Here is a 55,322-nt window from a genome sequence, read left to right on the forward strand (position 1 = left end):
CGTCTACACCACGACGCAGCAGACCAAGCTCGGTCTGGTGCCGATGGGCTACAGCGACGGCGTGCCGCGGCACGCCACCAGTGTGGGACCGGTGCAGGTGGGCGGCCGCAGGTATGCCGTGGCGGGACGAGTCTGCATGGACCAGTTCGTGCTCGACCTTGGTCCCGACAGCAGTGCGCAGGCGGGGGACGAGGCCGTCCTGTTCGGCGTCGGCGTGGCCGGGGAGCCGACGGCGCAGGACTGGGCCGCGGCGATCGACACGATCAACTACGAGATCGTGACGCGTGTCGGCGCGAGGGTGCCGCGGGTCTACCTGGGGGGTGAGCAGTGAGCCCCACCAACCGCAGCCTCGCCGGTCTCGGGATCGGGCTGGCCGCCGCCGGCGTCGCCACCGCTGCCGGCATCGCGGCTGGCCGGGTCAGCAAGGAGCGCCACGCACGCCTGTCCGTGCTGGCTCCCGTCGGCGCCTACGCCCACACGCCCGACAAGGAGCTCGTGGTCGTCGCCGACGATGGCGTGCCCCTGCACGTCGAGATCGACGAACCGGCACCGGGCGCCGCCGGTCCCGACAAGCCGACGGTGGTGTTCTCGCACGGCTTCTGCCTCAGCCTCGAGAGCTGGGTGCTGCAGCGCAAGGCGCTCGTCGCGGACGGCCACCGCGTGGTCGCCTGGGACCAGCGCGGACACGGGCGCTCGGGGCGCGGCAGCGAGGCCTCCTGCGACATCGACCAGCTCGGCCGCGACCTGCACCGGGTCATCGAGGAGGCGGCGCCCGAGGGTCAGCTCGTCCTCGTCGGTCACTCGATGGGCGGCATGACGACGATGGCCCTCGCAGACCAGCACCCTGACCTGATCCGCGACCGCGTCGTCGCGACGGCGTTCGTCGCCACCAGCGCGGGCGGCGCCCAGCTGGTGTCGCTCGGCTTCGGTCAGTACTTCGGCAAGCTCGTGGGCCGGTTCGGTCCGGGCGTCCTGGACCGCCTCTCGTCCCGGCCCGGGCTGGTCCGGACCGCCCYGCGCGCCGGCCGCGACATCGAGGAGTTCCTCGTGGAGCGGTTGAGCTTCGCGTCGCCGGTGCCACCGGTCGCGGTCCGGCTGACCGCCGACATGATCTTCGCGACCCCGCTCGACGTGATGGCGGACTTCCTGCCGACCTTCGACCAGCACGACAAGCGCGACGCGCTCGTACACTTCCACGGCGTGGAGGTGCTGGTGCTCAACGGAGTTCACGACGTGCTCACTCCTCCTGACCACAGCGAGGAGATCGTCCGCCTCATCCCGGGCGCCGAGCACGTGGTCATCGAGGAGGCCGGGCACATCATCATGCTCGAGCACCCCGAGGTCCTGAACGAGCAGTTCGAGGGCCTCATCGAGCGCGGGATGCGCGCCGCGGCCGAAGGCATCGAGGTCGCGCGCAAGCCACGGGTCCGGCGCACCGTCACCGACCTGGCCAAGCGCCGCCTCGTCGCGAAGGCGCGACGCGGGCAGAGCCGTGCCTGACCTCGTCAGCCCCGATCTGCCCACTGCCGAGGACACCCGGGCCTGGGGCGTCCGGCTGGGGCAGGTCCTGCATGCGGGCGACCTCGTCGTCCTGACCGGCGGCCTCGGGGCCGGCAAGACGACGCTGACCCAGGGCCTCGCCGAGGGCGTGGGGGTGCGGGGTCCGATCACCTCACCGACCTTCGTCATCGCCCGCGTCCATCCGTCGCTGGCGGGGGGTCCGGCGCTCGTGCACGTCGACGCCTACCGTCTCGGGGGCTTCGCCGAGCTCGACGACCTCGACCTCGACACGGCACTGGAGGACTCGGTCACCGTCGTCGAGTGGGGCCACGGCCTGGCCGAGGACCTCGCCGAGGACCGCATCGAGGTAGTGCTCGAGGGCGAGCACTCGCGGACCGCCCGTCTCTCCACCCACGGGTCCCGGTGGGACGGCGTTGACCTGACCACCTTGGAGGCATTGGTATGAGCCGCGTCGTCCTGGCCATCGACACCTCGACGTCCGTGAGCGTCAACGTCTCCGCCGGCTCCCGCTGGGCCTTCGGCGGGTCCGACGACCCGCGGGGCCATACGGAGAGCGTCGCACCCCTCATGCGCGACCTCCTGGCCAAGGCGGGGGTGTCTTCCGCTGAGGTGACCGACGTGGTCGTGGGCAACGGCCCCGGCCCCTTCACCGGTCTGCGGGTCGGCATCGTCAGCGGACTGGTCTTCGGGCACGCCTTGGGGATCCCCGTGCACGGTGTCTGCAGCCTTGACGCCTTGGCACAGCAGGCGGTCGAGCACGTCCGGGAGGGCGAGTTCGTGGTGGCCACCGATGCGCGGCGCAAGGAGGTCTACTGGGCCCGCTACCGGGTCGACCCGAGCCGCCCCGAGCAGGATCGAGCGGCACGCCTCACCGATCCTGCCGTCGCGCGCCCCGCCGAGCTGCCGGACGAGATTCGAGCCCTGCCGACGGCGGGCCGTGGGCCGGTTCTCTACCCCGAGCTCTTCCCCCAGCCCGTCGGTGTGCTCGAGGTGTCGGCCGGCGTGCTGAGCGACCTTGCCCTGCAACGCCTTGACGATGGCATCGACCTGCCCGTGGAACCGCTCTACCTGCGCCGCCCGGACGCCCTGACCCTCGCGGAACGCGGCAAGGCATGACCACGACGGCCACGACCATGCGCGACCTGCACTGGACCGACATCGAGCCGGTGACGGCCCTGGAGCGCGAGCTGTTCCCCGACGACGCCTGGACGCCGGCGAGCCTGTGGTCCGAGCTGGCTGCACGCCCCCGACGTTCCTATGTCGTCGAGGAGGATGCCGAGGGAGCGGTCGTCGGCTATGCCGGAGTCGACCTCGGCGGTGAGGTGGCGGACGTGATGACCATGGCCGTCGCGCCCCGCGCGCAGGGGTGTGGGCTCGGCCGCCGGCTTCTCGAGGAGCTGGTGACGCGGGCGCAGGCCGACCACGCGGCATACCTCATGCTGGAGGTGCGGGCCGACAACGAAGCCGCGCGAAAGCTCTATGACTCAAGGGGATTCGAGCTGATGACCGTCCGTCGCCGCTACTACCAGCCCGGTGACGTGGACGCCCACGTGATGCGGCTGACCCTCAGGGAGGTAGCGCGGTGAGCACCGCATCGAGGAAGGCGGACCAGCCGCTCGTGCTCGGCCTGGAGACGTCCTGCGACGAGACGGGCGTGGGCATCGTGCGTGGCGAGACGTTGCTCTTCGACGCGATCGCCAGCAGTGTCGACGAGCACGCGAGGTTCGGCGGGGTGGTGCCCGAGGTGGCCAGCCGCGCGCACCTCGAGGCCATGGTCCCGACCATCGAACGCGCCACGCGCGAGGCAGGCATCCGGCTCAGCGACCTGGACGCGATCGCCGTGACGTCCGGGCCCGGCCTGGCCGGCGCGCTGATGGTGGGGGTGGCCGCCGCCAAGTCGCTGGCGGTCGCGCTGGGTGTCCCGCTCTACGGCGTCAACCACCTTGCGTCCCACGTCGCCGTCGACATCGTCGAGCACGGTCCGCTGCCCGAACCCACCCTGGCCATGCTCGTCTCGGGTGGGCACTCGTCGCTGCTGCTCGTGCCCGACGTCACGCACGACATCCAGTCGCTGGGGTCGACGATCGACGACGCGGCCGGCGAGGCGTTCGACAAGGTGGCGCGAGTCCTCGGGCTGCCCTTCCCCGGTGGGCCGCACATCGACCGGATGGCACGCGAGGGGGACCGGCTCGCGATCGACTTCCCCCGCGGGCTCACGACGGGGCGCGACATGGAGCGCTACCGGTTCGACTTCTCGTTCTCCGGGCTCAAGACCGCGGTGGCCCGCTGGGTGCAGGCCCGCGAGGCGGCAGGGGAGCCGGTGCCCGTGGCCGACGTCGCTGCGTCGTTCCAGGAGGCGGTCACCGACGTGCTGACCCGCAAGGCCGTCCTGGCCTGCAAGGAGCACGGCGTGATGAACCTCCAGATCGGCGGTGGCGTCGCCGCCAACAGCCGGCTGCGCGCCATGGCTCAGGAGCGCTGCGACGCGGCGGGCATCACCCTGCGGGTGCCCCGACCCGGCCTGTGCACCGACAACGGTGCGATGGTCGCCTCGCTGGGTGCGCAGATGGTGCTCAAGGGACGCGCGCCGTCCGACCTCGCGCTGCCCGCGGACTCCTCGATGCCGGTGACCCTCGTCCAGTCCTAGGGGGTGACCCGGCAGGTCAGCCGCACTTCACGAGGCCGAGGTCGGCCTTGAGGTCGAGGACCCGCGCTGCGGCCGCGTCCACCTGGGCCGCGAAGGCCGGACTGGCGGCTCGCTTGACGGCAATCGCCTTGAGCATGACCGGCGCCTGCGACGCCCTGGCGGTGAGGACGATGTCGCCACCGGCCGCGATGAAGCGTGTCGCGCGCTGACCGACCGGGACGGCAGAGACCGCCTTGGCTGCGCCCACGTCGTCGGTGATCACGACGCCCTTGAAGCCCATCGTGTCGCGCAGCAGCCCGCTGACCACGGCCTTGGAGAACATCGCCTGGTTGTCGGGGTCGAGCTTGGGGTAGCGAGCCGAGGAGACCATGACGATCGGCGCGTCGGCGGCGATCCCTGCCGCGAACGGGGCGAGGTAGGGATCGTCGGCGTCGGCCGTGCGGTCGGTGATGCCGCTGCTGGTCACGTCGGTGTTACCGGTGATGCGGCCGAGTCCCGGGAAGTGCTTGAGGGTCGGCGCGATGCCGGCGGCGAGGGTCCCACGGACGAAGGCCGCGGCATACCTCGCGTTGGTCGACGGCGAACCGGGGGCGAAGTCGCGGCGGTAGCGGCCGATGGGCTGGTTCGCTGCCCCGAGTGACGTGGGCACGGTGTCGGCGACCGGGGCCAGGTTGATGTTCACGCCGGCCTTCCTGAGCTCCAGAGCCCAGGCCTCGACGTTCTTCTCCTCGCTGGCGACGCTCGACTGTGCCTGGGTACGGGCGGAGGGCATGCGCGTGAAGCCCGACCCCCGCAGCTGCTGCACCTGGCCGCCCTCCTGGTCGGCAGCGACCAGCAGACCGTCCCCGGCGGCCTGCAGTCGCTTGGAGATGGTCGCCATCGACGCGGCGCCACCGGACCACCCGCCCAGGTAGATGACTCCGCCCAGACCCTGCTTCTTCACCTGGGCGGCGAGCGCGCGCGAGCTGCCGGTGGGCTGGAGCCCGACCATCAGCAGCTGTCCCGCCCGTTGGGCCGGGGTCATCGCGCCGGCCAGCTGCTCGCCGCACGTCGGTGCGGCGGAGGTCGTCGTGGAGCTGGGCGAGGAGGAGCTCGAGCTCGGCGGTGCCGACGAGGAGCTGCTGGACGAGGTGCTCGAGTCGGTGGCCGTGGAGGCCGCCCCCGGGGTGCCCGAGTCGCAGGAGGCCGTCGTGGTCAGGGCCAGCGCTGCCAGTCCGGTCAGGAGGACGCGGGCGTGGCGCGCCGGATGAGCAGTCACGCACGGAACCTACCCCGCCTCCGCGGCCCCGGCGAAACCCGCACCGGGCTGTCACCACCCGGCCTCTGGCAGGATCGCTGCATGGCCATTCCCGTCGTCCTGGACGTCGACACCGGGGTCGACGACGCCTGTGCGGTGCTGCTCGCAGCCCTGCACCCCGCGCTCGACCTGCGGGCCGTGACGTGCGTGGGGGGCAACGCGGCGGTGGACGCCGTCGTGGCCAACACCCTCACGGTGCTCGACGCGGCCCGCCGCCCAGACGTCCCGGTGGCCAGGGGAGCCGAACGCCCGTTGCTGGAGGATCCGGTCGACGCCAGGCACGTCCACGGTCAGGACGGGATGGGCGACCTCGACTGGGCCAGGTCGGAGCGTTCGCCGGACTCCCGCCACGCCGTCGAGCTGCTCCGCGACGTGCTCCTGGAGGCTGCCGGGCACGCCGACGACTCCCACCGGGTCACTCTCGTCCCACTCGGACCGCTCACCAACATCGCCTTGCTCCTGCGCACCTATCCCGGTGTTGCCAAGGGGATTCGCGAGATCGTCTTCATGGGCGGGGCGGCCCAGGTCGGCAACGCGACGGCCTCGGCCGAGTTCAACGTCTTCCACGACCCGGAGGCCGCGGCCGTGGTGCTCGATGCCTGTGCCGATCTCGACATCCCGATCACGATGTACGGCCTGGACGTCTTCTACGCGCCGCGGATCACGCTCGAGACGGCCCGCACCCTGGCGGCACCGGGGGGCCACGACGCGGCAGAGCTGGCCGGGCGCCTCATCGAGTTCCAGTGCGAGCGGTTCGGGTCGCCGGACGCGACGATCGGTGACGCGGGGGCCGTCTGCGCCGTACTGGAGCCGGCCGGGGTGCGACGCGAGCGGCTCCCGGTGCGCGTCGAGCTCGCCGGCACGTGGTCCCGCGGACGCACGATCGTCGACCCGCGGGACTGGTCCGGGGGTCTGGCCCACGATCCGCACGGCCCGGCACGGTCCACCATCGACGTCTGCCTCGAGGTGGACGCCCAGCGCTACGCGACCCTGTGGCTCGACACCGTCAGCGGAGGGATGCGCTGATGGGGCTCGTGGTCGTCCTCGGGTCGCTCAACGTCGACCTCGTCGCTGCGGTCGAGCGGCACCCCGGCCCTGGCGAGACCGTCCTCGCCGAGGGTGCACTGCACCGGTTCGCGGGTGGCAAGGGCGGCAACCAGGCCGTGGCAGCGGCCGCAGCCGGCGCGCTGGTGAGGCTCGTCGGCGCTGTCGGGTCGGACGACGCTGGCCGGGCCTACCTGCGCCGGCTCTCGTCCCGCGGCATCGACGTCTCCGGGGTCCGCATCGTCGACGCCAGTCCCACCGGACAGGCTTGGATCACCGTCGACGACGAGGGCGAGAACTCCATCGTGGTCATCCCCGGCGCCAACGCCCACGTCACCGCCGACGACCTGCCGGACCACCTTGCCGACCTCGGACCTGGCGACGTCCTGCTGATCCAGCTCGAGGTGCCCCTGCGAACCGTCGCGGCTGCTGCGCGCGCCGCCCACGGGCGCGGGGCGCGCGTGGTGGTCAACGCCGCCCCGTATGCCGCCCTGCCGCGCGACGTCGTGGCCCTCRCCGACCCGCTGGTGGTCAACGAGCACGAGGCGCTCCAGCTGGCCGACAGCGACGCCGCGCCCACCTCCGTGCTGGTGACCTTCGGCGCAGCTGGGTGCAGCTGGGACGGGGAGCGGTCGGACGGCATACCCGTCGACGAGGCCGACGTCGTGGACACCACGGGTGCCGGCGACGCGTTCTGTGGGGCACTGGCGGCCGCCCTCGCCGATGGAGCCACGCGGCCCGAGGCGGTCAGGGCAGCGAGCGAGGCGGGAGCGGTGGCGGTGCAGCACCGCGGCGCGCAGCGCGACCCGGAGCTCTGACTCGTTCGATGTCAACGCGCCGACGATCCCCGGCGCGTTGACATCGAACCGGGGGAGGGTGAAGCCGGAACTGACCTAGAGGACCGAGACGTGCACGTGGTCGTAGTGGTTGGCCGTGGGGCTGCCACGGTCGGCCATGCCCTGCCACGTGCCGCCGGGGTACCAGATGCGCTGACGCCAGATGAGGTACTTGATGTTCAGCGTGCCGGCGTTGGCCTGCAGGAAGCTGGCGATCTCGTTGCCCTCGGTCGTGCCGCACATGATGTCGACGGCGTGACCGGTGCCGTGGTCTCCGGGGTCACCCGCGCGGTAGCCACCGAACGGGCCGGACCCGGGGAACTGCTGCTTGACCGCGTTGATGACGGCGATCGCGTTGGGAGTCATGCCGCCGATGTTGGACAGGCCCGCGCGCGAGGTGTTGCGCGAGACGGCGGTGCTGGTGCGAGCCGCCGCCGGCGGCGTGCTGGTCTTGCGGCTCGGGGTCGGTTCGGCCTGCGCGGTGAACCCGATGACGCCGTAGCGCGTGACCCTGGCGGGTGCGGAGACGGCCTCGGCTCGCGCCTCGACGGGGGGCCGAACCTGTGCCGACGTCAGCTCGAGGGCCGGGATCGACGCCGGGGCCGCGAAGGCGGTGGCCACGCCGAGCGCCGAGGCGGCCACGCCGAGGCCCTTGAGCGCAGACCGGTGGCTGGGGCGTCGCCAGAGGCCCGACAGGATCGCGGTGCGGCGAGTCCTGGTGGCGCGGTGGCGGCCGGAGCCGGTGGTGTGAGGGGAAGGCATCGCCGCCGAGGATACGAGATGGTAACGGCGCAGGGCCAACTGCCGGCGTGTTCGGGCACCGCTTGACGGGGAGTGCGTCCGGTTGCCTCCGGTTGGCGCGCTCTATTTCTCCGCCGTTCGAGGTCAACGCGCCGCTGATCCCCGGCGTGTTCACATCGAACCGGGGGCGGGGTCGGTCAGGCCGGTCGGACGATGATCGCCACCTGGTTGCTGCGCACCCTCGTGAGGATCACGATCGCCTCGTTGTGCCCCTTCGCGGGCAGTCTCAGCTGGCGACGCAGCAGGTCCGCGTCGACGCTGACGCCGCGCTTCTTGATGGTCAGCCGGTCGATGCCGTGGTCGCGGAGCCAGCCACGCAGCGCCTTGACGTTGAACGGCATCGCCTCCACCACGGCATACCGCTTGGCGAAGGGGACGTCGACGGACCGGCTCGACCCGACGTAGCCGACGCCGGCGTCCAGCTCTGCCCCGTCGGTCGCGGCCGTCAGCGCTCCGACGAGACCGGCACGCAGCACCGCCTTGTCGGGTTCGTAGAGCCAGCCACCCACGGCGGCGAGGTTCTGCAGCGGGGGAGCGGTACCGTCGCCGTCGGCCTCGGTCACGACCACGGCGGGCCCCGCGGCGCGCAGCAGGGCCGCGGTGCGCCCAGCCGTCCGCACCAGTGGTCCCCACCAGACGACGCACTCGACGACGTCGCCCTCCCAGGACGTCCACTGCGCCTCGGCGCCAGGGGGGAGTGCCGCGTGCGGGAAGCCCGGGCTCAGCTTGGCCCCGGTCGCCGGGAGCGCGCGGGCCACGTCCTGGACGGTGGTCCAGCTGGGGGAGATCTCGGCGAGGTTGAAGATCCTCCGGGTGCGGCCGCTCACGTCCGCGACGCCGGGTGTGCGCCGCGCCGGGTCGAGCCACGCCCCCACGCCGCGCGCGCCCTCACCGGAGGGTGCGGTGAACTCCTCCACCAACCCTTGGTATGCCGTGGAGTCCGGCCAGTGCCGCAGGTTCACCGCCGCGATCCCCGCGGTGACCTCGTCGGCGTCGATGGCCCTGACCCGCAGGTCGAGTCCCGCCATCGCCATGGCGTCCGAACCGATGCCGCACCCCAGGTCGTGCACGGTGTGGATGCCTGCGGCGCGGAAGCGCTGGGCGTGCTGGGCCGCGACCGCCAGCCGGGTCGCCTGTTCGAGCCCGTCGGAGGTGAGCACCATGCCGCGGGCGAACTCGCCGAACTTGTCGTGCGCCTTGGCCCGCAGCCGGGCCTGGTTGAGGGCGGCTGCGACGAGGTCGGGGTCGAACCCCGCCGCCCGCAACCGTTGCTGCAGACCCAGGGCACCCGACTCGTCGTACGGCGGGAGGGACTGCAGCAGACCCCAGCCCTCGCCGGTGGTCAGCCGTCGCAGCAGGGCCAGATCCATGCCGGGCATTGTTGCGTATGCCGCGTGCCGAGGTCGCGGGTCCCTGCGCCCCGACCGCGGGCTGGGACCCGCGACCGCTCGTCAGGCCCCCGAGGAAAGGGTGACCGGGCCGCGCGCCGTCTCGTGGGTGCAGACGGCCCCAGCGCGATGCCGGTGACATCCGCCCCTTGGGCCAGCGATCCGGCGATCGACACGGTGACTGCACCGCTGCCGCTGCACGAGTAGGTGCCGGCCAGCCGTGCCGCGCCGGCATCGAGCGTGCCGACGCTGTCGAGCGTGGCCGTCACGGCCGGAGCCGCGACGAGTGCGTGGAAGTCGACCGCTGTGTGGCTCGTGGCGTGCGCGTCGGAAAGGATCGCGACGCGGCTGGGCCTCGGCACCAGGGTCGTCGACGCCGACCCCCCCGGTCGTGTCTGGGACCCCGGCCGGGCCCTCATCCACACAGACGCACGCCACCGCCGTCTGGTTGTGCCCGGTTCAGCCGCGGCGCCATTCGTAGGGCGTGGTCGTGGAGGCCTTGACGAAGCCGGAGCGCTCGAGGATCGGCCTGGAGAACTCGGTCGAGTCGCTGTTGATGTAGCGCTTCCCGTGGCCGATGGCCGAGCGGGCCCGGGCGGCCGTCAGGGCCCGGTAGATCCCCCGTCCGCGGAACTCGGGTCGGGTCGCGCCGCCCCAGATACCGGCGAACTCGGTGCCCGCGACCGGCTCGAGGCGCCCGGCGCTGACGATCCGGCCGTCGTGCTCGGCCACCCACATCTCCATGTCGTCGCGAGTCCGCAGCCGGTGCAGGATCTGGTCCGCGTGGTCCCTGGCCTCGTCCTCGTCGTCGCCGAACACCTCGGCCTGCATGGCGCACATGGCCCGGACGTCGCCCTCGTCGGTCACCCGGCGGACCACCACGCCCTCGGGCAGCTCGACGTCGACGGCCAGCAGGTGGGCCTCGCCGATCATGATCGACTCCGGCTCGTCGGGGGTGAAGTCGTGGGCGACGAGGGCCTCGTGCAGGCCCGGAGCGTGGTCGTGGCCCCGGGACTTCCACTCGACCCGGGTGATCTCGGGCATTGCCTCGTAGTGCTGGACGGCCTGCTCCACCAGGCGTGCGACCGAGTCCTCGGTGGCCGCCCCGGCGTCGGTGTCGAGGGTGCGATACGTGACGAACCCCCGCCCGCCCATGAACGTCGCGAGCACGAGGGGGCCGAGCCGGTCGGTGGCCAGGGACGAGGGCACCTCCGCCTCTTCCCGCAGCTGGGTGTCGTACGCCCGCAGCAGCGCGGCAGAGGTCAGTGCGGCAGAGGTCTCGGGGGTGTCGGTCGCGGCAGTCTCGGGGGTGTCGGTCACCCGGTTGACCCTGCCGCGACCGACCCCACTCGGCAACTGGTTTGTCGTCCGCTCCCGCGTCGCTCGTCCGCTCGTGGCGAACGCGCCGCCAAACTCTGGCACTCGAGTTGACCGAGTGCTAACCGCGAGCCTAGATTTGCGTTGGCACTCCGGTTCGCCGAGTGCTAACGCAGCCAGTCGGTCGATCCCCGCGACGGCGACCGCCGGGCCGTGAACTCCGTACCAAGAGCACCACAGCACGACCAGCACCATCCACCTGTCCATCTTCGACATTCCCGAAGGGGAGGTCATCATCGTGTCGGTTTCCATCAAGCCGCTCGAAGACCGCATCGTCGTCAAGTCCGTCGAGGCCGAGCAGACCACCGCGTCTGGCCTCGTCATCCCGGACACCGCGAAGGAGAAGCCCCAGGAGGGCGAGGTCCTCGCGATCGGTCCCGGCCGGATCGACGACAACGGCAACCGCGTCCCGCTCGACGTCACCGTCGGCGACCGGGTCATCTACAGCAAGTACGGCGGCACCGAGATCAAGCACGGCGGCGAGGAGTACCTCATCCTCTCCGCCCGCGACATCCTCGCCATCGTCGGCTGAGCATCCGCACCGCGTGAGTGACGTGCCCTGTATGCCGGCCTGCCGGCATACAGGGCACGTTGCCTTAAATCCCTCCTGAACCCGATTGCTAGAGAAGGACTTTCATGGCTAAGACGCTGGAGTTCAACGACTCCGCCCGCAAGTCGCTGGAGCGCGGCGTTGACGCGCTCGCGAACGCGGTCAAGGTGACGCTCGGCCCGAAGGGCCGCAACGTCGTCATCGACAAGAAGTGGGGCGCCCCCACGATCACCAACGACGGCGTGACCATCGCCCGTGAGATCGAGCTCGAGGACCCCTACGAGAACCTCGGCGCGCAGCTCGCGAAGGAGGTCGCCACCAAGACGAACGACATCGCGGGTGACGGCACCACGACGGCCACCGTGCTCGCCCAGGCCATGGTCAAGGAGGGCCTGCGCAACGTTGCCGCAGGTGCCGCCCCGGCCAGCCTGAAGCGCGGCATCGACGCAGCGGTCCAGGCCGTCAGCGCCAAGCTGCTCGAGACCGCGCGCGAGATCGAGGGCAAGGAAGAGATCGCCCAGGTCGCCGCGCTCTCCGCCCAGGACGAGAGCATCGGCTCCACCATCGCCGAGGCGTTCGACAAGGTCGGCAAGGACGGCGTCATCACCGTCGAGGAGTCGTCGACGGCGACCACCGAGCTCGAGTTCACCGAGGGCATGCAGTTCGACAAGGGCTACATCTCGCCCTACTTCGTCTCCGATGCAGAGCGCATGGAGGCCGTGGTCGAGGACGCCTACATCCTCATCAACCAGGGCAAGATCTCGGCGATCGCCGACGTCCTGCCGGTGCTGGAGAAGGTCGTCAAGACCGGCAAGCCGCTGCTGATCATCGCCGAGGACATCGACGGCGAGGCGCTGTCGACCCTGGTGGTCAACAAGATCCGCGGCACGTTCAACGTGGTCGCGGTCAAGGCACCCGGCTTCGGCGACCGTCGCAAGGCGATGCTGCAGGACATGGCGACCCTCACCGGTGGCCAGGTCATCTCCGAGGAGGTCGGCCTCAAGCTCGACCAGGCTGACCTCGACGTGCTGGGCCAGGCCCGTCGCGTCGTCGTCACCAAGGACACCACCACGATCATCGACGGCGCCGGCAACCCCGACGACGTCACCGGCCGGGTCAACCAGCTCAAGGCCGAGATCGAGCGCACCGACTCCGACTGGGACCGCGAGAAGCTCCAGGAGCGCCTCGCCAAGCTCGCCGGTGGGGTCTGCGTCATCAAGGTGGGTGCCCACACCGAGGTGGAGCTCAAGGAGAAGAAGCACCGCATCGAGGACGCCATCTCGGCGACTCGCGCGGCCATCGAGGAGGGCATCGTCGCCGGTGGCGGCTCCGCCCTCGTCCACGCCTCCACCGTCATCGACGACCTCGACCTCGAGGGCGACGAGGCGACGGGTGCGCTGATCGTCAAGAAGGCCTCGGCCGAGCCGCTGCGCTGGATCGCCGAGAACGCCGGCATGGAGGGCTACGTCGCCGTCTCCAAGGTGCGCGAGCTCACCGCAGGCAACGGCCTCAACGCCGCGACCGGCGAGTACGGCGACCTGATCAAGGCCGGCGTCATCGACCCGGTCAAGGTCACTCGTTCCGCGCTGGTCAACGCCGCCTCGATCGCGTCGATGGTGCTCACCACCGACACGCTCGTCGTGGAGAAGAAGGAAGACGAGGACGGCCAGTCCGCCGGTGGCCACGGTCACGGCCACGGTCACTGACCGAGTCTCCTGACCAGGAACCCGGCTGACGCGCGGCCCTGAGCAGCGCGGCATACCCCACGAAGGCCCGTCTCCCACTGCGGGGGGCGGGCCTTCGTCGCGCTCCCGCGGCATACGATGCGGGAAGCGGGGTGGCGCAGAGCGAGGTGGCCCATGGCGGATCGGTTCGCCGAACCCCCCAGCTTCGACGAGTACGTCGTGGCGCGGGGCGCCGACCTGCTGCGGACCGCGTGGCTCCTGGTCGGCGACGAGCGGGGCGCCGAGACCCTCGTCCGCGCCACGCTCGCCCGGAGCTGGCCGCAGTGGCACCACCTGTCCGAGGTCGGCGCCGGGTCCTACGACGCGGAGCTGCGCAGGTCGCTGATGGCGAGCTACCTGAGGCGTCGGCCGCTTCGCCGCAGCCACGACGACCGCGCCGAACCGGGGCCGCGAAGCACTGCCTCGCCCCTTCCCACCAAGGCGGTCGTGCTCGCCGCGCTCGCAGGGTTGTCCCGCCGCGAACGCGCGATCCTCGTGCTGTGGTCCTTCGACGGCCTCAGCGAGGCCCAGATCGCCGACGCCCTCGACGACGGCGTCGCCGCGGTGCACCGCCACCGCCTGCATGCCCTGGCGACCGTCGGCGCGGTGCTCGCCCTCGACGAGGAGGGTCTGCGTGCGACCCTCGCGGGGCTGCCGCCGCAGGACCCCTCTGTCAACGGTCTCGTCGACCCGCCGAGGTCGTATGCCGGGTGGCTGCGCGGTGCGCGGGGGTGGGCCCTCGCCGCTGCTGGCCTGGCGGTGGTGGCCGTGGTCGGGGGGCTGGTCTCGCGCCAGGGGGGCGACGGGGTGGTCCCGACCCCGCCGCTGCCGCAACCGGTGGCACTGGCCTGCCGGACGTCCTTCGGGCCGCCGACACCGCCCGTCGTGCCCAGTCAGCCGCTCAGCATCACCGTCGCCGCCGTCCTCGTGTGCGCCCAGACCGACGAGGGGTCGGTCTGGGCGGGCTCGCTGCCGCCCGACGCCCCTGTCAGCGTCCCGCTCGCCGTCGATGCCCTGACGCTGCAGCCACGCACGAGCGGAGCCGAGTGCGCCGACCTCCCGCAGGGGCCAGCCTTCCGCATGGTGCTGCAGGGCAAGGACGGCACCATGACGACCTACGCCAACGAGGGTCTGGCCTGCAACGGCTGGCCGGCTCTGGCGAGCTACTACGTCGCGCTGGCGGAGCAGTCGGCCGACGAAGGAGCCGGGCCCGGCAACACGGGCGCCGCCTTCCTCGGGTGCCCCTCGATCCTGGGCAGGACCCGAACGGCGCCGAGCGTCGCCCCACCGAGCCTGCCGCGGGGGACCGTGCTGAAGGCGGCCACTGCGTGCCTGCACCCACGACCGATGCTCACGAAGGTGCCGCGCTACCGCGGTATCCGGGCCAGCGTCATGGGCGGCCCACAGCTCGCGCAGCTCAACGCCGACCTGGCCAAGGCCGGTTCGAGCCTGGTCCCTGCCAGCACCTGCACGGCGGGCAGCTCCCTCTTCGTGGTGCGGGGCACGACCGAGGACGACCGCCTCGTCGAGCTCAGCAGCGTCTGCGCGGACCGGTTCACCGTCGACTGGATGGCGAGGGACTCGTGGCCGGTCAGCACCCAGACCCGCGACATGCTGCGCGCCCTGCTCGTCGTCTCCGACTGAGCTCCGAGCTCAGGCGTCGCTGACCACGGTCAGCCGCTGACCGGCATACCCGACGGTCTGGCCGGGGCGCACCTGGGCGCCGCGACGGACCTCGACCGCGCCGTCGACGGTGACCTCGCCGAGCTCGATGACCGACCGCGCCATGGCGCCGTCGTCGACGACGCCCGCGAGCTTGAGCAGCTGCCCGAGCCGAATGGACTCGTCACGGATGGGTACCTCGACCGGGCTGCTCACGCAGCCGAGTCTAGGTCGCTGAGCTGGTGGCGTCGCTCAGCTGGCGGCGGGGACGGCGTGGCCGGCGTAGTAGGCCTCGCGCTCGTCCTCGGTCATCGCGCCCCAGACGCCGTAGGGCTCGCGAACCCGCAGGGCGTGCTCCCGGCACTGCTTGAGAACCGGGCAGGCCAGGCAGACTTCCTTGGCCTGGCTGTCCCGGGAGCGGCGGGCCGGCCCGCGTTCGCCCTCGGGGTGGAAGAAGACCTCTGGGTTGATCTGGCGACACGAACCGTCGAGCTGCCATTCCCACAAGTCGGCTACGGGTCCTGGAAGCCGTGACAACTCAGCCATGTCGTGCCTCTTCTCCCCGCGGCACTCTGCCGCACGTCTGGGACGCTACCGCCCTGTGACCTGCGGAAACAGGGCTGGAACGTAAGGACTTGTTCAAGGCCGCGGGGACGGACGCGGGTTGTCCCGCATGCTGGACGGAGCCGCGGCGGCCCGCTTTCGGGCGGTTCGGGAGGTCCGTCCGGGGGTGGGGTCGGCGCCCGTTACGATTGGACAATGAGCCTTGGTGTGGACCTCGAAGACCGTCGGCGCCTGCAGGAGTCCGCTGCGGCCCCCGCCCCGGATCCCGCTGTCGAGTCCGCTCCCGAGCCCGAGGAGCACGACCCGTTCGGCAAGCTGGGTCTGACCTACGACGACGTCCTGCTGCTGCCCGGCGAGACCGACGTGATCCCTTCTGACGTCGACACCACCGCGCGGCTGACCCGCGAGCTGTCCCTGCGCATCCCGCTCGTCTCGGCGGCGATGGACACGGTCACCGAGTCGCGCATGGCGATCGCGATGGCCCGTCAGGGTGGCATCGGCATCCTCCACCGCAACCTCTCCATCGAGGACCAGGCCTACCAGGTCGACCTCGTGAAGCGGACCCAGACCGGCATGATCAGCAACCCGGTGACGATCGGCCCCGACGCCACGCTCGAGGACCTCGACCGCCGGTGTGGTGAGTACCGCGTCTCCGGGCTGCCCGTCGTCGACGAGGGCGACCACCTGCTCGGCATGATCACCAACCGCGACCTGCGATTCACGCCGGTCGCCGAGTGGGCGACGACGCGCGTCCGCGACGTCATGACGCCGATGCCCCTCGTCACTGGCGCGGTCGGCATCTCCCGCGAGGACGCCACTGCCCTCCTGCGCCAGCACAAGCGCGAGCGCCTGCCGCTGGTCGACGACCAGGGCCGACTCGCGGGGCTCATCACCGTCAAGGACTTCGTGAAGTCCGAGCAGTTCCCCCACGCCAGCAAGGACGACCACGGCCGGCTCCTCGTCGGTGCTGCCATCGGCTTCTTCGGCGACGCGTGGGAGCGGGCGACCACCCTCGTGGAAGCCGGGGTCGACGTCCTCGTCGCCGACACCGCCAACGGCCACGCCCGCCTCATGCTCGACATGGTCCGTCGCCTCAAGACCGACCCGGCCACGCGCCACGTCCAGGTCATCGGCGGCAACGTCGCCACCCGCGCAGGCGCCCAGGCCCTGGTCGACGCAGGCGTCGACGCCGTCAAGGTCGGCGTCGGCCCGGGCTCGATCTGCACCACCCGCGTCGTCGCCGGGGTCGGCGTGCCCCAGGTGACCGCGATCTACGACGCCTCGCTCGCCTGCCGCCAGGCCGGTGTCCCGGTGATCGGCGACGGCGGCCTGCAGTACTCCGGTGACATCGCCAAGGCCATCGTCGCCGGAGCCGACACCGTCATGCTCGGCTCGCTGCTCGCCGGCTGCGAGGAGAGCCCCGGTGAGCTGATCTTCGTCAACGGCAAGCAGTTCAAGTCCTACCGCGGCATGGGGTCGCTGGGGGCGATGGCCTCGCGCGGCAAGAAGTCCTTCTCGAAGGACCGCTACTTCCAGGCCGACGTCGCCAGCGACGACAAGATCGTGCCGGAGGGCATCGAGGGCCAGGTGGCCTACCGCGGCCCGCTCGGCAACGTCGTGCACCAGCTCGTCGGCGGTCTCGCGCAGTCGATGTTCTACGTCGGCGCACCGACCATCCCCCAGCTCAAGGCGCGCGGCAGGTTCGTGCGGATCACCTCGGCGGGCCTCAAGGAGAGCCACCCGCACGACATCCAGATGACCGTCGAGGCCCCCAACTACAGCGGTCGCTGACCGACCCGGCCGACCCGAGCCAGCAAGCCGAGGTATGCCGGGTGGCGACCACCCGGTGCACGCCTCCTACGCGTTCTGCTCGATCCACGGGCGCGGGGGTCGCCCTAGCGTGGTCGTGCCCTCGACGCGCGGGGGCACCCTGCCCGGAGGTGGACCATGCGCACATCCCACCGGCGACTCCTGACCGCGCTGTCCGCGGTCGCCCTCGCCACGACCGCTCTGACCGGCACCGCCGTGGGAGCCACCCAGCGCACCCAAGCCGCCACGACCGGTGAGCTGACCGCGATCTGCCACGACCTGTGGGACGGGGTGTTCGCCGCTCCCAGCAGTGAACCCCTGGCCGCCTGCCAGTGGGACATGGCGCTGATCGGCGCCGACGACGCGACCCGGGCGCTGGCGGACGGCTCCGGAGTGCGGGTCGGCGTCATCGACTCCGGCATCGACTTCCGCCACCCCGACATCGTGCCCAACCTCGACCTGGCCTCGTCCTGCTCCTTCATCCGCAGCGACGACCCCGCCATCCTCGCCGGGCTGGCTGAAGTCACCGAGGCGAGCAACGGCGACTGCACCAACAAGACGGCGGTCTACGACCGCTCCGGCCACGGCACGCACGTGGCTTCCGAGATCGCGGCCCCCGTCAACGGCATCGGTATCGCCGGGATCGCGCCGAAGGCCACCATCGTCGCTCTCAAGGCCTGCACGATGCCGGGCTACTGCTTCGCCTACGCCGTCGCTGACGCACTGCGGGCCGCCGGTGACCTGCGCCTCGACGTGGTGAACCTGAGCCTGTTCGCCGACCCCTACCTGTACTACTGCGGGAACGACGCCCAGCAGCGGGCCCTCGCGGCCGACATCGCCTCGGCTGCGCAGTACGCCCGCCAGCGGGGTGTTCTCATCGTGGCGTCGAACGGCAACGAGCAGGCCGACCTCAGGCACCCGGTCCTGGACGTCATCAGTCCTGACGGGCCTGACGACACCCCCATCGAGCGGGTGGTCCACAACAGCTGCCGGGTGCTGCCGGCTGAGCTGCCGGGCGCCGTCACGGTCTCGGCCACCGGCCCGGTCGGCTACCCGGGCTACACGAGGAACATCGCGGACTACTCCAGCGTGGGCGGCGATGTCGCGGCCCCCGGTGGCGACTACTTCTCCGCCACCGGAACCGTCCAGGACGCGATCCTGGGAGCCGTCCCGCCGGACAGCGACATCTGGGCGGGGTTCGACCCGCTCGAGGCGGTCTTCCCCGGGATCACGGTCATCGACCACGGGGCGACCTACGTGTACCTCAACGGCACCTCCATGGCGGCACCGCACGCGACGGGCGTCGCGGCGCTGATCGTCCAGCGTCACCCCGGCTGGTCGCCCAGCGCCGTCAAGGCAGCCCTGGAGCGCGGCGCGACACCGCTGGCCTGCCCTGCGGACTGGGAGCCGCTCGGATCCGCTGACGAACGGCTCAGGTGCTACGGCGGCTCCGACGGGTGGACCTCCTTCTTCGGTCACGGCCTGGTGAGCGCCTCCGCAGCAGCCCGCTCGTAGCCGCGCTCACCTCCCGCGCCCGTGCAGGGCAGGTATACGCAATCTGGCTGAGTCGCGGGGCGCGCGGGCAACCTAGGGTGACGACACGAGCGCTACAGCGTTTCGGGCAGGGGGGATCGCCAGGTACGTCGTTGCAACCGGCCGGCCACGGTCGCTGTGACGATAAAGGGCGTCCCGTCGCCGGCCGCCCCCTCACTCGGCGACGGGACGTCAAGCGCGCACCGATGTCGCACCACCGGTCTCGGCTCCCGATAGCCTTGCCCGGTGACTGAGATCGAGATCGGCCGAGGCAAGCGCGGCCGTCGGGCCTACTCCTTCGACGACATCGCGGTGGTGCCTTCGCGGCGCACCCGCGACCCGGAGGACGTGTCCGTCGGCTGGCAGATCGATGCCTACCACTTCGACATCCCGGTCATCGCGGCGCCGATGGACTCGGTGATGTCCCCCGACTCCGCCATCGCGCTCGGCAAGCTGGGCGGTCTGCCCGTGCTCGACCTCGAGGGTCTCTGGACCCGCTACGACGACCCGACCCCGCTGCTCGCCGAGATCGCCACGCTCGACCCGGCCCTGGCGACCGCGCGGATGCAGGAGATCTACTCGGCCGAGATCCAGCCCGAGCTGATCACCGAGCGGCTGCGCCAGGTGCGCGAAGCCGGGGTGACGGCAGCCGGAGCGCTCAGCCCGCAGCGCACCCAGCAGTTCTGGAAGACCGTCGTCGACGCGGGGGCCGACCTGTTCGTCATCCGCGGCACGACCGTCAGCGCCGAGCACGTGTCCGGCCGCGCCGAACCCCTCAACCTCAAGCGGTTCATCTACGAGCTCGACGTCCCCGTCATCGTCGGCGGGGCCGCGTCCTACACCGCGGCGCTGCACCTCATGCGCACCGGTGCCGCCGGTGTCCTCGTGGGCTTCGGCGGGGGAGCGGCGCACACCACGCGACGCACGCTCGGCATCCACGCGCCGATGGCGAGCGCGATCGCCGACGTTGCAGCGGCCCGCCGCGACTACCTCGACGAGTCGGGTGGCCGCTACGTCCACGTCATCGCCGACGGCGGCATGGGGGACAGCGGCGACATCGTCAAGGCGGTGGCCTGCGGCGCCGACGCCGTGATGCTCGGAGCTGCGCTCGCGCGCGCCACCGACGCCCCTGGCCGCGGGCACCACTGGGGATCCGAGGCACACCACCCCGAGCTGCCACGTGGCGAGCGCGTCGAGGTCGGAGCCCTCGCGCCCCTCGAGCAGATCCTGTTCGGCCCGGGTCGCACCGCCGACGGCAAGAGCAACCTCATCGGGGCGCTGCGCCGGGCGATGGCCACGACCGGGTACTCCGACCTCAAGGAGTTCCAGCGGGTCGAGGTCGTCGTCGCCCCCTACCAGCGCAGCTGAGCATGTGGGCAAGGTCGCCAACTTACTGCTGGTAACCAAGGCCCTCCGGACCTAGGCTGCGTGCATGGCTCCGGACCTCATCGCCGACCCCGAGACCGACCCCACCGCGACGTATGCCGTGGACCCGGCGCTCGCCCGACGGCTCGCTCGCCGGGTGGTCGCGGCCCCACGGGCAGCGCAGTTCGTGAGCCACACACCGCTGACCGGGGCGCCGCTGGCGTCGCTGCCGGTGTCGACGCGTGAGGACGTCGCCGTGGCGGTCGACGCCGCGCGGTCGGCCCAGCGGTCGTGGTCGCGCACGCCGATGGAGCTGCGCGAACGGATCTTCCTGCGCTACCACGACCTCGTCCTCGAGCGACAGGTCGAGCTGCTCGACATCGTCCAGCTCGAGTCGGGCAAGACCCGTCGCCAGGCGTTCGAAGAGGTCGCCGACGTCGCCCTCGTGGCGCGGCACTACGCCCGCTCCGCGGCGGCATACCTGCGTCCGCGGCGCCGGGCAGGGCTCTTCCCCGTGCTCACCCAGAGCACCGTCCACCACCACGCGCGGGGGGTCGTGGGCATCGTCAGCCCATGGAACTACCCGCTGTCGCTCGCGATCACCGACGCGATCCCCGCACTCATGGCCGGCAACGCCGTCGTGCTGCGGCCCGACCAACAGGCGTCGCTCACGGCGCTCCACGCCGCGCAGCTGCTGACCGAGGCGGGGCTGCCCGAGTCGGTGCTGCAGGTCGTCCTCGGCGACGGCCCCACCGTCGGACAGGCGGTCGTCGACCTCGCCGACTACGTCTGCTACACCGGCTCGACCGAGACCGGTCGTCAGGTCGCGACCTCGGTCGCCGGTCGCCTCGTCGGCTACTCCCTCGAGCTGGGCGGCAAGAACTCGATGTACGTCGCGGACGACGCGGACCTCGACAGGGCCGTGGACGGTGCGGTCCGTGCCTGCTTCTCGTCGGCCGGGCAGCTGTGCATCTCGATCGAAAGACTCCTCGTGCACGAGTCGGTGGCCGACGAGTTCACCCGCAGGTTCGTCGCGGCGGTCGGAGAGATGCGGCTGGGGGCGGAGCTCGCCTACGGCACCGACATGGGTTCGCTCGTCTCCGCCCAGCAGCTCGAACGGGTGGCCGCCCACGTCGACGACGCCCGCTCCAAGGGGGCTCGGGTGCTCGCCGGCGGCCGGGCCCGCCCCGAGATCGGCCCGTACTTCTACGAGCCCACCGTGATCGAGGGCGTCACCGCCGCGATGCTGCTGCGCGACGACGAGACGTTCGGCCCCGTCGTGGCGCTCTACCGCGTGCACAGTGACGAGGAGGCGATCCGGCTCGCCAACGACACCGACTACGGACTCAACGCCGCCGTCTTCACCCGCGACGTGGCGCGGGGACGCCGCATCGCGACCGCGATCCAGGCCGGCACCGTCAACATCAACGAGGGGTATGCCGCGGCGTGGGGGAGCGTGGCGTCCCCCATGGGTGGGATGAAGCAGTCCGGCGTCGGTCGCCGCCACGGCAGCGAGGGGATCCTCAAGTACACCGAGTCGCAGAACGTCACCGCGCAGTACGTCCTGCCGATCGCGCCGGTCGGCGGCATGGGCGAGGAGACCTACGCCCGGCTGATGACGAGCGCGCTCACGGTGCTCAAGGCCCTGGGTCGTCGATGAAGGCTGGGTCGTCGGTGACCCCGAGCGCGCCGCGCAGCGACCACGACGTCGTCGTCGTCGGGTCGGGATTCGGTGGGTCGGTCGCCGCGCTGCGGCTGGCTGAGAAGGGCTACCGGGTCCACGTCATCGAGTCGGGCAGGCGGTTCCGCGACGAGGACTTCGCCAGGACGTCGTGGGACGTGCGCAAGTACCTCTGGGCGCCCAGGCTGAAATGCTTTGGGGTACAACGGATCCACCGGCTCCCGGACGTGATGGTGCTGGCCGGCGCCGGGGTCGGCGGCGGTTCCCTGAACTATGCGAACACGCTCTACGTACCGCCCGCATCGTTCTTCGCCGACCAGCAGTGGAGCGACCTCACCGACTGGCAGTCCGAGCTCGCGCCGCACTACGACCTGGCGTCGACCATGCTCGGCGTGGTCACCACTCCGTGCCATGGCGTCGTCGACGACGTGATGCGCCTGGCCGCGCGCGACATGGGCGTCGAGGACACCTTCCGCAAGACACCCACCGGCGTCTTCTACGGCATGCCCGGCACCCGCGTCCCCGACCCCTACTTCGGCGGCGCGGGTCCTGACCGCACCGGGTGCACGGAGTGCGGCAACTGCATGGTCGGCTGCCGCGTCGGCGCCAAGAACACTCTCGTCAAGAACTACCTCGCCCTCGCGGAGCGGCTCGGGGTCACCATCGAGCCGATGCGCACCGTCGTCAGCGTGGCGCCGCGCCGCGGCGGAGGGTATGCCGTGACGCACGAGGCGAGCGGCGCCTGGTTCCGGCGGGCGCGGCATACCGTCACTGCGGACCAGGTGGTCCTCGCCGGTGGCACGTGGGGCACCCAGAAGCTCCTTCACGCCATGCGCCAGACGGGAGTGCTGCCGCGGCTGTCAGATCGGCTGGGGCACCTCACCCGCACGAACTCCGAGGCCGTCAACGGCGTGATGATGACGAAGGTCAAGCCGGGGATGGACCTGTCCAAGGGTGTGGCCATCACGTCGTCGTTCCACCCGGCTGCAGACACCCACGTCGAGAACGTGCGCTACGGCAAGGGCTCCAACGCGATGGGGCTCATGGCGACGGTGCTCGTCCCCGGAGGACAGCTGCCGCGGCCGGTCCAGTTCGTCGTCGAGGTGGTCAGGCACCCGGCCACGTTCCTGAGGTCCCTGTCGCAGTACCGCTGGAGCGAGCGCACCGTCATCGGCCTCATCATGCAGACCCGCGACAACTCATTGCAGGTGAAGGGTAGGTCGGGGCTGCTCGGTGGTCGGGGGCTGACCTCGCGTCAGGGGCATGGCGAGCCCAACCCGACCTACATCCCGGCCGGGCAGGAGGCGATGAAGGCCGTCGCCGCCCGCCTCAGCGAAGCCAGCGGGCTGCGCTCGTTCCCCGGCAGCAGCCTCGGCGAGATCGTCAACATCCCGCTCACCGCGCACTTCCTCGGAGGCGTGACGATCGGCTCCAGCCCGGAGCGCGGCGTCATCGACGGGTACCACCGGGTGTGGGGCTACCCGGACCTGCACGTCGTCGACGGGTCTGCGGTGTCCGCGAACCTCGGGGTCAACCCGTCGCTCACCATCACTGCGCAGGCCGAGCGCGCGATGTCGCTGTGGCCCAACAAGGGCGAGGCCGACCCGCGTCCCCCACAGGGTGAGGGTTACCGCCGCCTCGAGGTCGTGGAGGCCGCCAACCCCGCCGTCACCCGCTACACCCACGAGAGCGCGAAGGTCTGACGGGCGAAGATCTGACGGGCGCACGTCGGACCGCAAAGACGGCGGGCGACACAAACCCCTGCCTTGTGCCGACCACCGTCTCAGGTGGTGTGGCTGGAGACGAGCCGGGGGGTGGGTCTCCAGCCACACCACCCAGACAACGACCCGGATGACCTGGGGTTACGCGGGCCCCAGAGTTTTCTGCGAGGCCCGGTCTGCGACGCCCGCGACGCCGGACGCGGTGGTCGGCTGGTCGCGCCACGAAGCCCACAACGCGGCATACGGACCATCGGCGGCGACCAGCTCGTCGTGGGTGCCGATCTCGCTGACCACACCGTCCTCGACCACGGYGACCCGGTCGGCGTCGTGCGCGGTGTGCAGCCGGTGCGCGATCGCGACCACCGTGCGGCCCTCGACCACGGCCGCCAGCGAGCGCTCGAGGTGGCGGGCGGCGCGCGGGTCGAGCAGCGATGTCGCCTCGTCGAGCACGAGGGTGTGCGGGTCGGCGAGGACGAGGCGGGCGAGGGCGACCTGTTGCGACTGGGCCTCCCCGAGGGTGTGCCCACCGCTGCCCACGACGGTGTCGAGGCCCTCGGGCAGGTCGGCGGCCCACTCGTGGGCGTCGACGGCCCGCAGGGCTTCGTCGAGCTCGTCGCGGGAGGCGCCGGGCCGGGCCAGCAGGAGGTTGTCGGCGAGCGTGCCCACGAACACGTGGTGCTCCTGCGTGACGAGCGCGACCTCACCGCGCAGCCGGCCGAGGGTGAGGTCGACCAGCGGCACGCCGCCCACCTCGACGCTGCCCTCGCGCGGACCGTCGATGCCGGCCATCAGGCGGCCGAGCGTCGACTTGCCCGCGCCCGACGGACCGACGATGGCGAGGCGTTCGCCCGGTCGCAGGTCCAGCGAGACACCGCGCAGCACGTCGTGCCCGGGACGGTAGGCGTAGCGCACGTCGTCGACCGAGAGGTCGGAACCTTCCGGCTGCTCCCCGGTGGCGACGCGGTCCGGTGGCACGTCGCCCACCCCGATCACCCGGGCCAGGGACGTCGCACCCACCTGGATCTCGTCGAGCCAGCCGAGCACCTCGTCGAGCGGGTTGGTCATCTGGTGGATGTAGAGCGTCACGGCCGTGGCCGCCCCGGCGCTGATGTGGCCGTTGATGGCCAGCCAGCCGCCCCAGAGCACCGCGCCGGCGGTCGGGACGTAGTAGCCGAAGACCACGGCCGGGAACCAGTGCAGCCGCAGGCCCAGGGTGTAGCGCTCCGCGTTGAAGCACTCGCGCAGCGCCTCGTGGAACCGCGCCCGGCGCGTGTCGGTGAGCGACAGCGCGTCGATGGTGCGGGCTCCGTCGACGGTCTCCGCGATGACACCGTTGAGCTGGGCGTAGGTCGCCCGCTCCCACAGGTAGCCGTCCGAGGCGTGCCGCAGGTAGCGCCTGGTCGAGAACCAGTAGAACGGCAGGCCGAGCAGGATCGGCAGGGTGGCCAACGGCGAGGTGAACAGGGCTGCCACCGTCGTCATCAGCACCGTCATCGACGCGACGAACAGCGACGGGATCCCGAACCGCACGACGTGGGACAGCGCCTCGACGTCGTTGGTGGTCCGGGCGACCAGGTCGCCCGTGCCGGCGCGCTCGACGGTCGACAGGGGCAGGTTGACCGCTCGCCCGACGAACTGCTCGCGCAGCTGGGCGAAGATCGTCTCGCCGAGGATGAACGACCACCGCCGGGCCGCCCAGGTCAGCGCCGTCTGGGCGACGACCGCGGCGGCGAGGCCGATCGCGATCTTGTCGACGGTGCCGGTGTCGCCGCGGTGCCCGCTGACGATGTCGACGAGCCGTCCGACCAGCCAGGGCGCGGCGAGGGCGGCGAGCGCGGCGAGGGCGTGCAGCCCCAGGACGCGCGTGACCAGGCCTCGGTGCTCGCGCACCAGTCCGCGGGTGTGCTGCCAGACGCCGGCCATGTCGGCGATCGGCAGCGTGCGACGGGCGTGGTCGGTGATCACTGGTCGTCCTCCTCTCCGCGGATCACGATGTGTCGGTATGCGGGGTGGGCCAGCAGCTCGCGGTGCGTGCCGGTGGCCGCGACGAGCCCGTCCTCGAGGAGCACGACGTCGTCGGCCTGCCCGAGCAGGAGAGGGCTGACGGTGGTGACCACGGTCGTGCGCCCGCGACGGTGCGCGGCGAGGCGTACCGCGATCCTGGCCTCGGTGTGGGTGTCGACCGCGCTGGTCGGCTCCACCAGCACGAGGACCGGCGCCTCGGTGAGCAGGGCCCGCGACAGGGCGAGCCGCTGCCGCTGACCGCCCGAGTAGGAGCGGCCGCGCTCCTCGACGGTGCCGTCGAGACCGTCCGGGACGGCATCCAGCACGTCGAGAGCGCTCGCGGTCGTGAGGGCTGCCACGACCTCGCGGTCGGAGTCGCCTCCGAGCTGCTCGCGCAGGACTCCGGTGAACAGCCGCGGGTCGGGCTCGCTGACGACGATGTGACGGCGCACGTCGGCGATCGACAGGTCGTCGAGCCGGGTGCCGCCCCACGTCGTCTGGTGCGGGCCCGGACCGTGCCGACCCAGCCGGTCGGCCACGGCGGCCGACTCCTCGGGTCGCGCCGAGACGATGGCCGTCAGCAGCCCGCCGCGGACCACGGTGCCGGACAAGGGGTCCACGAGGTCGGCGTCGTCGGCGGGCACGGCGGCGCTTCCGGGTCGAGAGGCATCGTGGTCGGGCTGGACCGCCATGACCCGCAGCATCTTGCCGGCCGCGATCTGTGCCCGGATGCCGCGGTCGACCACCTCGATGGCGGTCTGCAGCGGCATGGTGAGGAACGCGGTGTAGCCGTAGAACGCGACGAGCTGGCCGGCCGTGATGTCGCCGGTGACCGCCTCACGAGCGCCCAGCCAGGTCACGAGGACCACGAAGATGCCGGGGATGAGCACCTCTGCCGAGTCCAGCGCCGCCTGGATGCCTGCCACCTGGAAGCCGCGCTCTCGGACCCTGGCGGACTGCTGCTCGTAGCGGCGCAGGAAGGTCTGCTCGCCGCCGATGCCGCGCAGCACCCGCAGTCCGGCGACCGTGTCGGCGCCGAGCGTGGTCAGCTTGCCGGCTTCCTCGCGCTGCCTGGCCTGACGTCGCTGGAGGGGCCGCACGATGAGGCTGAGGCTGGCCAGCATGACCGGGCCACCGAGCAGCACCAGCCAGCCGAGCGCAGGGGAGGCCGCGAGCAGGATCGCTCCCACGACGGCGTAGCTGACGACGGCGCCCGAGAACCGACCCATCACGTCGTAGAGCCCGCCGAGACGCATCACGTCGTTGGCGAAGACCGCGACCACCTCGCCCGAGGGCATGGTCCGGGTCAGCGCCGGCCCGGCCCGCTCGGCGCCCTGGGCGGTGAGCTGCGCACCCCGGTAGGACGCGAACAACCAGTTGTAGACGGCGAAGTAGTGCCGGATCRCCGCCGTGACCGCGCAGACCGCTCCGAGCCCGATCAGGACGAGCGACCAGCGGACCAGGCCACCGAGGTCACCCGGGACGATGCCGTCGTCGACGCCCTTGCCGACCGCGGCGGGCACCAGCGCGATCGCCAGCATCCACGCCATGCCGGCCAGCATCCCGAGCACCTGGGTGCGCCACTGCTGCCGACCGACCCAGAGCATGAACCGCATCGTGCTGCGGGTGTCGGGTCGGCCCGGGTCGGGGAACGGGATGGTCTGCATCAGGGTCCCCACCGTAGGCCGCGGCGCCGACGCTCCGACACCGATTTTCCGTCCGCCCGGTCGGTCCTCGACGACTCCGGGCGTCCCGTAGCCTGACCCGGTGCTGCGAACCGCCCTCAAGCCCCGGTGGCTGGGCCTGTTCGCCCTCCTGCTCGTCATCATCGCCGCCTGCACCCAGCTCGGGCTCTGGCAGCTGCACGTGGCCCAGGACAAGGGCCTCGCCGACGCCCTGCGCAAGGCACACGAGGCGCGTCCGGCCCTCATCGACAGCGTCGTCCACCCGCACCAGGCCTTCCCGAACCCCCAGTCCAACCGTGCGGTCACCGCGATCGGCACGTATGCCGCGGCCGACCAGTTCCTCGTCGGTCCCCGCCGGCTCGGGGGACGGACCGGCTACTGGGTCGTGACGCCGCTCGACGTCACCGAGACCGGCGCCCGGCTCGCGGTGGTGCGCGGCTTCGTCCCCGACGTCACCCAGCCGCTCGAGCCACCGACGGGCGCGGTCACCGTCGACGGTTCGCTGGCGCCGGGGGAGGCACCGGCCTCGGCGCCGACCGGTGTGCCGCCCTGGCCGCGACCCGCGCGCGGGTCGATCGACTTCTCGCTGCTCGTCAACGAGTGGCCCGGCGAGCTCTACAACGCGTTCGTCTTCGCCCAGACGGAGAGAGCCCCCAGCGGCGTCGCGATCTCGGCCCCAGCCGGGCTCGAGAGGGTGCCGCCACCAGAGGTGACGGGCGGGCTGAAGTGGCGCAACGCGGCATACGCGCTGCAGTGGTGGATCTTCGGCGGCTTTGCCGCGTTCATGTGGTTCAGGATGGTGCGAGAGGATGCCCAGCGTGAGTGAGACCCGTGTGAGTGAGATCAAGGACGTCGAGGCGGCCCGCAAGGCCCTCGGCTTCTTCAAGGTGATGGCGTTCGTCGTGGGCACGGGGCTGTTGATCCTCGTCGCCGAGATGATCCTCAAGTACGGCTTCTCCAAGGACTGGCTCGACTGGTGGCCGCAGCCGCACGGGTTCATCTACATCGTCTACCTGGTCGCCACGGCGAACCTCGGTTTCAAGGTGGGCTGGTCGCTCGGTCGGATGGTGCTGGTCATGCTCGCCGGCGTCGTGCCGTTCCTGTCGTTCTGGGCCGAGCGCGTGGTCGCGAGTGAGACCGAGGCGCGGCTGGCAGCAGCCCGCCGGTAACCTGTGCGCGTGAGCGACCCCGCAGCCGCCGACGTGGTGACCCAGGCCCAGGACGACGACCGGGTCGAGGCACCCGACGCTGAACGCTCGGAGGAGCCGGCCACGCCCCTGCAGGCGCGCCCGGTGCTCGTCGTCGACTTCGGCGCGCAGTACGCCCAGCTGATCGCGCGGCGCGTGCGCGAGGCGAAGATCTACAGCGAGGTCGTGCCGCACACCATGAGCACGGCCGAGATGCTGGCCAAGGACCCGGCGGCCATCGTGCTCTCGGGGGGCCCATCTTCCGTGTATGCCGATGGCGCACCTGGTCTCGACCGAGCCGTGCTCGAGGCCGGGGTGCCGGTGTTCGGCATGTGTTACGGCTTCCAGGCGATGTCCCAGGCGCTCGGCGGCACCGTGGCCCACACGGGGCTGGGGGAGTACGGCGCGACGCCGGCCGAGATCTCCGACACCGAGTCGACGCTCTTCAACGGCCAGCCCCTGGAGCAGTCGGTCTGGATGAGCCACGGCGACTCGGTCACCGAGGCGCCCGCCGGCATGGCGGTCACCGCCTCCACTGCCGGCGCGCCCGTCGCTGCGATCGAGGACGACTCGCGCAGGCTCTACGGCGTGCAGTGGCATCCCGAGGTGATGCACTCGACCTTTGGGCAGCGAGTGCTCGAGAACTTCCTCTACCGCGGCGCGGGGCTCTCGGGAGACTGGACTGCCGCGAACGTCGTCGAGGAGCTCGTCGAGTCGATCCGCGACAAGGTCGGCGACTCGCGTGTGCTGTGCGCCCTGTCCGGTGGCGTCGACTCGTCGGTGGCCGCGGCCCTGGTGCAGAAGGCCGTGGGCGACCAGCTCACCTGCGTCTTCGTCGACCACGGGCTGCTGCGCTCCGGTGAGGCCGAGCAGGTCGAGAAGGAGTTCGTGGCGGCCACGGGTGTCGACCTGGTCGTCGTCGACGCGCGCGAGCGCTTCCTGTCCGCGCTCGCCGGGGTGTCCGACCCGGAGGAGAAGCGCAAGATCATCGGGCGTGAGTTCATCCGGGTGTTCGAGCAGGCGGCGCGCGACGTCGTCGGCACGCGCGGGGACTCCGAGCACCCCGTGGAGTTCCTCGTGCAGGGGACGCTGTACCCCGACGTCGTCGAGTCCGGTGGGGGCACCGGCGCGGCCAACATCAAGTCGCACCACAACGTCGGGGGGCTCCCCGAGGACCTGCAGTTCAAGCTCGTCGAGCCGCTGCGGTCGCTGTTCAAGGACGAGGTCCGCCAGGTCGGGCTCGAGCTCGGGGTGCCGGAGGCGATCGTCTGGCGCCAGCCGTTCCCCGGTCCCGGACTCGGCATCCGGATCGTCGGCTCGGTGACCGCCGAACGGCTCGACATCTTGCGCGCGGCGGACGCCATTGCCCGTGAGGAGCTCTCAGCGGCAGCGCTCGACCGTGACATCTGGCAGTGCCCCGTGGTGCTGCTCGCCGACGTGAGATCCGTTGGGGTGCAAGGCGATGGGCGCACCTATGGTCACCCCGTCGTGCTGCGTCCGGTGTCGTCCGAAGATGCCATGACCGCCGACTGGACCCGAGTGCCCTACGACGTGCTGGCCAAGATCTCGACCCGGATCACCAACGAGGTCCGCGAGGTCAACCGGGTCGTGCTCGACATCACGAGCAAGCCGCCGGGCACCATCGAGTGGGAGTAGTGCGTGCGGCCAGGTAGGGCGCGTGGTCTGAGCACGGCCAGCGTCAACGACGCGGTGAGCCGGGCCGTGATGCGCTACGTCCTGATCGGGCCGCCGCTCAAGCTGCTGACCGGCCTGCACGTCGAGGGCCGCGAGAACGTCCCCCGCGATGGCAGCCTCATCGTCGCGTCGAACCACCTGTCGTTCATCGACTCCATCGTCATCCCGCTGGCCTCCGGTCGGCAGGTCCACTTCCTCGGCAAGGCCGAGTACTTCCAGGGCTCCGGGTTGCGTGGGGCTGCGGTGCGGTGGTTCCACTCCACCGCAGGGACGATCCCGGTGGACCGTTCCGACCCGCGGGCGGCAGCTGCGTCGCTGGAGATGTCGGAGGACGTGCTGCGCCAGGGGGAGGCGTTCGGCGTCTACCCCGAAGGCACCCGCTCACCCGACGGCCGCCTGCACCGCGGCCGCACCGGTGTCGCGCGGATGGCGCTCTCGACGGGGGCAACGTTGTTGCCGTGCGCCGTGATCGGCACCGACCACGTCCAGCCGTCGGGGTCCAACGGCTTCCGTCCCGCGAAGGTCACGGTCAAGTTCGGTGTGCCGGTGGATGTGGCGGGCTTGTCCGCTCAGTTCCAGAAAGCGGCCCTGTTGCGGGCGATCACGGACGCCACCATGGACGCGATCGGTGAGCTGTCGGGGCAGGAGCGTTCCGGCCTCTACGCCTCCGACGTCAAGGCGTCCCTGGGCGGCTGAGCCCTCCGACTGGTCCCCGCGATGCTCCTACCTGGGCGGGCGACCCACCCTGACGGTCCGACGCCGGAACGAGGCCGCTGGAGGCCGTGCGCCTCGTTCGACATCGGGTCGGTACTTCAACCAGCAATGGGTGGGCGATCACACCGAGGAGTGGTTCCGCGGCCGCGGGCCGCCCCCAGGTGTAGTGACCTAGTCAGGGGCGTGGGTCTCCACGGAGCCAGCGAAGGGCCCGCTGACCAAGCCCTTCCGGCTCGGCCCCTACCAGGGATGCCAGGGCCTGCGGATCGGGCCGACCGCCCTGCTCGTAGTAGTGCAAGGCCTCGTTCACCTGGTCGAGGAAGTCGTCGACTTCCCCCTGGTCGTACCCGCGACGGAACTTCGTTGACGTGAAGCGGTGACCTTGGGTCGGCGGGGCCGGCGCCTGAAGGCCCGGTCGACCGCCCTGCTCGTAGTAGCGCAGGGCCGCAACGACCTTGTCCAGCAAGTCGTCGACCTCGCGCTCGTCATACCCGGTGTGGAACTGCGTGGGTGTGAGCGTCTTGCTCATGACGTCCTTCGAGGTGAGCATTCGCCCATCATGCGCCCCAGAGGGGCGATGGCTGGGAAGATGGCGCGGCGCCGCGGACGTGTTGGGACCGGCCGGCATACCTCCATGTCCGTGATGGGGATGACGCGCGGATGGGGCCGGTCGCAGGACCGGCCCCCGTTGAGATGTGCGTTGCGAGCGGTCAGCTGGCCGCGATGGAGACCGAGGCGGTTGAGACACTGCCCCCGAGGATGGGCTCACAAAAGCGGACGAGCACGAGGGCCGGTTCGCCGTGACGTTCGGGACCGCCCCCGGCGAGTTGTAGCCCGGCTGGTTGACGGTCAAGACCGCCGTGCCGAAGCCCGTCCTCCCGGTGATCCGCCAGGCGTCCGCGCAGGCTGCATTGATGCCGACAGCAGGCACCTGCTCCATCTCCACCGACGTTGCCACTGCACTCCAGCGGTCAGACAATGAGGCATGACCCGGCGAAGGCTCACTGACATCCTGGCGGTGGGCTTGGGAGGGCTGTACGTCGTCGCGGGTCTCGCGGAGACGACGCGCGCGATCGTCACCGGGGACGGAGGGATCGCGTTCTGGTTCGGATCCCTCGTCGGTGGCGGCGTCCTGATCTTGGTCGGAACCCTGGCTCTCCGTCATCGCCCACGGCTGTGCGCTCTCCTCGTCACAACGGGCTGCCTTGCCGGTGTTCTCGCGACCATGTGGACGCTCGTGGTTCCGCTGATCGCCCTTGCTGTCGTCGTCCTGGTGGTCCTGAGGACCAACGAGGATGTCGATCGGTTGCAGACCTCGCCCGACTGACCTTCAGCTGCGAGACGTGGTCGCGCGGGCGAGTGAGCTCCGCACCAGCACCACGGCCGATGCGGCTGTCGCCGCCCCCCACCAACCGGCGCCGAGCGCTCGGCTGGGCCGTCCGGTGACGAGCAGATCCACCGGCAAGGCGGACTGGCCGAACAACGCACCGAGGACAGCCAGGGCCAACAGGGCCGCTACGAGGTTCCCGGGCTCTGGCTCGCCGAGTCTGAAGAAGGTGGCTGCCAGCGCCACTGCAAATCCCACCAGACCCAGTGTCTCCCAGGCGAGCAGCCCCAGCGGAAGCGACGGCGACCGCGAACTCAGAACGGCACCCACCGCGGTCAGTGCAAGCGCGGTCACCCCCAATCCTGGAAGCAGTGTTCGTAGTCGGCGGTTCAGCAGCGTCCTGGGCACCACGGCAGTCGCCTCGGCGGCGGGGTCGTCGAGAAGGTACGCCGTCCCCGCGGCCAGCACGACGACCACGAGGTGGGCCAGGAAGACCGGCACCTCGCCACCGCGTAGCAGCAGCGTCGAGGTGAGCGTGAGGATCAGGGCGGCTGCGCCGCAGGCGGTTGGCATGGCCAGGGGCAGGAGCCACCTGGCCGACCCGCGGGTCACGACACGGCCACGAGGACAAAGGCGACGCCGACCACGGCGAGGCCTGCGCCAGCCGCGAGCAGCCGGGCACGGTGCCCGGGGTCGCGCAGCAGGGCGGCAACGCCGGCCAACCCGCACAGGCACGCGGCATAGCCACACCACCACAGCGGCGCCACCGTGTCGATGATCGACGAGGTTTGGTACTCCCCGCCCACCACGTGGCCATCACTGAAGATCACCCAGGGCGAGAAGGCGTACCACGGGCTGGGCACCACCTGAGCGAGGACCGCCACCGAGGTCAGCACGATCATCCCCAGCAGGGCCGACCCGCGGAACGGTGCCCATCGGGCGACCGCCACCCCGAGCAGGGGACCGCCGAGCGCAGCCAGCACGACGTCGCCGATCAGCACCCCCCAGACGGCGGAGTCCGGCTCGTACCCGAACCAGGCCACGTGGCCGCCGGGCAGGGTGGGTGGCCAGACCGAGGCTGCAGCCACCTGCGCCAGGACGACGAATGCGCCGGTCGCCATCGGCAGCAGGCAGGCGAGGCACAGCGCCACCGTCCGTCGCTGGCTGGTGACGGGGGCTGTCTCCGCCAGATCGGCGGTCCGGCGCAACGACGTGGTCAGCCGGTGGGCGACCACGAAGCCGAAGACCCCCAGCAGGAAGGCAGGGGCCAGGGTCTCCTCGATCCCGATCCTGGTCGGGTGCTGGGTGACGACGCCTCGCGCAAGGGAGAACAGCAGGACGCCAGTGGCAAGCAGGTAGAGCGGGTGCCGGGCGTAGCGCAGCGCGTCGGCGCTGGCGAGCGTCAGCAGTGACTCGGACTGCTTCCGGACCGGGTGTGCCGTAGTGGTGGTCATGACGCACCCTCCAGTACGGTCTCGAGGGCGCGGTCGCCCACGAGGAGCAGGTACGCGTCCTCCAGCGTGGGCTCGGCCGGCACGGCACCCGGCGGCCGTTCACCCACGTAGCGCCACCGGCCGGTGCCGGTCCGCCAGGAGTGTGAGGCCCCGGGATCACGCGTGTCCGCCAACCAGACCCGTCCGTCAGCTCGTGACACCAGCGCGGCGACGGAACCGTCGAAGTGAACGCGACCCGCGTCGATCACGACGACACGTCCACAGACAGCTGCCACGTCCTCGGTCTGGTGCGTGGAGAGGACAACGGTCGCCGTCTCGCCCGCCGTCGACAGGATGTCGCGAAGCCTGGCCCGCTGCTGAGGATCGAGACCGGTCGTGGGTTCGTCGAGCACCAGGAACCGGGGTTCGCCGAGCAGCGCCTGAGCCAGGAGCAGCCGTCGCCGCTGACCCCCGGACAGGGCGTGGACGCGCTTGGTGCCCACGTCCTCCAGCCCGACCTGGCCCAGCACGCGTCGCACCTCGGCGTGACGGGTCGCTCGATCGGTCCACTCCTTGAGGATGGCGAAGTAGTCGATGAACCCGAAGGCGGTGAAGCCACGGGGGAAACCGGCCTCTTGAGGTAGATAGCCGAGGTGGCGGCGAATCGCCAAGCGGCCGGACGGGGCGTTGGGGTCGTTGCCCAGCACGTTCACGCGTCCGCTCTCGGGGGCGAGGGCGGTGGCAAGGATCCGGAGGAGGGTGGTCTTGCCGGCGCCGTTGGGGCCGAGCAGCCCGGTGATGCCGGGCTCGAAACCCAGACTGATGCCGTCGAGAGCCACGGTGCGCCCGAAACGCTTTCCCACGCCGGTGAGCTCGACGGTCTGTGTGCGTGCATTCATGACTGCCTCCTCGGCAGGTCGATGAGGTGGAACCTCGTGACGAGCACAGAGGCCGAGACGAGAAGGAGCGCCGTGCAGACCCACTGACTCGTCGCGCCGACCACTGCCAGCGGATCGCCCTGGCTCTTGGCAGTGGCCACGGTGAACAAGGTCCAGACAACGCCGACGATGGTGCCCGAGCTGGTGAGACCAACGGAGGGCGAGAGCGCCAGGGTGACCGCGACGCAGGCGGCTGCCGGAGTGAGCCAGGCAAGGAACAGCCAGTCCGGTCCGGGGATCAGGAGCCCAACGAGGGCGGCGATCGGTACGCACGTGGCAACCACGGCAGCCGTTCGCAGCAGCAGCAAGCGGACGGAGGAGAAGGGCGTGGTGCCGACGATCTCCTGGCTGGGATCGGCGTCGCCGCCAAATGCCATCGCCACACCCGCCACCGGAGCCAGCGGCGCCGCCAGCAGGAAGACGGCCAGACCCCGATCACCGCCGAAAGTGGCCGCGACACCAGCGAAGAGGAGCACCACGAGGACGCCGATGAGCCAACTGGCCCGCAGGGAGGGGACCGCGGAAAGCAGTCGCACCTGCTCGGACCGGAAGCCGAGCCGCCCGAGAAACCCCTCGACGACCCCGGATGGAGCGGGTTCGATGGTGTCACGGACACCCGTCCACACGCGCTCCAGGTCTTCCTCCACCCGGTCGAACTCCACGGCGTTCAGCGCCGTCCGGCAGCCGTCGCACCCCATCACGTGCGCCTCGATGGAGGCTGCCAGCACCGGGCCCAGGCGGCCCTCCACCAACGCCCGCAAAGCGTCCGAGTCGACATGCCAGGCCCCACGGTCGGTAGTCATCCCAGTTCCTCCCTCAGCCTGGTCCGCGCTCGGGCGAGGCGTGTCTTCACGGTCCCCTGCGGGATCCCCAACAGCTGTGCGGCTTCCCGGGTGGTCAGCCCGTCCAGCACCGTGGCTTGGAGTACCACCTGCAGCTCAGGCGAGATCCGGGCCAGCGCGCTCCCGACATCGGAGTACTCGATGGCCAACAGCACCTGCTCCTCGGCGGACTCGTCCACGGCGTCGTGCGGCAGCAACGCCGGTCCGAGCCGTGGTCCGCGGGCGCTTCTGGTTCGTAGGCGACTGATCAAGCGGTGGACCGCGATTCCCCACAACCAGGCGGCCACCTCGCCCTCGGCGCGGAACTTCCCGGCGGCGTCCCAGGCTGCCACGAATGTGTCCTGCAGGGCGTCGGCCACGACCTCGCTGTCGACACAGCGCCGACGCAGCCGACTCGAGATCCAGCCCGCGTGCCGCTCGTAGAGCAGTCGGAGCGCACCCTCGTCCCGCTCGGACATGGCGGCGACGAGGTCGACGTCCGAAGGGAGGGTTGTTGCCATACCAAGTACTGTCGCGCACGAGGCGCCGAACGGTTCACCACGAGTTCTGATGCCGGCGTCCGAGCCCGTTGACGCCCCCGAAATGCGGCGGGAGACTGGGGCTCTGGGGCAAGGAGGGTCCAATGTCGTGGAACCTGGCGGGTAGTTACGTCGAGACCTGTTCGTGCGAGCTCATGTGCCCGTGCAACCTGTCCCTGGATCACGGAGCCACCTACGACTTCTGTCGCGTGACCCTTGTCTTCAACATCAGACAGGGAGCCGTCGACAGCACTGACATCGCAGGGTGCAAGGTCGCCTTGATCGCCGATACGCCCAAAGTGATGACCGAGGGCAACTGGCGGGTCGGGGTGTTCGTCGATGCCGCGTCAGACGCGCAGTTCGACCAGCTCGTGCAGGTCTTCAGCGGCCAGCTGGGTGGGCCCATGGCAGGACTCGCGCCGCTGATCGGTGAGATGTTGGGCGTGGAGCGCGCGACGATCGACGTCGAGGACGACGGGCTGCGGCACAGCGTCCGCGTCGGCGACGTCATCGACTTCGAGATCGGGGACATCGTGCCGTTCGGGGTGGAGTCCGGTGAGCCGGTGAAGTTCTCGGGCATGTTCCACCCCGCTGGTTCCGACCTGACGATGGCGGAGGCCAAGCGGTCGAGGATCAACGCCTTCGGCATCGAGTACGAAGGGAAGACCGGTCTCTCGAAGTCGGACTTCGCGTGGACCGCCTGAGCGAATGACCGACTCCGGGTCGGCCACTACCGCGCTCGCCGCCAGTCGCGCCCACTGGGGGCTGGTCGTCGTCCTCTTCGCCCTCGCCGGCGCCGCCTGGTGGTGGACCGTCCAGCAGATGCGCGGCATGGACGACGGCCCGTGGACCGGCCTCGGCACCTTCGGCTGGTTCCTCGGCGTCTGGGTCGTCATGATGGCGGCGATGATGTTCCCGTCGGTCGCCCCGACGATCGCGCTCTACGCGCGCATGAGCGGAACGTCCCGACTGAAGCCTCTCGTCTTCACTGCCGGCTACCTCCTGACGTGGCTCGGTGCCGGCGTCGTCGCCTTCCTCATCGGGCTGGCGGCAAGCCGCGCGGCAGGGGGCGGGCTGGCGTGGGATCGCGCCGGGCGCGTCGTCGCGGGAGGCATGCTCATCCTCGCGGCGGGCTACGAGCTGACCCCGCTCAAGAACGTCTGCCTCGGCAAGTGCCGAAGCCCCCTCGGCACCCTCCTCGGCTCCTGGCGCGGCGGCTGTTCAGGCGCGCTGCGCATGGGAGCCAAGAACGGCGCGTGGTGCGTCGGCTGCTGCTGGGCCCTGATGGCGTCGCTCTTCGCACTGGGCGTGATGAGCGTGACCTGGATGGCGATCGTGGCCGGGTTCATCGCCGTCGAGAAGATCCTGCCGTGGCGCCGCACCGCCACCTACGGCACGGCCTCAGTCCTCCTCGCCCTGGGCGTCCTCGTCCTCGCCGCACCGGACGCGCTCCCAGGCCTCACCGTCCCGGCCCACGACTCCGCGCCCGCGATGTCGCCGATGGGCTCCTGAACGCCACGGCGACAGCGCGTGCGTGAGCCGCCGCGCGGCATACCTGACTGCGTTGGGTATGCCGTGTGCTCGCGGCCGCGCCGCGGGCGGTTAGGGTTTGGGGCGTGCTGAGGACTACGGCGGCGGTGGTCGCGGGCAAGGCGGCGCGGGCGGCTTCCCGCCTGCGCGGCGGTGGCTCGGCGCTCCCGGGCCTGGTGGCCGAGCGGATCGACCCCGGGTTCCTCGCGCACGCGCTGGCCGGCGTGCCCGGCGGGATCGTGGTCGTCACGGGCACCAACGGCAAGACCACGACCACGAAGATGCTGGTCGCGGTCCTGCGTGCCCACGGGCGCACCGTCTTCACCAACCCGACCGGCTCGAACTTCACCCGCGGGGTGATCTCCTCGATGCTCGGCGAGCTGCCCGTCCGCGGCAGGCTCAAGGCCGACATGGCGGTGCTCGAGCTCGACGAGGCCCACGCGCTGAAGTTCGCCGCCGCCGTCCGGCCGACCCATGCGTTGCTGCTCAACGTCGCCCGTGACCAGCTCGACCGGTTCGCCGAGATCGACCACACCGCCAAGCTGCTCGCGTCGCTCGCCGAGCAGACCACGGTGGGGGTGGTGCTCAACCTCGACGACTCGTTCGTCTCGCGGATCCGTGACCGGGTGGCTGACGGGGTGGCCGTGCACTACTTCGGGGTCGACGCCTCGATCGCGGACCGGCTGCCCGAGCTGCAGGAGCAGGACGTGCGGTTCGACGACGACTTCGTGCCGCCGGTGGCAGGTCCCGAGGACGGGCTGCTCAAACCCTCGGACGAACGCACCTTCGAGGTCGTGTTCGGCAGCGGCAGCGTCGGGCCGGGCAGGGGCACGGTCGGGCCGCTCGAGCTCCAGCAGCGCGGGCTGGCCGCCATGATCAACGCCACCGCTGCGACGGCGACGGCCCGGATGCTGCTGGGCGACGCGTTCGATCCCGCCGCGGCGGCCGAGGCCTTGCGCGCCGTGACGCCGCCGTTCGGTCGCGGCGAGGTGGTCATGGTCGACGGCCAGCCCCTCGAGCTGGTCCTGGTGAAGAACCCGGCCGGTTTCACGGTGGCGCTGGGCACGTATGGCTCGACCCCGGTCGCGACGATGATCGCGATCAACGACAACTACGCCGACGGTCGAGACGTCTCGTGGCTCTACGACGTGAGCTTCGAGAGCCTGCGGACCCGAGGCGTCACCATCACCAGCGGCGTGCGCGGCTACGACATGGCGCTGCGACTGCAGTACGACGACGTGCCCGTGACGGGCGTGGAGCCCGACCTCGACGGAGCGCTCGACGTGTTCCTTGCCAGGCACCCCGACGAGCCCAAGCGGATCTTCTGCACCTACACCGCGATGATGGCGCTGCGCCGCACCCTGGCCTCCCGCTACGACCTGCCCGACATCGGCGAGGAGGCGTCATGACCGCGACGGGTGACTCCGCGGCATACCCGCAGGACGTCCACATCCCCGGCGAGCCGGTGGGTTCGGCGCGCGTGCCGGACGCCGACCGCGCGGGCAAGGGCGCGATCCACGTGGTGCACCTGTATCCGCGCGAGATGAGCATCTACGGCGACCTCGGCAACACGCGGACGCTGGCGGCGCGGATCCGGCGCCACGGGTACAGCCCCGTCGTGCACCAGCACCACCCGGGCGGCGAGTTCCCCGAGGTCGCCCACCTCGTGGTCGGTGGCGGCGGTCAGGACTCCGGTCAGGTGCGGGTCGAGGCGGATCTCGAGCAGATCGCCGACCGGCTGCGTGCCCTCGCCGATGCCGGGACGCCGATGCTGATGATCTGCGGGATGTACCAGCTGCTGGGGAACGCGTTCATCACCGTCGACGGCAAGCGGCTGCCGGGGCTGGGCATCCTCGACGTCACCACGCAGGGCAACGCCAAGCGGATGATCGGGCCGGTTGTGCTCAAGACCGAGTTCGGTGACGTCGTGGGTTACGAGAACCACTCCGGCTCGACGACTCTCGGTGCGGGGCAGGCGCCGTTCGGCACGGTGCGGTCCGGGTTGGGCAACAACGGCACCGACGGCACCGAGGGTGCGCGGACGGCCAACGTGTTCGGCTCCTACCTGCACGGCCCGATCCTGCCCGCCAACCCCGTCTTCGCCGACGCGCTGATCGGGCTCGCCGCCGAGCAGGCCACGGGTCGCCCATTCGAGCCGGAAGCCCAGGACGACGCCATCGCCGACGAGGCACGCAACCGTCAGGTCCGGCGACTCGTCAAGCGCTGAGCAGGTTCAAGCGCTGAGCAGCAACGCTGCGTAGTGACTCTCCATCGCGCTGACCACCGGCCCTGCGCGGACCCTCGCCGGCAGCAGGGGTGGAGCCGTCGAGTCGTAGGTGTGACCTGTCGGTGTCGTCGTGCGGACCGTGTGGCCAGGCCCGGCCCGCACCGTCCGGGCACGCCAGCCGGGCGCCTCCTTGGCGTAGTTGCACCCCTCGCAGAGCCCCTGGCCGTTCGCCGCCGTCGTGGGACCGCCGTCGCGGACGGCGAGGGCATGATCGACGTGCCTGATGGGCGCGTCGCACCACGGCGTGCGGCAGGTCTGGTCGCGCAGCAGGATGAAGCGGCGCACCGCGCCCGTGAACCGGCGCCCCGATGAGGCGACGTCGGCGCCACCTGGAACGGGCGGTTCGGTCGCACCCGGCGGTTCGGTCGCGGCGGGCGGTTCGAGATGGCCGGGCGGTTCGGCCGGAACTGGCGGTTCGGGAGGGCCGGGCGGGGTCCCGGTGGCCAGGTCCGTCCCGACCTGCGTGCCGACCTGCGTGCCGACCTCCGTCCGATCGGCAGGGGTGCCGTGACGATCCACGTGGCCTGCGGTGGTGAATGGCTCGGAGCGAGGCGAGATGCCCGCCAGGTCGACGCCATCGTCGGTCGTGAGGACTCTGCGCAGCGTCAGGCGCGCACCCTCCTGTCTGGCGCTCGACACGAGGTCGCGGGCCGTCTGCGCCGGCAGGACCTGTCCGCCAAGGAGGGCCGGCTCACTGCCGGCTTCTGCTGGCATGACCAGCTGGACCTCGATGGGGACCGCCGCTGCGGCTGTCTGACCGGTGACGCGCTCGACGAGGGTGTCGGCCATGACCTGACCGCGCCCGCGCTCGTCACCCTCGGCGCGAGCCGATCCGGCAGCCTGCTCCAACGCGGCGAAGACCGCGACGCCCTGGGCGACGGGCAGCAGGGCCGTGAGGTGGGTCATCGTGTCGGGAGCAGGACGCAGACTCACCCGGCGCTCACTGTGGGCACGGGCCGCTCGCGTGGCCATCGCGGCAGCATCCATGGTGCACGCGAGCGCCCTGGCCCGGGCCTCGACCTGACGGTCGCCGAGCCGAGGCAGGTCGGGGGCAAGGGCGGCATCGACCTCGGCCCGGTCTTCGGGACTCAGGCACGCCGTCTCGCGGCAGATGATCGTGGCCCGCCACTCGCTGACCCGGCCTGCCTCGAGGTGGGCCATCGTGTGCGGGAGCTCGTGGACCATCGCCCGGGCGAAGCCGAGGTGCCGGGAGCCACGGGCCGGAGAGTCCCTGCGCGCCAAGGCAATCTGGGCAGCGATGCCCTTGCCGCGCTCGCGAGCCGGCAGGCCCGAGGCCGCCTGCGACTCACGCTGGGAGTCGGCGAACGCAGCACTGACCCGCGCCTGGGCGCCCGCGGCGGCAGCCTTGATCGACTCCAAGAGTGCGATCTGGTCGATGCGCTCGGAGTCGTCCACACCGGTGTCGAGGGAGGGCAGGCGACGCAGCACCTCGCGCAGGTCCTCGGTGGTCAACGCAGGCAGCCCGCCCTGCCGGTCGGCCAACACTGCCGTCATCGCACGCCCCCCTGCCTCACCTTCGAACGACTCACCGTCGAACGACTCCCCTTCGAACTGGTGTACCAATGATGGCAGCAGGGTCTGACAGTCCACGCCCCCTCCGCGAGGGTGAAGGGATCGCGGCCACCTCTCGGCTGACACGGGCAGCCCCATCCGCGCGCGCTGGGCAGCCGCGCGAGCAACCGCCTGGGCAGCAGCGCCGGCAACTACCGCTCGTGTGAAACGTTGAGCTCGTGCAGCCACCGCCCGAGGTCCTCGACCTGTTCGCCGTCCCGGACCACGTGACGCCGCTGAGCGGTGGCCAGGGAGGCAGCGTCGTAGCCGGGGATCTCGTCCTGTCGCCGGGGCGGGACCCGGCCACCTCCACGTGGCTCAATCCCCTCCTTGCCCGGCTGGCCGTCGAGCTCGACAGCATGTCACCGCGCACCCTCCGCATAGCCGTGCCGATTCCGTCGCGCGACGGGCGGTGGGTGGTCGACGGCTGGGGGCCAGCCGCTACGAACCCCACAGCCACCACTGCCGCGAGCTCGATGTCCTGGTGGCCACGGGACGACTCCTGCATGCCCGCCTCGCCTCGGCGCTGCCCACACCTCCAGCGGGCATCGGGGAACGCTCCGACCGGTGGGCCCGCGCGGAGCGCGCCGCCTTCGACGGGAGGGTCCCGGAAGGGGCCGTCTCGGACGCGACCGGCACGCACGGCATACCCCTCGAGCATGCTGGACCACTGGTCATGGACCTCGCCGCCCACCTCGCCGCCCACCTCGCCGCCCACCTCGCCGCCCTCGACGACACCGAGCTCGGCCCCGACCAGCTCGTGCACGCCGACCTCGCCGGCAACGTGCTCCTCGACGGCCGGGGTGTGCCGGTGGTGATCGACGTGGCGCCCTGCTGGCGCCCTGCCCTGTGGGCCGAGGCGGTCTGCGTGCTCGACGCGGTCCTGTGGCACGGCGCCAGCCCGAGCGTCATGGGCGAATGGACCCGCGGTGCCGCCCGGCAGGCGATGCTGCGCGCAGGGCTGTTCCGGCTGCTCAGCGACGACCCAGCCGAGCCGACACTCAGCCGCTACCGCACTCTGCTGCTCGACCCTCCCGGCACTTCTGGCCACTGAGCGGTCACGCGCGGCCGGATTGGGTGCCCCGGTGCGGCACGGGTGGCCAGAAGTCGGCCCGTTCCCGGTCAGGTCGAGAAGTCGTCGCCGGCCTCGAGCCGCAGCCGGATCAGCTCGGACAGCGCGATCGACTCGCCGTCGCGAGCGCCCTCGCCCACCTGCAGGGGTGGGTCGCTCGGGTCGACCTCGACGCCACGGAACCGGGCCAGCGGGCGTGGGGGCACCAGCAGCACGTAGTAACGGCCGTCGGAGTCGACGGCGACCGAGCGGTCGATCCGGAGGTACCAACCGCGCACCCCCGTGCTGTAGCGGCGGGGACCTCGCCAGGTGCGGGCCGACAGCTCAGTGGTGGCCAGGCCCCGGTCGCGGGCGGTGCGGACGAACTCGTCGAGCAGCACCTGCGCCTTCGCCGACTCACGCGCCCGCCGTTGCCTCTGCATGCGCACGTGGTAGTCGGCGCGCTCGCCGGCGTCGTTGGCCTTGCTCACGTCGGCTCCCGGGCCGGCGTCGTTGGCCTTGCTCACGTCGGCTCCCTCGCCGGCGTCGTTGGCCTTGCTCATGTCGGCTGCTCCAGGCTCGCGGCGGCGTCCTCGACGGGCTGCTTCTTGGGGCTGACCGACCAGGCCGCCCAGCCGATCGCCCCCAAGGGGATCTCCATGAGGTGAGTGAAGCACGAGAAGAGCACCACGCCGGCCAGGGCATCGGCGGGGTTGGCGCCCCAGGCCACGAGGGCCGCGACCGTGCCGCTCTCGGTGATCCCCAGGCCGCCGGGAGTCAGCCCGACGGCGGTGAGCAGCCGGCCGATGGCATAGGCGGCGAACAGCTGTCCGTAGAAGAGGTCGACGTGGGTCGTGTGCATGCAGACGAGGAACAGCAGGTAGTAGACGCCGAAGAAGCCGACGAGCCCCAACGTCATGCTGAGCCAGCCGGTGCGCACCACGTCGTTGATCCGCAGGCGCAGGTCGATGACGAGCGACTTCACGCTCATCGTGCGGCGTCGCCAGAGCCGGCCGATGACCTTGTCGACGCCCTGGCCGATGGCGACGGCGGCGCGCTCCGAGGCCAGGATCGACACGAACACCGCCAGGATCACGCCACCGGTCAGGGTCCCCGCCACGGCTGCGTCGCCCAGCGCTCGCGGCACGTCGGGGTCGCGTCCGGCGAACAACGCGAAGATCGCGACGAGGGGCAGCGCCACGCGGGAAAGGACGTTCCATACTCCGGTGACGATGGCGGAGGTCGAGATGTCGCGTCGCGAGAAGCCCCACGACCGGCAGATCGTGTAGGTCGCCGCCAGACCGGCCGCTCCGCCACCCGGCAGCAGGTTGCCGACCGAGGAGCCGGCGACGTTGACGATGAGCGCCTGCCAGTGCTTCAGGCCGGGTAGTGAACCGGTGAGGGTGAACGTGTAGCAGTAGAGCCCGACGATGACCCCTGCGAGCAGCAGGACGAACGTCGTCGGCGGCACGTCCGACAGGACCACCCACACGTCTGACCAGTTGGTCTTGGCCAGCCGGGGCAGGACGTAGACCAGGAGTACCGCTGCGAGGGTCAGTCCGACCGCGGCCTGCACGACCGTGCGAACCCGTGACCGCGGCTTGTGGGTCTCCACCGACTCGCTCGTCACGACAGCCCCTCGAAGATGTCGTGCGACACGGGCAGTCCGGCAGGTCTGGCCGGGTCGATGAACCACTCGCGCCCGAACACCAGGTCGTACAGCGGCCGGGGGATCCGCAGGAACGCCGCCAGTGTCCGGTCCGCCCCACCGTCCGCACTCGACTGGGAGGCGTGGGCGCGCATCGAAGCCCGCTTCGCCGCGGCATACCGGCGCACGTCGATGCGGTGCGTGATCGCGGACCGGGCGCTGAACGCACGGGTGAACCCCGCCAGGTCGAAGTCCGGTGGGAAGCGGTAGACCTTGGCCGCGAGGCGGACGGCGCGCGCGATGGTGTCGCGCGGGACCGTCGCCTCCAGCACACGTGGCGTGCCCGCGAGGTATGCCGCCCGCTCACCGACCTGGTGCACGCGGACGTGGTCGCGGTGTCCGTAGCCGCCGTTGCGGTCGTACGTGGTGAGCACCGAGGCGTCCTCCTCGCGGAGGATCTCGGCCAGCCGGGAGGCAGCCTCCTCGAGGGGTGCCTGGATGAAGCGGACCCTCTCGGGCGGGTCGGGGAGCAGCTCGGGCCCCATGCCGCTGTCGGCATAGCCGAGGAAGACCACGCGCGCGACCCCCAGCGCGGACGCCGACCGGCGCAGCTCATCGAGGCGGCGCGCGGCCAACCCACCGTCAGCGGCATAGGCGTCCGAGGCGAGCCCGAGGGCACCGTCCGTCGCCACGACGACGACCACGCGGTGGCCCTCCGCGGCCGCCCGCGCCAAGGTCCCCGAGGTGAGCAGTGCCTCGTCGTCGGGGTGAGCGTGGAAGGCCACGAGAGTGTGGCTCCGGGTGTGGGTCATCACGGGCCATCCTGACGCATGGCAGGCTCAGGTCCGTGAAGGTGGCCCTGCTGACGGACTGTTACCTGCCCAGGCTGGGCGGGATCGAGGTCCAGACCCATGACCTCGCGGCCCAGCTCCGGTCCCGCGGGCACGAGGTCGAGGTCTTCACTGCGACGGTCGGTGAGCACGGACAGCGGCACGGTTTCATCGAGGACGTCGACGAGGTGCCGGTCCACCGGATGGCCATCCGGCTGCCCTGGGAGCTGCCCGTCAACCCGTTCGCGCCCCCCGAGGTGCGGCGACGGCTGCAGGCTGGTGGGTTCGACGTGGCCCACGTGCACATGGGGGTGGTGAGCCCGTTCGCCACGGACATGGCGGGAGTGGCGCTGGGGCTGGGGATGCCGACCGCGATCACGTGGCACTGCCTGATGGAGCGCTCGCAACCCCTCTTCCGCGCCCTCGGCCAGGCCCGGCGGTGGGGCGGCCAGGGTGCTGCGCTGTCCGCCGTCTCCGGTGTCGCGGCGGCCTCCGTGCAAGGGGTGGTCGGGCGAGCCAACGAGGTGCGGGTGTTTCCCAACGGCATCGACACGAGCGTGTGGCGACCACCGCCCCGCGCTGACCGCCCGGCCGACGCGACCGACGCGACCGACGCCCCCGTCGAGGTGGTGGCGGCCATGCGGTTCGCGGCGCGCAAGCGCCCCCTGGCAGTCCTCGAGGTCGCGGCCCGGGCCAGGGAGCTCGTCTCTGCCTCGGCGGGTTCTGGACCGCGGATGCGCCTCACGTTGTTCGGCGAGGGGCCGGAGCGAGGGCGACTCGAACGGTTCGCCGCCCAGCACGACATGACCGACTGGGTCACGATGCCGGGCCGCGTGGGGCGTGACCAGCTCCGCGAACGCTACTGGGCCAGCGACATCTACCTCACTCCCGCCCGGCTCGAGGCCTTCGGCATCGCCGCCCTCGAGGCGCGCACGGCCGGGCTGCCTGTCGTCGCGCGGCGCGACACCGGGGTCGGTGACTTCGTCGTCGACGGTGTCAACGGCCTCCTCGGCGACGATGACGACGCCCTCGCCCGGGGACTGGCCGGGCTGCTCACCGACCCTGGGCTGCGCCAACGGATCACCGACACGAACCGCACCGTCGCCCCCGCGCAGGACTGGCCCTCGGTCGCCGCCCTGGCCGAGGACGAGTACCGGCGGGCCGGTGCCCCGTGACCGAAAGCCCCACGACTGACGTGGATTCCCCCAACCCCGGCGACCGCGTGGTCGTCCGTGCCCGCGCAGCCGGTGGTCGGCCGGTCGCCGAGTTCGTCCTCGCGCACGGTGCCGATCCTGTCCGTGAGCTGGCTCGCCTCGGGTGGTCACGACCACGGCTGCGTGACGCAGGGCGCGACGCCGACGGCGCCCTCGTCTTCACCTACACCGTCACCGCCGCCTCCGCCGCTGCGAGTGTCGACAACCCGGTGCCCACCGACCCTGGCCTGGTCCTCGAACCGGGGGAGGAGGCGCTCCCCTACCAGCGGGCCGCGGCCTACGGCGTCGTGACCAGCGACCGGGGCATCCTGCTCACCGAGCTGTCCGCCCTCACGTCCGCCCCCGGGCGGTGGACCCTCCCCGGGGGAGGGCTCGACCCGGGTGAAGCGCCCGTGGCCGCCCTGCACCGCGAGGTGTGGGAGGAGAGCGGGCAGGAGGTCGAGGCGGTCCGCCTGCTCGAGGCGCACACCTCGCACTGGATCGGCCGGGCGCCCAGCGGGCGCCTCGAGGACTTCCATGCGGTGCGGATCGTGTATGCCGCCTGGTGCCCGCAGCCGACCGAGCCCGTCGTCCACGACGTGGGCGGTTCGACCGAGGCGGTGCGCTGGGTGCGGCGCGACGAGCTCGACCACTACCACCTGAGCCGCTCGTTCGCGCCGCACATGAAGCGCTGGCTTGCCTCCTAGCCCTGCGTCACTGGGTCTTGCGGCGTGAGCTGAGCAGACCCGCGAGCCCGAAGAGCACGAGCAGGGCGCCGGTGGCCACGATCCCGAGGGGGCCGACGTCACCCCAGTCGACGTTCAGGCTCCCGACCTCCTGGGCCAGCACGATGGCCGCCACGGCCAGGCAGACCAGCCCCAGCACGATGGCCGGTGCGTGCGGGCCGCTCGGGCGTTCCGGGACGGTCGGGGGCCACACCGCCTCGTCGGCAGCCGCAGGGGCCTCGGCGGGCTCGGCGGCCGGCCGGTCGGAGGCCCAGTGGGCGACAGGCTCGGCCGGCCGCTCCGCGTCGTCGACCTCGATGGCGCGGGTGGCGTCGTCCCCGGTGTCCAGCTGCTCGGTCTGTTCGGTCGCCTGGAACGTGTCGGTCTGGGGCGCGTCGGTCTGCACTGGCTGCTCCACCTGTGTCGTGTCGTCCTGGGGTGCTTCGGGGTTGGTCATGGCGGTCACTCCTTGCCGATCAGGATCTGGCCGAGGCCGACGTGGGCGTCCACGATGACGTCGGGGCTGCCCACACCGAAGGTCTCGACCGTGCTGATGTTGCGGCCGTCGCGACCGTCGAGCGTGACAGGGTCGCCGTCGTTGCCGATCCCGGGCCGCGCGATGGGTCCGAGGTCGGGGGTGTCGATGCGGGAGATGTCGCCCGCGGCGACGGAGCTGCGGACCTCGACGGTGAGGTTCGAGGGGATGTAGATCCTCAGCTCACCGATGCCCACCCGGGCTTCGATCTCCCGAGCCGTGCCGGGGTTGTCCTGGGCGCCCGCGAGGTCGAGCTCCGCCGACCCGATGCCCAGGCGGTAGGAGGCAGTGCTGTCGCTGGCCGACGGACGCCACGTGCGCTCGCCGATCCCTCCACCCAAGGTGACGTCGGGGACGACCGACGCGGTCCACGTGACGAGGGCGAGCACGATGGCCAGGAACCCGGTGAAGCCAGCCCGTCGGCCCAGCAGGCCGAGCGCCAGCGTGCCGGCGCCGAGGACTCCGAGAGCGGCAGCGAGGGCCACCGTCTCGTCGCTGCCGGCCCAGTCGGCGGCCCGGTGGATCGACAGCGTCGCGCCGTAGGCCGCGATGGCCAGGCCGCCGACGAGCAGCACGGACACGAAGCCACCGCTACGGCGACGGGGCACCTTGGGCGGGCGCGGAGGCCGTGGGGCTGTCGGGGTGGGCGGCGGGAAGTAGCTGCCCCCGGGAGGGGTGTCCGCGGGCGCGGGGGCGTAGGTGGTGGGGGGCACGGCGGCATACTCCTGGGTCTCTGGGGTGAAGGTCGCGGGGGCGGAGGTCGCGGTGGCGGCGGTCTGGGGGTACCCGCCCTCGGCGCCCCACGTCCCGGTCGGCGCGTAGGGAGCGGGCGCGTAGGGAGCGGGCGCATAGGGGGCCGTCGCGTAGGGGTTCGGCCCGTAGGGGGTCTGCGATCGGGCCTTGCCGTCGCGGTTGCGGGTCACCAGCCAGACGACGAGGCCGATCGGAACCACGACCCACCAGATCCAGCCGAGCCCGGGGGTGTCCCCGGCGAGGCCGGTGCCACCGACGAGGGACAGGCCGATGATGACGAGCAGGATGATCCCGAGCACGTCACCGTCGCGCAGCGCCTTCTCGGCGACGATCTCGTCGCGGTTGTTGGGCAGGAAGGCCCAGGCGATGAGGTAGATGGTGATGCCGACGCCACCGAGGATGACCAGGAGCACGAGGGCTGCCCGGATCACGATGGGGTCCACGCCGAGGCGGGTGGCGATGCCCGAGCACACGCCGGCCAGCCACTTGTCGTCGGCGTCCCGGCGAAGGTCCACGGAGCGGATCCAGCCGAAGAACCGGTCGAGGCCGGAGGCGTGGGTGGGGTTCGTCGGGCCAGCGGTCTGCCCAGGGGTCTGCGTCATGTCATCCATGGTGTCGGCGCAGACGGGGCGCTGCCATGAGGGTCGACCCTGAACGGACCCTGAAGCAGCGTCCGCACACCCTGAATCTGTTCGGCATCCGGTCGTTCGTGCGTCAGGATGAGGACATGCCGACTCCCTACGAGCGGCCCGTCCCCCCAGCGGAGGCAAGGGCCGCAGAGCGCCGTGCCGCTCGCCCGACCCTCACCCGACCCGTCGAGGGCAAGGTGATCGCCGGGGTGTCGGCCGGACTGGCCCAGCACCTGGGCTGGCCGGTGCGGTGGATCCGCCTGGGGTTCGTGCTGATCTCGATCCCCACGGGAGCCGGGCTCGTGGCCTACATCTTCCTGTGGGCCCTCACGCCACAGTCCCGGGGCGGGATGGTCCGCGCCGGTCGCCGGGCCGTCGACCCGGCCGATGCGGCAGCAGTCGCGGCGGCCGGCCGCACCCAGCCCGAACCGGTGACCGGCTCAGGCGAGCGCGACGCGACCCGGGTGCTGCTCGTGGGCGGGTTGATGCTCGGCATCGGCCTGGTCGTGGTCGCCCAGAACGCCGGTCTCAACGCGCGTCTGGGCATCCTCGTCCCGCTCCTGGTCGTGGCCGCCGGCGCCGTCCTGGCGTGGTCGCAGCTCGACGACTCCCAGCGTGGGCGTTGGCTCGGATCCGAAAACGGGACAAGGCGATTCAGCGTTGCCCGCCTGGCCTTCGGCGGGGTCCTGGCGCTCACCGGTCTGGTCATCATGGCCACCCGGGGCCGTTCCCTCGCGGCGATCTGGGACATCGGCGCGGCGGTCCTCGCGGTCCTCGCCGGCGTCGCCCTCATCTCCGCCCCCTGGGCCCTGCGCTTCTGGTCCGACCTGCGCCACGAGCAGGCCGAGCTCGCGCGCGCGACCGAACGCGCCGACATCGCCGCCCACCTCCACGACTCCGTGCTGCAGACCCTGGCCCTCATCCAGCGCAAGGCCGGCGACGCCGGCGCCGTGACGCAGCTCGCCCGGGCCCAGGAGCGTGAGCTCCGCTCCTGGCTGTATGCCGGTCCCGCCAACTCCGACGCCACCCTCGCCACCGCGGTGGTCGAGGCCGCGCACGAGGTCGAGGACCTGCACGGCACTCCCATCGAGGTGGTGTCGACGGGGGACCGGCCGCTGGACGACGGCGGCCAGGCCCTCGTCCGTGCCGTCCGCGAGTCCCTCCACAACGCGGTCCGCCACGGCGCGCCGCCCGTCTCGCTCTACCTCGAGGTCGGCCCTTCAGGGGTGGAGGCCTTCGTCCGCGACCACGGGCCGGGGTTCGAGGTCAGCGAGATCCCCGAGGACCGGCTCGGAGTCCGCCAGTCGATCCTCGGGCGGATGGAGCGGCACGGCGGCGCCGCGAAGGTGCGCCGGCTCGAGCACGGCACCGAGGTCAGCCTCAGCCTCCCGCCGGCCCTGCGCCCCCCACAGCCCCAGCCCGACCCAGAGAACCACCAGACCGTCTCGGAGGAGACCCGTGAACACGCCTGAGAAGAAGCCGGTCGAGGTCGTCCTCGTCGACGACCACCGCATGTTCCGCTCGGGCGTCAGGGCCGAGCTCGGCACCACGGTCTCGATCGTGGGGGAGGCGCCCGACGTGGACTCCGCCATCGCGGTGATCCGCCAGACCAAGCCGCCGGTCGTGCTGCTCGACGTGCACCTGCCCGGTGGCAACGGCAACGGTGGCATCGACGTGCTGCACGGCTGCAAGGGCCTGGAGACCGCGGACGGCCAGCCGGTGCGCTTCCTCGCGTTGTCGGTGTCGGATGCCGCCGAGGACGTCATCGCGGTGATCCGCGCTGGCGCGCGTGGGTACGTCACCAAGACGATCAGTGCCACCGACCTCACCCGGGCGATCCAGCGGGTCGCCGACGGCGACGCGGTGTTCTCTCCGCGGCTGGCCGGCTTCGTCCTCGACGCGTTCGGCGCGGCGGCGGGCGAGGTGGCCCAGGTCGACGAGGAGCTCGACCGCCTCTCGGCCCGCGAGCGCGAGGTCATGCGGCTCATCGCGCGCGGCTACCAGTACAAGGAAGTCGCCAAGGAGCTGTTCATCTCGGTGAAAACCGTTGAGACGCATGTGTCCTCGGTGCTGCGCAAGCTCCAGCTCTCGTCGCGTCACGAGCTCACGGCCTGGGCGATGGGCCGTCGCCTGCTCTGACGTCCGGGCTGGCCCGCGGCCCCGCGATCCCTCGCACTCGCGTCGAGACCTGCGGGCTAGGGTGACGTCATGGACTTCGTCTACAACCTCGTCGTCGTGCTCCACCTGCTGGGCATGGCCGCGCTCGTCGGCGGCTGGGCGGCCTTTGCCCGCAAGGGTCTCGACACCGTCGAGCTGATGTCGATCGGCGCCCGCGCACAGGTCCTGACCGGTCTGGTCCTCGTGGGCCTGGCCGAGGCGGTCACCTCGCTCGACAAGGACCTCAACCACCCCAAGATCGGCGTCAAGCTGGTCGTCGCCATCGCGGCGGCAGCCTGCATCGAGATCGCCCGTGGCCGAGCCAAGCGTGGTGGCCCTCTCAACTGGGGCCTCGTGATGGCGTCGGGTGCGCTGGGCGTGCTCAACGTCGCGGTCGCCGCCCTCTGGAACTGACCGATCACCTGCCGGGCGCGGTGTCCTCCGCGCCGCCGCCCGTACCGGCGGCCCTGGCGCTCGGGCCGCCGCGACCAGTGGTGCGCGGGTCGACGTAGCCACCCTCGGGCGGCACCATCTCGGCCCGGACCCCGAGCAGCCTGATCGGCCGGTCGTCCTCGAGCGCGTGCAGCAGAGCGAGGGCCGTGTCGGCGATGACGTCGGCCTCGAAGGTCGGCTCGGCCAGCTTGCGGACCCGGTTCGTGGTGAAGAACGGCGCGAACCGGACCTTGAGGAAGACGCGCTGACAGGCCCGACCCTCTCGGCGGATGTCCTCGACCACCTGATCGGCCAACGCGCGGATCGCTGCCTCGACCTCCTGCGGCTCGACGAGGTTGGCCTGGTAGGTCGTCTCGCGCCCGTGGGCCCGGGCGATCCACGGGGTGTCGTCGACCGTCGCCGAGCTCACGCCACGCCCGAGGCGGCCGTAGTGCGGGCCCATGGTGGGCCCGAACTCGGCCGCCAGGGTCGCGTCGTCGGCCTCGGCGAGGTCGCGCACCGTCTGGTAGCCGTGGGACGCCAGCCGCTGCGAGATCTTCGAGCCCACGCCCCACAATGCGACCGTCGGCCGGTCGCCCATCACCTCGAACCAGTTGTCGCGGGTCAGCTCGAAGACGCCCCGGGGCTTGCCGAAGTCGGTGGCGATCTTGGCCCGCACCTTGGTGTCGCCGATGCCCACCGAGCAGTGCAGGTCGGTGGCCTCGAGCACGGCCGCCCGGATCGACTGCGCACAGGCCACCGGGTCGTCGGTCGTCACACCCACGAAGGCCTCGTCCCAGCCGAGCACCTCCACGACCGCACCCGGCACACCCCTGAGCACTTCCATGACGCGGGCGGAGGCTTCCTCGTAGACCGGGAAGTCGACCGGCAGCAGCACGGCCTCGGGGCACCGACGCACCGCGACCTTGAGCGGCATGCCGGACCGCACCCCGAACTCGCGTGCCTCGTAGGACGCGGTCGACACCACCGCACGTTCGGTCGGGTCGCCGCGCCCCCCTACGATCAGCGGCACACCGGCGAGCTCGGGGTGCCGCAGGATCTCGACCGCTGCGAGGAACTGGTCGAGGTCGACGTGCAGCACCCACGGCACGGCGGAGGTGGCTGGAGCCATGGGGCCATCCTGCCGTGCCCCGGTGTCAGGTCACGGGACCAGCAGCAGCTTGCCGGTCGTCCTGCGGGCTTCGAGGTCGTCGTAGGCCGCCGCGGCCTCGGTGAGCGGGTAGCGCCCGCCGACCTCGATCGCCAGTCGTCCGGCCGCGATGTCGCCGAGCACCGAGGTGCCGCGCTCGAGCAGCTCCCCGCGCGTCGCCGTGTAGTTGCCGAGGGTCGGCCGGGTCAGGAAGAGCGAGCCACCCGCGTTGAGCCGCTGGATGTCGAAGGGCGGCACCTGACCACTCGCGCCACCGAAGAGCACCATCATCCCGCGGGGTCGCAGGGACGCGAGCGAGGCGTCGAACGTCGCCTTGCCGACGCCGTCGTAGGCCACGTCGACTCCGTTGCCACCATTGGCCGCCCGCACCTCCGCAGCGAGGTCGGCCGACTCCCGGTAGTTGATGACCGCGTCCGCCCCCAGACCCCGGGCGATCTCGAGCTTGTCCGACGAACCGGCGGTCGCGATCACCCGGCCACCCTTGGCGGTGACCATCTGCACGAGCAGCTGCCCCACGCCCCCCGCCGCGGCGTGGACGAGCGCCACCGTCCCCGGCCCCACGGCATACGTCGAGTTGACGAGGTAGTGCGCGGTCATGCCCTGGAGCATCGCCGCGGCCGCCACGTCCAGCTCGACCCCGTCGGGCACGGGCACGAGCGTCTCTGCGGCCCGGTTGACGACGGAACCGGCCGCACCGAGGCCAGCGCCCCACGCGACGCGGTCGCCGACCGCGACGTCGTCGACCCCGGTGCCCAGCACGGTCACCGTCCCGGAGCCCTCGGAGCACGAGACGAACGGCGTGGAGATCGGATAGACGCCCTGCCGCTGGTAGACGTCGATGAAGTTGACCCCGACCGCCGCGACCTCGACCTGCACCTCGCCGGCACCGGGCGGTGCCACCTCGGCCTCCTGGACCTCCAGGACCGAGGAGTCACCGTTGCGGGGGACGACGAGGGCGCGCGAGATAGCCATGGCCATCACCATAGGCGTCGCGCTCAGGTGGCGATCCAGTAGCGCCGCTTGCCGCGGAGCTCGCCCTCGAAGACACCGCTGTTGGACTCGATGGTCCGCGCGGACGCCACGTTGTCGAGGTCGCAGGTCACGAGCAGCCTCGGTATGCCGCGTGCCGCCGCCAGCGGCACGACCTGCCCCAGCGCGTCGCCGGCGAACCCGCGACGGCGGGCGCTCGGTCTGACCGAGTACCCGACGTGACCGCCGACGGTCGACAGCAGCGGGTGGTCGATGTGGTGTCGCAACGAGATCGACCCGACGAACTCGTCGGCCAGGTCGGGGTCCTCCAGCCACCAGTAGGTCGCCGTGGTCCAGCCCGGAGGCCGCATGCTCGTCGGCTCGGCGTCGCCCAGCCGGTTGGCCACCAGTCGGGCGAACTCGGCGGGGTCCTCCAGGCCCTCGCGGGTGAACACCACCCCGGGGAAGTCGCCCTCGGCGGGCCAGTTGAGCACGCCGTCGTGCGCCGACTCGCCGTTGGCGCGGAACTCGTCGGCGGCCGCGAGGAACGACCGGTGGAACCGGAGGTGCGGCGCGGCGAGCAGCACCATCACGGCACCGGTCCCAGCCGAGCGATCGCCGCGTCGAGCATGGCCTCGGTGAGCTTGCCGGTGAAGGTGTTCTGCTGGCTCACGTGGTAGCTGCCGACCAGCCGGACCCGGCGTCCCCCGGGCACGCCCAGGACTGCCTCGGCCCCGTGGCCGAACCGCGGCTTGGGCCGTGGCACGTCCCAGCCGAGCCGCCGCGCGCTGCCCAGCGTCGCGTCCCAGGCGATCGACCCCAGGGCGAGCATCGACCGCAGCCCCGGGGCGGCCAGCTCGAGGTCGCGGTCCAGCCAGTGCGCACAGGCGTCCCGCTCGGTCGGCGTCGGCTTGTTGGCCGGCGGCGCGCACCGCACCGCCGCGATGATCCGTATGCCGTGCAGCGCCAACCCGTCACCGCTCGCCCAGGACTGCGGCTGGCTGGCGTACCCGGCGCGGTGCAACGCGGCATACAGCCAGTCGCCCGACCGGTCGCCGGTGAACATGCGGCCCGTGCGGTTGGTGCCGTTGGCCGCCGGCGCCAGCCCGACGACGAGCACCTCCGGGTCGGGGTCGCCGAAACCGGGCCCTGGCCGTCCCCAGTACGGCTGGTCGGCGAACGACGCCCGGCGGCCCTGGGTCGCCACGGTTTCGCGCCACTCGACCAGACGTGGGCAGGCGCGGCAGACCGAGACGCGGGCATCGAGCTCGGCCACGTCGGGCGAGGTGCAGGCGAGCGCATCGGTCTGCGACGCGTTGCGCGCCACCGGCGTGGCGGCCGATGCCGGGTCGCCCGGCCAGCCGCTGCCCGGCGGCACCGGCGACTCGAACCGCTCACCCGTGACCGGGTGCGGGTCGACGCTCACGGTTCGACTCTCACAATGCGATCCAGTAGCGGCGGGTGCCGTTGCGCGAGTCCTCGTAGGCCCCGCCGTTCGCCTCGATGGTGCGCCGCGACGCCTCGTTGGACTCCAGGCAGGTCACGAGCACCTGGTCGAGACCGACGTCGTCGCGGGCGAGGGGTAGCGCCAGGCGCAGTGCCTCTCGGGCGTGGCCGCGGCGCCGGGCCGCCGGACGGACGCTGTAGCCGATGTGGCCACCCTCGCGCAGGAGGTACTCGGTCAGTTCGTGGCGCAGCGCCAGCGACCCGACGTACTCGTCGGCCTCATCGACGATCCAGCGGAACGTGCAGGCGGTCCAGCCGGACCTGCGCGGTGCGTCCTCGTCGGCGGCCTGCACTCGCTGTGCCACGAACCGGGCGAACTCGGCGGGGTGGTCCAGGCCCTCGCGGGTGAACTCGAATCCCGCGTAGCCCTCTTCCGCAGGCTGGGCCAGGTCGCCGTCGCCGTCGCGCTGCTCCCCGGAGGCCGCGAACTCGTCGGCCGCAGCCAGGTAGGAGTCCTGGTAGCGGACATGC

General features: G+C 71.6%; 57 protein-coding genes (1 of these 57 running past the window's edge). 31 read left to right on the forward strand and 26 right to left on the reverse strand.

Annotated features, from left to right (window positions below; all coding sequences use genetic code 11):
* The 6 genes from AC1DVZ_RS00780 to tsaD all read left to right on the forward strand — a co-directional run.
* Positions 1 to 331: alanine racemase (locus AC1DVZ_RS00780; RefSeq protein ID WP_477616278.1), on the forward strand; the 331-nt coding region annotated here is incomplete at its 5' end.
* Positions 328 to 1,500, forward strand: coding sequence for an alpha/beta fold hydrolase (locus AC1DVZ_RS00785; protein ID WP_477616279.1), 1,173 nt, complete (start codon positions 328 to 330; stop codon positions 1,498 to 1,500). The genes AC1DVZ_RS00780 and AC1DVZ_RS00785, both read left to right, overlap by 4 nt.
* Positions 1,493 to 1,966: a tRNA (adenosine(37)-N6)-threonylcarbamoyltransferase complex ATPase subunit type 1 TsaE gene (gene tsaE, locus AC1DVZ_RS00790; RefSeq protein WP_477616280.1), complete on the forward strand. Its 474-nt coding sequence runs from the start codon at positions 1,493 to 1,495 to the stop codon at positions 1,964 to 1,966. The genes AC1DVZ_RS00785 and tsaE overlap by 8 nt, the downstream gene beginning before the upstream one ends.
* Positions 1,963 to 2,637 carry a tRNA (adenosine(37)-N6)-threonylcarbamoyltransferase complex dimerization subunit type 1 TsaB gene (gene tsaB / locus AC1DVZ_RS00795; protein WP_477616281.1) on the forward strand — a complete coding sequence of 225 codons (675 nt, stop codon included), beginning with the start codon at positions 1,963 to 1,965 and terminating at the stop codon, positions 2,635 to 2,637. Before tsaE ends, tsaB begins: the two co-directional genes overlap by 4 nt.
* Positions 2,634 to 3,107 (forward strand): ribosomal protein S18-alanine N-acetyltransferase, encoded by a 474-nt coding sequence (gene rimI / locus AC1DVZ_RS00800; RefSeq protein WP_477616282.1) that lies wholly within the window; start codon positions 2,634 to 2,636, stop codon positions 3,105 to 3,107. The genes tsaB and rimI overlap by 4 nt, the downstream gene beginning before the upstream one ends.
* Positions 3,104 to 4,168, forward strand: a complete 1,065-nt coding sequence (gene tsaD / locus AC1DVZ_RS00805) for a tRNA (adenosine(37)-N6)-threonylcarbamoyltransferase complex transferase subunit TsaD (RefSeq protein ID WP_477616283.1) — start codon at positions 3,104 to 3,106, stop codon at positions 4,166 to 4,168. The genes rimI and tsaD overlap by 4 nt, the downstream gene beginning before the upstream one ends.
* 16 nt (positions 4,169 to 4,184) lie before the next feature.
* Here tsaD and AC1DVZ_RS00810 read toward each other — a convergent pair whose 3' ends face one another.
* Positions 4,185 to 5,426 carry a glycoside hydrolase family 3 N-terminal domain-containing protein gene (locus tag AC1DVZ_RS00810; protein ID WP_477616284.1) on the reverse strand — a complete coding sequence of 414 codons (1,242 nt, stop codon included), beginning with the start codon at positions 5,424 to 5,426 and terminating at the stop codon, positions 4,185 to 4,187.
* A gap of 81 nt (positions 5,427 to 5,507) precedes the next feature.
* Between AC1DVZ_RS00810 and AC1DVZ_RS00815 the strand changes: the two genes are divergently transcribed.
* Positions 5,508 to 6,491, forward strand: a complete 984-nt coding sequence (locus tag AC1DVZ_RS00815) for a nucleoside hydrolase (protein ID WP_477616285.1) — start codon at positions 5,508 to 5,510, stop codon at positions 6,489 to 6,491.
* Entirely contained in the window at positions 6,491 to 7,327 is an 837-nt protein-coding gene (locus tag AC1DVZ_RS00820) for a ribokinase (RefSeq protein ID WP_477616286.1), read from the forward strand. The genes AC1DVZ_RS00815 and AC1DVZ_RS00820 overlap by 1 nt, the downstream gene beginning before the upstream one ends.
* A 75-nt stretch (positions 7,328 to 7,402) precedes the next feature.
* Here the strand turns inward: AC1DVZ_RS00820 and AC1DVZ_RS00825 are convergent, their stop codons facing one another.
* The 4 genes from AC1DVZ_RS00825 to AC1DVZ_RS00840 form a co-directional block, all read right to left on the reverse strand.
* The gene (locus AC1DVZ_RS00825; protein ID WP_477616287.1) at positions 7,403 to 8,107 is read right to left on the reverse strand and encodes a VldE C-terminal domain-containing protein; all 705 of its coding nucleotides are present in this window, start codon (positions 8,105 to 8,107) and stop codon (positions 7,403 to 7,405) included.
* 176 nt (positions 8,108 to 8,283) lie between these two features.
* Positions 8,284 to 9,516, reverse strand: a complete 1,233-nt coding sequence (locus AC1DVZ_RS00830) for a class I SAM-dependent methyltransferase (RefSeq protein ID WP_477616288.1) — start codon at positions 9,514 to 9,516, stop codon at positions 8,284 to 8,286.
* Positions 9,489 to 9,896 (reverse strand): hypothetical protein, encoded by a 408-nt coding sequence (locus AC1DVZ_RS00835; protein WP_477616289.1) that lies wholly within the window; start codon positions 9,894 to 9,896, stop codon positions 9,489 to 9,491. The genes AC1DVZ_RS00830 and AC1DVZ_RS00835 overlap by 28 nt, the downstream gene beginning before the upstream one ends.
* 97 nt (positions 9,897 to 9,993) lie before the next feature.
* A complete protein-coding gene (locus AC1DVZ_RS00840) occupies positions 9,994 to 10,800 on the reverse strand; it encodes a GNAT family N-acetyltransferase (RefSeq protein ID WP_477616392.1) in 807 nt (268 codons plus the stop codon).
* 349 nt (positions 10,801 to 11,149) lie between these two features.
* Between AC1DVZ_RS00840 and groES the strand changes: the two genes are divergently transcribed.
* The 3 genes from groES to AC1DVZ_RS00855 all read left to right on the forward strand — a co-directional run bounded on the left by groES (position 11,150) and on the right by AC1DVZ_RS00855 (position 14,829).
* A complete protein-coding gene (gene groES / locus AC1DVZ_RS00845; protein ID WP_056916628.1) occupies positions 11,150 to 11,443 on the forward strand; it encodes a co-chaperone GroES in 294 nt (97 codons plus the stop codon).
* A gap of 104 nt (positions 11,444 to 11,547) precedes the next feature.
* Complete coding sequence (gene groL / locus AC1DVZ_RS00850) at positions 11,548 to 13,167, forward strand: chaperonin GroEL (RefSeq protein ID WP_477616290.1); 1,620 nt, start codon at positions 11,548 to 11,550, stop codon at positions 13,165 to 13,167.
* Positions 13,168 to 13,320: 153 nt separating this feature from the next.
* On the forward strand, positions 13,321 to 14,829 hold the full coding sequence (locus AC1DVZ_RS00855; protein ID WP_477616291.1) for an RNA polymerase sigma factor: 1,509 nt from the start codon (positions 13,321 to 13,323) through the stop codon (positions 14,827 to 14,829).
* Positions 14,830 to 14,838: 9 nt separating this feature from the next.
* On the opposite strand, the gene AC1DVZ_RS00860 is transcribed toward AC1DVZ_RS00855, so the two are convergent.
* Both AC1DVZ_RS00860 and AC1DVZ_RS00865 read right to left on the reverse strand, forming a co-directional pair.
* Positions 14,839 to 15,063 (reverse strand): RNA-binding S4 domain-containing protein, encoded by a 225-nt coding sequence (locus tag AC1DVZ_RS00860; RefSeq protein ID WP_477616292.1) that lies wholly within the window; start codon positions 15,061 to 15,063, stop codon positions 14,839 to 14,841.
* Between the two features lie 36 nt (positions 15,064 to 15,099).
* A complete protein-coding gene (locus tag AC1DVZ_RS00865) occupies positions 15,100 to 15,393 on the reverse strand; it encodes a WhiB family transcriptional regulator (protein ID WP_056923260.1) in 294 nt (97 codons plus the stop codon).
* A 213-nt stretch (positions 15,394 to 15,606) separates the two neighbouring features.
* On the opposite strand from AC1DVZ_RS00865, the gene guaB reads away from it, so the two are divergent.
* From guaB to AC1DVZ_RS00890, 5 genes are all read left to right on the forward strand, one after another.
* A complete protein-coding gene (guaB, locus tag AC1DVZ_RS00870; RefSeq protein ID WP_477616293.1) occupies positions 15,607 to 17,202 on the forward strand; it encodes an IMP dehydrogenase in 1,596 nt (531 codons plus the stop codon).
* Positions 17,203 to 17,358: 156 nt separating this feature from the next.
* Entirely contained in the window at positions 17,359 to 18,735 is a 1,377-nt protein-coding gene (locus AC1DVZ_RS00875; RefSeq protein WP_477616294.1) for a S8 family peptidase, read from the forward strand.
* A 264-nt stretch (positions 18,736 to 18,999) separates the two neighbouring features.
* Positions 19,000 to 20,121 carry a GuaB3 family IMP dehydrogenase-related protein gene (locus tag AC1DVZ_RS00880; RefSeq protein ID WP_477616295.1) on the forward strand — a complete coding sequence of 374 codons (1,122 nt, stop codon included), beginning with the start codon at positions 19,000 to 19,002 and terminating at the stop codon, positions 20,119 to 20,121.
* Between the two features lie 64 nt (positions 20,122 to 20,185).
* The gene (locus AC1DVZ_RS00885) at positions 20,186 to 21,778 is read left to right on the forward strand and encodes a succinic semialdehyde dehydrogenase (protein ID WP_477616296.1); all 1,593 of its coding nucleotides are present in this window, start codon (positions 20,186 to 20,188) and stop codon (positions 21,776 to 21,778) included.
* Positions 21,775 to 23,502, forward strand: coding sequence for a GMC oxidoreductase (locus tag AC1DVZ_RS00890; protein ID WP_477616297.1), 1,728 nt, complete (start codon positions 21,775 to 21,777; stop codon positions 23,500 to 23,502). Before AC1DVZ_RS00885 ends, AC1DVZ_RS00890 begins: the two co-directional genes overlap by 4 nt.
* 159 nt (positions 23,503 to 23,661) lie before the next feature.
* Here AC1DVZ_RS00890 and AC1DVZ_RS00895 read toward each other — a convergent pair whose 3' ends face one another.
* A complete protein-coding gene (locus AC1DVZ_RS00895) occupies positions 23,662 to 25,443 on the reverse strand; it encodes an ABC transporter ATP-binding protein (protein ID WP_477616393.1) in 1,782 nt (593 codons plus the stop codon).
* Between the two features lie 38 nt (positions 25,444 to 25,481).
* Positions 25,482 to 27,191 carry an ABC transporter ATP-binding protein gene (locus tag AC1DVZ_RS00900; RefSeq protein ID WP_477616298.1) on the reverse strand — a complete coding sequence of 570 codons (1,710 nt, stop codon included), beginning with the start codon at positions 27,189 to 27,191 and terminating at the stop codon, positions 25,482 to 25,484.
* A 100-nt stretch (positions 27,192 to 27,291) separates the two neighbouring features.
* On the opposite strand from AC1DVZ_RS00900, the gene AC1DVZ_RS00905 reads away from it, so the two are divergent.
* The 4 genes from AC1DVZ_RS00905 (at position 27,292) to AC1DVZ_RS00920 (ending at position 30,787) form a co-directional block, all read left to right on the forward strand.
* Entirely contained in the window at positions 27,292 to 28,035 is a 744-nt protein-coding gene (locus tag AC1DVZ_RS00905; RefSeq protein WP_477616299.1) for an SURF1 family protein, read from the forward strand.
* Positions 28,028 to 28,378 (forward strand): DUF3817 domain-containing protein, encoded by a 351-nt coding sequence (locus AC1DVZ_RS00910; protein ID WP_477616300.1) that lies wholly within the window; start codon positions 28,028 to 28,030, stop codon positions 28,376 to 28,378. Before AC1DVZ_RS00905 ends, AC1DVZ_RS00910 begins: the two co-directional genes overlap by 8 nt.
* Before the next feature lie 108 nt (positions 28,379 to 28,486).
* Positions 28,487 to 30,052: a glutamine-hydrolyzing GMP synthase gene (guaA, locus tag AC1DVZ_RS00915; RefSeq protein ID WP_477616394.1), complete on the forward strand. Its 1,566-nt coding sequence runs from the start codon at positions 28,487 to 28,489 to the stop codon at positions 30,050 to 30,052.
* 3 nt (positions 30,053 to 30,055) lie between these two features.
* Positions 30,056 to 30,787, forward strand: a complete 732-nt coding sequence (locus tag AC1DVZ_RS00920; RefSeq protein WP_477616301.1) for a lysophospholipid acyltransferase family protein — start codon at positions 30,056 to 30,058, stop codon at positions 30,785 to 30,787.
* A 193-nt stretch (positions 30,788 to 30,980) separates the two neighbouring features.
* On the opposite strand, the gene AC1DVZ_RS00925 is transcribed toward AC1DVZ_RS00920, so the two are convergent.
* Entirely contained in the window at positions 30,981 to 31,355 is a 375-nt protein-coding gene (locus AC1DVZ_RS00925; protein ID WP_477616302.1) for a DivIVA domain-containing protein, read from the reverse strand.
* 435 nt (positions 31,356 to 31,790) lie between these two features.
* Here AC1DVZ_RS00925 and AC1DVZ_RS00930 point away from each other — a divergent pair, with 435 nt between their 5' ends.
* On the forward strand, positions 31,791 to 32,132 hold the full coding sequence (locus AC1DVZ_RS00930; protein ID WP_477616303.1) for a hypothetical protein: 342 nt from the start codon (positions 31,791 to 31,793) through the stop codon (positions 32,130 to 32,132).
* 3 nt (positions 32,133 to 32,135) lie between these two features.
* Here the strand turns inward: AC1DVZ_RS00930 and AC1DVZ_RS00935 are convergent, their stop codons facing one another.
* From AC1DVZ_RS00935 to AC1DVZ_RS00955, 5 genes are read right to left on the reverse strand one after another with little or no spacing between them, the layout of a single operon-like run.
* Positions 32,136 to 32,744 (reverse strand): hypothetical protein, encoded by a 609-nt coding sequence (locus tag AC1DVZ_RS00935; protein ID WP_477616304.1) that lies wholly within the window; start codon positions 32,742 to 32,744, stop codon positions 32,136 to 32,138.
* A complete protein-coding gene (locus tag AC1DVZ_RS00940; protein ID WP_477616305.1) occupies positions 32,741 to 33,586 on the reverse strand; it encodes a hypothetical protein in 846 nt (281 codons plus the stop codon). Before AC1DVZ_RS00940 ends, AC1DVZ_RS00935 begins: the two co-directional genes overlap by 4 nt.
* Positions 33,583 to 34,464, reverse strand: a complete 882-nt coding sequence (locus tag AC1DVZ_RS00945) for an ATP-binding cassette domain-containing protein (RefSeq protein ID WP_477616306.1) — start codon at positions 34,462 to 34,464, stop codon at positions 33,583 to 33,585. The genes AC1DVZ_RS00940 and AC1DVZ_RS00945 overlap by 4 nt, the downstream gene beginning before the upstream one ends.
* Positions 34,461 to 35,306: a zf-HC2 domain-containing protein gene (locus AC1DVZ_RS00950; RefSeq protein WP_477616307.1), complete on the reverse strand. Its 846-nt coding sequence runs from the start codon at positions 35,304 to 35,306 to the stop codon at positions 34,461 to 34,463. Before AC1DVZ_RS00950 ends, AC1DVZ_RS00945 begins: the two co-directional genes overlap by 4 nt.
* Complete coding sequence (locus AC1DVZ_RS00955; protein ID WP_477616308.1) at positions 35,303 to 35,845, reverse strand: RNA polymerase sigma factor; 543 nt, start codon at positions 35,843 to 35,845, stop codon at positions 35,303 to 35,305. Before AC1DVZ_RS00955 ends, AC1DVZ_RS00950 begins: the two co-directional genes overlap by 4 nt.
* Before the next feature lie 122 nt (positions 35,846 to 35,967).
* On the opposite strand from AC1DVZ_RS00955, the gene AC1DVZ_RS00960 reads away from it, so the two are divergent.
* The 4 genes from AC1DVZ_RS00960 to AC1DVZ_RS00975 all read left to right on the forward strand — a co-directional run bounded on the left by AC1DVZ_RS00960 (position 35,968) and on the right by AC1DVZ_RS00975 (position 39,620).
* Positions 35,968 to 36,567 (forward strand): DUF1326 domain-containing protein, encoded by a 600-nt coding sequence (locus tag AC1DVZ_RS00960; RefSeq protein WP_477616309.1) that lies wholly within the window; start codon positions 35,968 to 35,970, stop codon positions 36,565 to 36,567.
* A gap of 4 nt (positions 36,568 to 36,571) precedes the next feature.
* The gene (locus tag AC1DVZ_RS00965; protein WP_477616310.1) at positions 36,572 to 37,375 is read left to right on the forward strand and encodes a DUF2182 domain-containing protein; all 804 of its coding nucleotides are present in this window, start codon (positions 36,572 to 36,574) and stop codon (positions 37,373 to 37,375) included.
* Between the two features lie 104 nt (positions 37,376 to 37,479).
* Positions 37,480 to 38,802 (forward strand): DUF1727 domain-containing protein, encoded by a 1,323-nt coding sequence (locus tag AC1DVZ_RS00970; protein WP_477616311.1) that lies wholly within the window; start codon positions 37,480 to 37,482, stop codon positions 38,800 to 38,802.
* Positions 38,799 to 39,620: a type 1 glutamine amidotransferase gene (locus AC1DVZ_RS00975; protein ID WP_477616312.1), complete on the forward strand. Its 822-nt coding sequence runs from the start codon at positions 38,799 to 38,801 to the stop codon at positions 39,618 to 39,620. The genes AC1DVZ_RS00970 and AC1DVZ_RS00975 overlap by 4 nt, the downstream gene beginning before the upstream one ends.
* Before the next feature lie 6 nt (positions 39,621 to 39,626).
* On the opposite strand, the gene AC1DVZ_RS00980 is transcribed toward AC1DVZ_RS00975, so the two are convergent.
* Positions 39,627 to 41,195, reverse strand: a complete 1,569-nt coding sequence (locus tag AC1DVZ_RS00980) for an HNH endonuclease (protein WP_477616313.1) — start codon at positions 41,193 to 41,195, stop codon at positions 39,627 to 39,629.
* A 469-nt stretch (positions 41,196 to 41,664) separates the two neighbouring features.
* Between AC1DVZ_RS00980 and AC1DVZ_RS00985 the strand changes: the two genes are divergently transcribed.
* Positions 41,665 to 42,306 (forward strand): hypothetical protein, encoded by a 642-nt coding sequence (locus tag AC1DVZ_RS00985; protein WP_477616314.1) that lies wholly within the window; start codon positions 41,665 to 41,667, stop codon positions 42,304 to 42,306.
* Between the two features lie 68 nt (positions 42,307 to 42,374).
* Here AC1DVZ_RS00985 and AC1DVZ_RS00990 read toward each other — a convergent pair whose 3' ends face one another.
* Genes AC1DVZ_RS00990 through AC1DVZ_RS01000 form a run of 3 tightly spaced genes read right to left on the reverse strand, consistent with a single transcriptional unit; the run spans position 42,375 to position 44,763 of the window.
* Positions 42,375 to 42,866 (reverse strand): hypothetical protein, encoded by a 492-nt coding sequence (locus tag AC1DVZ_RS00990; RefSeq protein ID WP_477616315.1) that lies wholly within the window; start codon positions 42,864 to 42,866, stop codon positions 42,375 to 42,377.
* Entirely contained in the window at positions 42,863 to 43,933 is a 1,071-nt protein-coding gene (locus AC1DVZ_RS00995; RefSeq protein WP_477616316.1) for a lysylphosphatidylglycerol synthase transmembrane domain-containing protein, read from the reverse strand. The genes AC1DVZ_RS00990 and AC1DVZ_RS00995 overlap by 4 nt, the downstream gene beginning before the upstream one ends.
* Complete coding sequence (locus tag AC1DVZ_RS01000) at positions 43,930 to 44,763, reverse strand: PIG-L deacetylase family protein (RefSeq protein ID WP_477616317.1); 834 nt, start codon at positions 44,761 to 44,763, stop codon at positions 43,930 to 43,932. The genes AC1DVZ_RS00995 and AC1DVZ_RS01000 overlap by 4 nt, the downstream gene beginning before the upstream one ends.
* 35 nt (positions 44,764 to 44,798) lie before the next feature.
* Here AC1DVZ_RS01000 and AC1DVZ_RS01005 point away from each other — a divergent pair, with 35 nt between their 5' ends.
* Entirely contained in the window at positions 44,799 to 45,956 is a 1,158-nt protein-coding gene (locus AC1DVZ_RS01005; RefSeq protein ID WP_477616318.1) for a glycosyltransferase family 4 protein, read from the forward strand.
* Complete coding sequence (locus tag AC1DVZ_RS01010; RefSeq protein ID WP_477616319.1) at positions 45,953 to 46,681, forward strand: NUDIX hydrolase; 729 nt, start codon at positions 45,953 to 45,955, stop codon at positions 46,679 to 46,681. The genes AC1DVZ_RS01005 and AC1DVZ_RS01010 overlap by 4 nt, the downstream gene beginning before the upstream one ends.
* 7 nt (positions 46,682 to 46,688) lie before the next feature.
* Here AC1DVZ_RS01010 and AC1DVZ_RS01015 read toward each other — a convergent pair whose 3' ends face one another.
* Both AC1DVZ_RS01015 and AC1DVZ_RS01020 read right to left on the reverse strand, forming a co-directional pair.
* Entirely contained in the window at positions 46,689 to 47,156 is a 468-nt protein-coding gene (locus tag AC1DVZ_RS01015; protein WP_477616320.1) for a hypothetical protein, read from the reverse strand.
* A 5-nt stretch (positions 47,157 to 47,161) separates the two neighbouring features.
* Positions 47,162 to 48,589 (reverse strand): PspC domain-containing protein, encoded by a 1,428-nt coding sequence (locus AC1DVZ_RS01020; RefSeq protein WP_477616321.1) that lies wholly within the window; start codon positions 48,587 to 48,589, stop codon positions 47,162 to 47,164.
* 125 nt (positions 48,590 to 48,714) lie between these two features.
* Here AC1DVZ_RS01020 and AC1DVZ_RS01025 point away from each other — a divergent pair, with 125 nt between their 5' ends.
* From AC1DVZ_RS01025 to AC1DVZ_RS01035, 3 genes are all read left to right on the forward strand, one after another.
* Positions 48,715 to 50,088, forward strand: coding sequence for an ATP-binding protein (locus tag AC1DVZ_RS01025; protein ID WP_477616322.1), 1,374 nt, complete (start codon positions 48,715 to 48,717; stop codon positions 50,086 to 50,088).
* Entirely contained in the window at positions 50,075 to 50,755 is a 681-nt protein-coding gene (locus AC1DVZ_RS01030; protein ID WP_477614803.1) for a LuxR C-terminal-related transcriptional regulator, read from the forward strand. The genes AC1DVZ_RS01025 and AC1DVZ_RS01030 overlap by 14 nt, the downstream gene beginning before the upstream one ends.
* Positions 50,756 to 50,824: 69 nt before the next feature.
* The gene (locus AC1DVZ_RS01035) at positions 50,825 to 51,187 is read left to right on the forward strand and encodes a hypothetical protein (protein ID WP_477616323.1); all 363 of its coding nucleotides are present in this window, start codon (positions 50,825 to 50,827) and stop codon (positions 51,185 to 51,187) included.
* A gap of 4 nt (positions 51,188 to 51,191) precedes the next feature.
* On the opposite strand, the gene AC1DVZ_RS01040 is transcribed toward AC1DVZ_RS01035, so the two are convergent.
* The 5 genes in view from AC1DVZ_RS01040 to AC1DVZ_RS01060 are tightly spaced (at most 30 nt apart) and all read right to left on the reverse strand, a layout consistent with a single transcriptional unit that may run on beyond the window.
* The gene (locus AC1DVZ_RS01040) at positions 51,192 to 52,337 is read right to left on the reverse strand and encodes a DNA polymerase IV (protein ID WP_477616324.1); all 1,146 of its coding nucleotides are present in this window, start codon (positions 52,335 to 52,337) and stop codon (positions 51,192 to 51,194) included.
* Between the two features lie 30 nt (positions 52,338 to 52,367).
* Positions 52,368 to 53,348: a quinone oxidoreductase family protein gene (locus tag AC1DVZ_RS01045; protein WP_477616325.1), complete on the reverse strand. Its 981-nt coding sequence runs from the start codon at positions 53,346 to 53,348 to the stop codon at positions 52,368 to 52,370.
* A 23-nt stretch (positions 53,349 to 53,371) separates the two neighbouring features.
* Entirely contained in the window at positions 53,372 to 53,935 is a 564-nt protein-coding gene (locus tag AC1DVZ_RS01050) for a GNAT family N-acetyltransferase (RefSeq protein ID WP_477616395.1), read from the reverse strand.
* Complete coding sequence (locus tag AC1DVZ_RS01055) at positions 53,935 to 54,771, reverse strand: uracil-DNA glycosylase (protein WP_477616326.1); 837 nt, start codon at positions 54,769 to 54,771, stop codon at positions 53,935 to 53,937. The genes AC1DVZ_RS01050 and AC1DVZ_RS01055 overlap by 1 nt, the downstream gene beginning before the upstream one ends.
* A gap of 10 nt (positions 54,772 to 54,781) precedes the next feature.
* Positions 54,782 to 55,322, reverse strand: the 3' portion of a protein-coding gene (locus AC1DVZ_RS01060) for a GNAT family N-acetyltransferase (protein WP_477616327.1). Its footprint extends 20 nt past the window's final position; only the last 541 of its 561 coding nucleotides appear in the window; the start codon falls outside the window, past its right edge; the stop codon is at positions 54,782 to 54,784.

Source organism: Pedococcus sp. P2_E5, from assembly GCF_056403895.1.

Bases quoted from the DNA above. Each gene is read 5' to 3' on its own strand.
- tsaB (WP_477616281.1), top strand. From the start codon at position 1,963: ATGAGCCGCGTCGTCCTGGCCATCGACACCTCGACGTCCGTGAGCGTC.
- rimI (WP_477616282.1), top strand. From the start codon at position 2,634: ATGACCACGACGGCCACGACCATGCGCGACCTGCACTGGACCGACATC.
- AC1DVZ_RS00815 (WP_477616285.1), top strand. From the start codon at position 5,508: ATGGCCATTCCCGTCGTCCTGGACGTCGACACCGGGGTCGACGACGCC.
- AC1DVZ_RS00825 (WP_477616287.1), bottom strand. From the start codon at position 8,107: ATGCCTTCCCCTCACACCACCGGCTCCGGCCGCCACCGCGCCACCAGG.
- AC1DVZ_RS00830 (WP_477616288.1), bottom strand. From the start codon at position 9,516: ATGGATCTGGCCCTGCTGCGACGGCTGACCACCGGCGAGGGCTGGGGT.
- groL (WP_477616290.1), top strand. From the start codon at position 11,548: ATGGCTAAGACGCTGGAGTTCAACGACTCCGCCCGCAAGTCGCTGGAG.
- AC1DVZ_RS00855 (WP_477616291.1), top strand. From the start codon at position 13,321: ATGGCGGATCGGTTCGCCGAACCCCCCAGCTTCGACGAGTACGTCGTG.
- AC1DVZ_RS00865 (WP_056923260.1), bottom strand. From the start codon at position 15,393: ATGGCTGAGTTGTCACGGCTTCCAGGACCCGTAGCCGACTTGTGGGAA.
- guaB (WP_477616293.1), top strand. From the start codon at position 15,607: ATGAGCCTTGGTGTGGACCTCGAAGACCGTCGGCGCCTGCAGGAGTCC.
- AC1DVZ_RS00875 (WP_477616294.1), top strand. From the start codon at position 17,359: ATGCGCACATCCCACCGGCGACTCCTGACCGCGCTGTCCGCGGTCGCC.
- AC1DVZ_RS00885 (WP_477616296.1), top strand. From the start codon at position 20,186: ATGGCTCCGGACCTCATCGCCGACCCCGAGACCGACCCCACCGCGACG.
- AC1DVZ_RS00890 (WP_477616297.1), top strand. From the start codon at position 21,775: ATGAAGGCTGGGTCGTCGGTGACCCCGAGCGCGCCGCGCAGCGACCAC.
- AC1DVZ_RS00925 (WP_477616302.1), bottom strand. From the start codon at position 31,355: ATGCTCACCTCGAAGGACGTCATGAGCAAGACGCTCACACCCACGCAG.
- AC1DVZ_RS00930 (WP_477616303.1), top strand. From the start codon at position 31,791: ATGACCCGGCGAAGGCTCACTGACATCCTGGCGGTGGGCTTGGGAGGG.
- AC1DVZ_RS00940 (WP_477616305.1), bottom strand. From the start codon at position 33,586: ATGACCACCACTACGGCACACCCGGTCCGGAAGCAGTCCGAGTCACTG.
- AC1DVZ_RS00945 (WP_477616306.1), bottom strand. From the start codon at position 34,464: ATGAATGCACGCACACAGACCGTCGAGCTCACCGGCGTGGGAAAGCGT.
- AC1DVZ_RS00950 (WP_477616307.1), bottom strand. From the start codon at position 35,306: ATGACTACCGACCGTGGGGCCTGGCATGTCGACTCGGACGCTTTGCGG.
- AC1DVZ_RS00955 (WP_477616308.1), bottom strand. From the start codon at position 35,845: ATGGCAACAACCCTCCCTTCGGACGTCGACCTCGTCGCCGCCATGTCC.
- AC1DVZ_RS00960 (WP_477616309.1), top strand. From the start codon at position 35,968: ATGTCGTGGAACCTGGCGGGTAGTTACGTCGAGACCTGTTCGTGCGAG.
- AC1DVZ_RS00965 (WP_477616310.1), top strand. From the start codon at position 36,572: ATGACCGACTCCGGGTCGGCCACTACCGCGCTCGCCGCCAGTCGCGCC.
- AC1DVZ_RS00975 (WP_477616312.1), top strand. From the start codon at position 38,799: ATGACCGCGACGGGTGACTCCGCGGCATACCCGCAGGACGTCCACATC.
- AC1DVZ_RS00980 (WP_477616313.1), bottom strand. From the start codon at position 41,195: ATGACGGCAGTGTTGGCCGACCGGCAGGGCGGGCTGCCTGCGTTGACC.
- AC1DVZ_RS00990 (WP_477616315.1), bottom strand. From the start codon at position 42,866: ATGAGCAAGGCCAACGACGCCGGCGAGGGAGCCGACGTGAGCAAGGCC.
- AC1DVZ_RS01000 (WP_477616317.1), bottom strand. From the start codon at position 44,763: ATGACCCACACCCGGAGCCACACTCTCGTGGCCTTCCACGCTCACCCC.
- AC1DVZ_RS01015 (WP_477616320.1), bottom strand. From the start codon at position 47,156: ATGACCAACCCCGAAGCACCCCAGGACGACACGACACAGGTGGAGCAG.
- AC1DVZ_RS01020 (WP_477616321.1), bottom strand. From the start codon at position 48,589: ATGACGCAGACCCCTGGGCAGACCGCTGGCCCGACGAACCCCACCCAC.
- AC1DVZ_RS01025 (WP_477616322.1), top strand. From the start codon at position 48,715: ATGCCGACTCCCTACGAGCGGCCCGTCCCCCCAGCGGAGGCAAGGGCC.
- AC1DVZ_RS01035 (WP_477616323.1), top strand. From the start codon at position 50,825: ATGGACTTCGTCTACAACCTCGTCGTCGTGCTCCACCTGCTGGGCATG.
- AC1DVZ_RS01040 (WP_477616324.1), bottom strand. From the start codon at position 52,337: ATGGCTCCAGCCACCTCCGCCGTGCCGTGGGTGCTGCACGTCGACCTC.
- AC1DVZ_RS01045 (WP_477616325.1), bottom strand. From the start codon at position 53,348: ATGGCTATCTCGCGCGCCCTCGTCGTCCCCCGCAACGGTGACTCCTCG.
- AC1DVZ_RS01050 (WP_477616395.1), bottom strand. From the start codon at position 53,935: ATGGTGCTGCTCGCCGCGCCGCACCTCCGGTTCCACCGGTCGTTCCTC.